This window comes from Streptomyces albidoflavus, from assembly GCF_000719955.1.
GTDB classification, from domain to species: domain Bacteria; phylum Actinomycetota; class Actinomycetes; order Streptomycetales; family Streptomycetaceae; genus Streptomyces; species Streptomyces albidoflavus.
This window is the reverse complement of the sequence record NZ_JOII01000004.1, coordinates 228,315-285,985: the sequence shown is the minus strand read 5'-3', so window position 1 is coordinate 285,985 and position 57,671 is coordinate 228,315. Positions and strand designations below refer to the sequence as shown.

General features: G+C 75.5%; 42 protein-coding genes and 1 pseudogene (2 of these 43 cut by a window edge). 21 read left to right on the top strand and 22 right to left on the bottom strand.

The window, feature by feature from the left end:
- The 5 genes from IF45_RS0106095 to IF45_RS0106075 all read left to right on the top strand — a co-directional run.
- Window positions 1–1,339 carry the 3' portion of a DEAD/DEAH box helicase gene (locus IF45_RS0106095; protein WP_030306041.1) on the top strand. 98 nt of this gene lie to the left of the window's left edge, so only the last 1,339 of its 1,437 coding nucleotides appear in the window; its start codon lies beyond the left edge, outside the window; its stop codon occupies window positions 1,337–1,339.
- Between the two features lie 59 nt (window positions 1,340–1,398).
- Window positions 1,399–3,018 carry an apolipoprotein N-acyltransferase gene (gene lnt / locus IF45_RS0106090; protein ID WP_008416198.1) on the top strand — a complete coding sequence of 540 codons (1,620 nt, stop codon included), beginning with the start codon at window positions 1,399–1,401 and terminating at the stop codon, window positions 3,016–3,018.
- A 76-nt stretch (window positions 3,019–3,094) separates the two neighbouring features.
- Window positions 3,095–3,634, top strand: coding sequence for an NUDIX hydrolase (locus IF45_RS0106085; protein ID WP_003952292.1), 540 nt, complete (start codon window positions 3,095–3,097; stop codon window positions 3,632–3,634).
- A gap of 107 nt (window positions 3,635–3,741) precedes the next feature.
- Window positions 3,742–4,542, top strand: a complete 801-nt coding sequence (locus IF45_RS0106080; RefSeq protein WP_003952293.1) for a 3-hydroxybutyrate dehydrogenase — start codon at window positions 3,742–3,744, stop codon at window positions 4,540–4,542.
- A gap of 488 nt (window positions 4,543–5,030) precedes the next feature.
- Complete coding sequence (locus IF45_RS0106075) at window positions 5,031–6,962, top strand: helix-turn-helix domain-containing protein (protein ID WP_010640307.1); 1,932 nt, start codon at window positions 5,031–5,033, stop codon at window positions 6,960–6,962.
- A gap of 190 nt (window positions 6,963–7,152) precedes the next feature.
- Here the strand turns inward: IF45_RS0106075 and IF45_RS0106070 are convergent, their stop codons facing one another.
- The 4 genes from IF45_RS0106070 to IF45_RS0106055 all read right to left on the bottom strand — a co-directional run bounded on the left by IF45_RS0106070 (window position 7,153) and on the right by IF45_RS0106055 (window position 10,940).
- Window positions 7,153–8,580 carry an MFS transporter gene (locus IF45_RS0106070; RefSeq protein WP_030306039.1) on the bottom strand — a complete coding sequence of 476 codons (1,428 nt, stop codon included), beginning with the start codon at window positions 8,578–8,580 and terminating at the stop codon, window positions 7,153–7,155.
- Window positions 8,581–8,751: 171 nt separating this feature from the next.
- On the bottom strand, window positions 8,752–9,627 hold the full coding sequence (locus IF45_RS0106065) for a phosphatase PAP2 family protein (protein ID WP_030306036.1): 876 nt from the start codon (window positions 9,625–9,627) through the stop codon (window positions 8,752–8,754).
- Between the two features lie 12 nt (window positions 9,628–9,639).
- A complete protein-coding gene (locus IF45_RS0106060; RefSeq protein ID WP_008416187.1) occupies window positions 9,640–10,602 on the bottom strand; it encodes a hypothetical protein in 963 nt (320 codons plus the stop codon).
- The gene (locus IF45_RS0106055; protein ID WP_003952298.1) at window positions 10,599–10,940 is read right to left on the bottom strand and encodes a PadR family transcriptional regulator; all 342 of its coding nucleotides are present in this window, start codon (window positions 10,938–10,940) and stop codon (window positions 10,599–10,601) included. The genes IF45_RS0106060 and IF45_RS0106055 overlap by 4 nt, the downstream gene beginning before the upstream one ends.
- Before the next feature lie 98 nt (window positions 10,941–11,038).
- Between IF45_RS0106055 and IF45_RS0106050 the strand changes: the two genes are divergently transcribed.
- Window positions 11,039–11,641, top strand: coding sequence for a helix-turn-helix domain-containing protein (locus IF45_RS0106050; RefSeq protein ID WP_003952299.1), 603 nt, complete (start codon window positions 11,039–11,041; stop codon window positions 11,639–11,641).
- Between the two features lie 107 nt (window positions 11,642–11,748).
- Window positions 11,749–12,630, top strand: coding sequence for a class I SAM-dependent methyltransferase (locus tag IF45_RS0106045; protein ID WP_008416182.1), 882 nt, complete (start codon window positions 11,749–11,751; stop codon window positions 12,628–12,630).
- 55 nt (window positions 12,631–12,685) lie between these two features.
- Here IF45_RS0106045 and rpmF read toward each other — a convergent pair whose 3' ends face one another.
- Window positions 12,686–12,856 (bottom strand): 50S ribosomal protein L32, encoded by a 171-nt coding sequence (gene rpmF / locus IF45_RS0106040; RefSeq protein ID WP_003952301.1) that lies wholly within the window; start codon window positions 12,854–12,856, stop codon window positions 12,686–12,688.
- Window positions 12,857–13,052: 196 nt separating this feature from the next.
- Here rpmF and IF45_RS0106035 point away from each other — a divergent pair, with 196 nt between their 5' ends.
- The 3 genes from IF45_RS0106035 to IF45_RS0106025 all read left to right on the top strand — a co-directional run bounded on the left by IF45_RS0106035 (window position 13,053) and on the right by IF45_RS0106025 (window position 15,590).
- On the top strand, window positions 13,053–13,706 hold the full coding sequence (locus tag IF45_RS0106035; protein WP_008416179.1) for a hypothetical protein: 654 nt from the start codon (window positions 13,053–13,055) through the stop codon (window positions 13,704–13,706).
- A gap of 51 nt (window positions 13,707–13,757) precedes the next feature.
- Window positions 13,758–15,041, top strand: a complete 1,284-nt coding sequence (locus IF45_RS0106030) for a YhgE/Pip domain-containing protein (RefSeq protein ID WP_003952303.1) — start codon at window positions 13,758–13,760, stop codon at window positions 15,039–15,041.
- 66 nt (window positions 15,042–15,107) lie between these two features.
- Window positions 15,108–15,590: a GreA/GreB family elongation factor gene (locus tag IF45_RS0106025; RefSeq protein ID WP_003952304.1), complete on the top strand. Its 483-nt coding sequence runs from the start codon at window positions 15,108–15,110 to the stop codon at window positions 15,588–15,590.
- 25 nt (window positions 15,591–15,615) lie between these two features.
- On the opposite strand, the gene IF45_RS0106020 is transcribed toward IF45_RS0106025, so the two are convergent.
- Window positions 15,616–15,897 (bottom strand): hypothetical protein, encoded by a 282-nt coding sequence (locus tag IF45_RS0106020; RefSeq protein ID WP_008416176.1) that lies wholly within the window; start codon window positions 15,895–15,897, stop codon window positions 15,616–15,618.
- Window positions 15,898–15,995: 98 nt separating this feature from the next.
- Window positions 15,996–16,964 (bottom strand): DUF4073 domain-containing protein, encoded by a 969-nt coding sequence (locus tag IF45_RS0106015; RefSeq protein ID WP_030306031.1) that lies wholly within the window; start codon window positions 16,962–16,964, stop codon window positions 15,996–15,998.
- A gap of 45 nt (window positions 16,965–17,009) precedes the next feature.
- On the opposite strand from IF45_RS0106015, the gene IF45_RS0106010 reads away from it, so the two are divergent.
- On the top strand, window positions 17,010–17,942 hold the full coding sequence (locus tag IF45_RS0106010) for an aldo/keto reductase (RefSeq protein WP_242534231.1): 933 nt from the start codon (window positions 17,010–17,012) through the stop codon (window positions 17,940–17,942).
- Between the two features lie 34 nt (window positions 17,943–17,976).
- Complete coding sequence (locus tag IF45_RS0106005) at window positions 17,977–18,396, top strand: SRPBCC family protein (protein ID WP_030306027.1); 420 nt, start codon at window positions 17,977–17,979, stop codon at window positions 18,394–18,396.
- 85 nt (window positions 18,397–18,481) lie between these two features.
- Here the strand turns inward: IF45_RS0106005 and ptsP are convergent, their stop codons facing one another.
- The 5 genes from ptsP to IF45_RS0105980 form a co-directional block, all read right to left on the bottom strand.
- Entirely contained in the window at window positions 18,482–20,152 is a 1,671-nt protein-coding gene (gene ptsP, locus IF45_RS0106000; protein WP_030306024.1) for a phosphoenolpyruvate--protein phosphotransferase, read from the bottom strand.
- The gene (locus IF45_RS0105995; protein WP_030306022.1) at window positions 20,149–20,427 is read right to left on the bottom strand and encodes an HPr family phosphocarrier protein; all 279 of its coding nucleotides are present in this window, start codon (window positions 20,425–20,427) and stop codon (window positions 20,149–20,151) included. Before IF45_RS0105995 ends, ptsP begins: the two co-directional genes overlap by 4 nt.
- 83 nt (window positions 20,428–20,510) lie before the next feature.
- On the bottom strand, window positions 20,511–22,523 hold the full coding sequence (locus IF45_RS0105990; RefSeq protein WP_030306019.1) for a PTS fructose transporter subunit IIABC: 2,013 nt from the start codon (window positions 22,521–22,523) through the stop codon (window positions 20,511–20,513).
- Between the two features lie 112 nt (window positions 22,524–22,635).
- Window positions 22,636–23,583: a 1-phosphofructokinase gene (pfkB, locus tag IF45_RS0105985; RefSeq protein ID WP_030306018.1), complete on the bottom strand. Its 948-nt coding sequence runs from the start codon at window positions 23,581–23,583 to the stop codon at window positions 22,636–22,638.
- Window positions 23,580–24,341: a DeoR/GlpR family DNA-binding transcription regulator gene (locus tag IF45_RS0105980; RefSeq protein ID WP_030306011.1), complete on the bottom strand. Its 762-nt coding sequence runs from the start codon at window positions 24,339–24,341 to the stop codon at window positions 23,580–23,582. Before IF45_RS0105980 ends, pfkB begins: the two co-directional genes overlap by 4 nt.
- A 343-nt stretch (window positions 24,342–24,684) precedes the next feature.
- Here IF45_RS0105980 and IF45_RS0105975 point away from each other — a divergent pair, with 343 nt between their 5' ends.
- Window positions 24,685–24,927 carry a DUF6411 family protein gene (locus IF45_RS0105975; protein ID WP_008414644.1) on the top strand — a complete coding sequence of 81 codons (243 nt, stop codon included), beginning with the start codon at window positions 24,685–24,687 and terminating at the stop codon, window positions 24,925–24,927.
- Window positions 24,928–24,968: 41 nt separating this feature from the next.
- Here IF45_RS0105975 and IF45_RS0105970 read toward each other — a convergent pair whose 3' ends face one another.
- From IF45_RS0105970 to IF45_RS0105935, 8 genes are all read right to left on the bottom strand, one after another.
- Entirely contained in the window at window positions 24,969–35,735 is a 10,767-nt protein-coding gene (locus tag IF45_RS0105970; RefSeq protein WP_030306009.1) for a non-ribosomal peptide synthetase, read from the bottom strand.
- Entirely contained in the window at window positions 35,728–43,494 is a 7,767-nt protein-coding gene (locus IF45_RS31890; protein ID WP_165395695.1) for a non-ribosomal peptide synthetase, read from the bottom strand. Before IF45_RS31890 ends, IF45_RS0105970 begins: the two co-directional genes overlap by 8 nt.
- A 62-nt stretch (window positions 43,495–43,556) precedes the next feature.
- Window positions 43,557–45,359, bottom strand: coding sequence for a non-ribosomal peptide synthetase (locus IF45_RS0105960; RefSeq protein ID WP_242534218.1), 1,803 nt, complete (start codon window positions 45,357–45,359; stop codon window positions 43,557–43,559).
- A 5-nt stretch (window positions 45,360–45,364) separates the two neighbouring features.
- The gene (locus tag IF45_RS0105955; protein ID WP_026235078.1) at window positions 45,365–46,246 is read right to left on the bottom strand and encodes a 3-hydroxyacyl-CoA dehydrogenase family protein; all 882 of its coding nucleotides are present in this window, start codon (window positions 46,244–46,246) and stop codon (window positions 45,365–45,367) included.
- Entirely contained in the window at window positions 46,239–47,312 is a 1,074-nt protein-coding gene (locus IF45_RS0105950) for an HAD-IIIC family phosphatase (protein ID WP_030306003.1), read from the bottom strand. The genes IF45_RS0105955 and IF45_RS0105950 overlap by 8 nt, the downstream gene beginning before the upstream one ends.
- Window positions 47,309–48,472 carry an acyl-CoA dehydrogenase family protein gene (locus tag IF45_RS0105945; protein ID WP_242534217.1) on the bottom strand — a complete coding sequence of 388 codons (1,164 nt, stop codon included), beginning with the start codon at window positions 48,470–48,472 and terminating at the stop codon, window positions 47,309–47,311. Before IF45_RS0105945 ends, IF45_RS0105950 begins: the two co-directional genes overlap by 4 nt.
- Window positions 48,456–48,728, bottom strand: a complete 273-nt coding sequence (locus IF45_RS0105940) for an acyl carrier protein (RefSeq protein WP_008416765.1) — start codon at window positions 48,726–48,728, stop codon at window positions 48,456–48,458. The genes IF45_RS0105945 and IF45_RS0105940 overlap by 17 nt, the downstream gene beginning before the upstream one ends.
- Window positions 48,725–49,729, bottom strand: coding sequence for a beta-ketoacyl-[acyl-carrier-protein] synthase family protein (locus IF45_RS0105935; RefSeq protein ID WP_030305999.1), 1,005 nt, complete (start codon window positions 49,727–49,729; stop codon window positions 48,725–48,727). The genes IF45_RS0105940 and IF45_RS0105935 overlap by 4 nt, the downstream gene beginning before the upstream one ends.
- 265 nt (window positions 49,730–49,994) lie before the next feature.
- On the opposite strand from IF45_RS0105935, the gene IF45_RS0105930 reads away from it, so the two are divergent.
- Both IF45_RS0105930 and IF45_RS0105925 read left to right on the top strand, forming a co-directional pair.
- A complete protein-coding gene (locus tag IF45_RS0105930; RefSeq protein ID WP_030305997.1) occupies window positions 49,995–50,678 on the top strand; it encodes an ATP-binding protein in 684 nt (227 codons plus the stop codon).
- A 194-nt stretch (window positions 50,679–50,872) separates the two neighbouring features.
- Complete coding sequence (locus tag IF45_RS0105925) at window positions 50,873–51,529, top strand: maleylpyruvate isomerase N-terminal domain-containing protein (protein WP_030305994.1); 657 nt, start codon at window positions 50,873–50,875, stop codon at window positions 51,527–51,529.
- Here the strand turns inward: IF45_RS0105925 and IF45_RS0105920 are convergent, their stop codons facing one another.
- On the bottom strand, window positions 51,530–52,051 hold the full coding sequence (locus tag IF45_RS0105920) for an NUDIX domain-containing protein (protein WP_030305992.1): 522 nt from the start codon (window positions 52,049–52,051) through the stop codon (window positions 51,530–51,532).
- A gap of 241 nt (window positions 52,052–52,292) precedes the next feature.
- On the opposite strand from IF45_RS0105920, the gene IF45_RS0105915 reads away from it, so the two are divergent.
- The 5 genes and pseudogenes from IF45_RS0105915 to IF45_RS0105895 all read left to right on the top strand — a co-directional run bounded on the left by IF45_RS0105915 (window position 52,293) and on the right by IF45_RS0105895 (window position 57,010).
- Entirely contained in the window at window positions 52,293–53,156 is an 864-nt protein-coding gene (locus IF45_RS0105915; RefSeq protein ID WP_030305990.1) for an ABC transporter ATP-binding protein, read from the top strand.
- Between the two features lie 6 nt (window positions 53,157–53,162).
- Window positions 53,163–54,137, top strand: a complete 975-nt coding sequence (locus tag IF45_RS0105910) for an ABC transporter substrate-binding protein (protein ID WP_008416777.1) — start codon at window positions 53,163–53,165, stop codon at window positions 54,135–54,137.
- A pseudogene (locus tag IF45_RS31265) lies at window positions 54,134–56,268 on the top strand (iron ABC transporter permease). Before IF45_RS0105910 ends, IF45_RS31265 begins: the two are co-directional and overlap by 4 nt.
- Before the next feature lie 65 nt (window positions 56,269–56,333).
- Complete coding sequence (locus IF45_RS0105900; RefSeq protein WP_008416782.1) at window positions 56,334–56,627, top strand: ArsR/SmtB family transcription factor; 294 nt, start codon at window positions 56,334–56,336, stop codon at window positions 56,625–56,627.
- Window positions 56,624–57,010: a VOC family protein gene (locus IF45_RS0105895; protein ID WP_010640267.1), complete on the top strand. Its 387-nt coding sequence runs from the start codon at window positions 56,624–56,626 to the stop codon at window positions 57,008–57,010. Before IF45_RS0105900 ends, IF45_RS0105895 begins: the two co-directional genes overlap by 4 nt.
- Window positions 57,011–57,019: 9 nt before the next feature.
- Here the strand turns inward: IF45_RS0105895 and IF45_RS0105890 are convergent, their stop codons facing one another.
- Window positions 57,020–57,373: a MerR family transcriptional regulator gene (locus tag IF45_RS0105890; RefSeq protein ID WP_030305987.1), complete on the bottom strand. Its 354-nt coding sequence runs from the start codon at window positions 57,371–57,373 to the stop codon at window positions 57,020–57,022.
- A 66-nt stretch (window positions 57,374–57,439) separates the two neighbouring features.
- On the opposite strand from IF45_RS0105890, the gene IF45_RS0105885 reads away from it, so the two are divergent.
- On the top strand, window positions 57,440–57,671 hold the 5' end (the start) of the coding sequence (locus IF45_RS0105885; RefSeq protein WP_030305985.1) for an SDR family oxidoreductase. Its footprint extends 662 nt past the window's final position; only the first 232 of its 894 coding nucleotides appear in the window; it begins with the start codon at window positions 57,440–57,442; the stop codon falls past the right edge of the window.

The window sequence follows — 57,671 nt, the reverse complement described above, 5'->3', positions numbered from 1 at the left end:
AGCCTCCTTCGACGAGCTCGGCCTGCCCGCCGGGATACGGGAGCTGCTCACCGCGCGGGGCGTGGAGACGCCCTTCCCGATCCAGGCGGCCACCCTCCCGGACGCCCTCGCCGGCCGGGACGTGCTGGGCCGGGCCCGGACCGGTTCCGGCAAGACCCTCGCCTTCGGACTGCCCCTCCTCGTGCGCACGGCGGGCCGGCGGGCCGAGGCCCGCAAGCCCCTGGCGCTCGTCCTCGTCCCCACCCGTGAGCTGGCGCAGCAGGTCACCGACGCGCTCGCGCCGTACGCCCGGGAGCTGGGGCTGCGGACCGCCACCGTGGTCGGCGGCATGTCGATCGGGCGGCAGGCCACCGCCCTGCGCGAGGGGGCCGAGGTGGTCGTCGCCACCCCCGGCCGCCTCCTGGACCTCGTCGAGCGCAAGGACGTGCGGCTCGACCGGGTGGAGATCACCGCCCTGGACGAGGCCGACCAGATGGCCGACCTGGGCTTCACGGACCAGGTCACCGCCCTCCTCGACCTGGTGCGCGAGGGCGGCCAGCGGATGCTGTTCTCCGCCACCCTCGACCGCGACGTCGACCTCCTGGTCCGGACGTACCTCCACGACCCGGTGGCCCACGCCGCCGACCCGGCGGGCGCCGCCGTCAGCACCATGGACCACCAGGTGCTCCAGGTGCACGGCGCGGACAGGTTCGCCACCGCCACCGAGATCGCCGCCCGCGACGGCCGCACGATCATGTTCCTGGCCACCAAGGCGGCCGTGGACCGCTTCACCGCCCACCTGCGCGGCAGCGGGGTCCGCGCGGCAGCCCTGCACGGCGACAAGTCCCAGCCGCTGCGCACCCGCACCCTGCAGCGGTTCGCCGGCGGCGAGGTGAGTGTCCTGGTGGCCACCAACGTCGCCGCACGCGGTATCCACGTCGACGAGATCGACCTCGTCGTGAACGTCGACCCGCCGGCCGACCACAAGGACTACCTCCACCGCGGCGGCCGCACCGCCCGGGCCGGCGGCTCCGGCACCGTCGTCACCCTGGTCACCCCGGAGCAGCGCAAGGACGTGCTGCGGCTCATGGCGGACGCGGGACTGCGCCCCCGGGTCACCCAGGTCCGCTCCGGTGAGGCCGAGCTGAGCCGCCTCACCGGCGCCAAGGCCCCCTCCGGCGTCCCGGTCGACGGCAGCGCGCCCAGCGCCGAGCGCCCCAAGCGCGGCGGCGCCCAGTTCCGGGGCATCGGGACCGTCCCCGGCAAGCCCGGCCGGGCCAAGAACGCGTCCCGCCGGTCCGCCGAGGACCGGAAACTGGCCGAGGCCCGCAAGGCCGCCCGGATCCGCCGGGGCCACTGATCCACAGCCCCGCCGGAGGTCCTGACCGGGCCCGCGTCACGCGCCGTAGACTCCGACGCGTGACCGCCACCATCGCCCCCGCCGACGGGACGCCCGGCCCGCCGCCGCCCGCCAGGACCGGCCGCGCCGCCCGCCTCCTGCGCGCCCTGTACCTCGCCGTCGGCGCCGGCCTCGCCGGAGTACTCCTCTACGTCAGCTTCCCGCCCCGGGTGCTGTGGTGGCTGGCCCTGCCGGCCTTCGCCGCCCTCGGGCTGCTGCTGCGGGGGCGCGGCTTCAAGGCGGGGCTGGGGCTCGGTGCCCTCTTCGGCCTCGGCTTCCTGCTGCCGCTGCTGGTGTGGACCGGCGTCGAGGTCGGCCCCGGGCCGTGGCTGGCGCTGGCGGTCGCCGAAGCCTTCTTCGTCGCCCTCGTCGGCGGCTTCACCGCGCTCGTCACCCGGCTCCCCGGCCGGCCGCTGTGGGCCGCCGCCCTGTGGACCGCCGGGGAGGCCGCGCGGGCCCGGGTGCCGTTCGGCGGGTTCCCCTGGGGCAAGGTCGCCTTCGGCCAGGCCGAGGGGATCTTCCTGCCGCTCGCCGCCGTCGGCGGCACCCCCGTGCTCGGCTTCGCCGTCGCCCTGTGCGGCTTCGGCCTCGGCGAACTGGCCCGCCAGCTGTACCTGCGCCGCCGCACCGGGACCCTGCGCCGGGCCGCCACCGCCGGCGCCGTGGCCGCGCTCCTCCTCCCGCTGGCCGGGGCCCTCGCCGCCCGCCCGCTGGTCTCGGACCGGGCCGAGAACGGCACCGCCACCGTCGCCGTCGTCCAGGGCAACGTGCCGAGGATGGGGCTCGACTTCAACGCCCAGCGCCGTGCCGTCCTCGACTACCACGCCCGTGAGACCGCCCGCCTCGCCGAACGCGTCGCCAAGGGCGAGGTCGCCCAGCCCGACTTCGTCCTGTGGCCGGAGAACTCCTCCGACATCGACCCCTTCACCAACGACGACGCCCGCTCCGTCATCGAGCGGGCCGCCACCACGATCAAGGCCCCCATCTCGGTGGGCGCCGTGGTCCAGGCCGAGGACGGCAGGCTCTACAACCAGCAGATCCTCTGGGACCCCGACAAGGGCCCCGTCGACACCTACGACAAGCGCGTCATCCAGCCCTTCGGCGAGTACATCCCGCTGCGCTCCCTGATCAGCGTCTTCAGCCAGGGCTACGTCGACATGGTCCGCACCGACTTCAGCCGGGGCACCGACCCGGGCGTCTTCGACCTCGCCGGGAGCCGGGTGGGCATCGCCACCTGCTACGAGGCCGCCTTCGACGGCGCCGTACGGGAGACCGTGGACGCCGGGGCGCAGCTGCTCTCCGTCCCCAGCAACAACGCCACCTTCGGCTTCAGCGAGATGACCTACCAGCAGCTCGCCATGTCCCGGGTCCGCGCCGTCGAGCACAGCCGTGCCGTCGCCGTCCCGGTCACCAGCGGGGTCAGCGCCGTCATCCGGCCCGACGGGGAACTCGTCCAGCGGACCGGGATGTTCGAGCCCGCCTCCCTCGTCGCCGAGGTGCCGCTGCGCTCCTCGCAGACCTGGGCCACCCGGCTCGGCGCGCTCCCGGAGGCCGCGATCGTGGCCCTCGCGGCAGTCGGTCTCGGCTGGGCCGCCACCGGTGCGGTACGCCGTCGCCGCGCCGCTGCCACGGACGCCTGACCGGCGCGTACGCCCCAGGTCACCGGGCCCCCGCGCGCCCGCGTGGGGGCCTGGGCCAGACGTTAGGGTCGGACGCATGGCTACTCCCGACTTCCTCCGCACTCTCCGCGCCTCCGCCGGACACCAGCTCCTGTGGCTGCCCGGGGTCAGCGCCGTCGTCTTCGACGACGAGGGCCGCGTCCTGCTCGGCCGCCGCGCCGACAACGGCCGCTGGTCGATCATCGGCGGCATCCCCGACCCCGGGGAGCAGCCAGCCCAGTGCGCGGTCCGCGAGGTGTACGAGGAGACCGCCGTGCTCTGCGTCCCCGAGCGCGTCGTCCTGGTCCAGGCCCTGCAGCCGGTGACCTACCCCAACCAGGACGTCTGCCAGTACATGGACATCACCCTGCGCTGCCGGGCCGTGGGTGGCGAGCCCCGGGTCAACGACGACGAGTCCCTGGAGGTCGCCTGGTTCGCGATGAACGAGCTGCCGGAGCTGGCCGAGTTCTCGGCCTACCGGGTCAAGCAGGCCCAGGAGCCCGCCTCCACCGCCACCTGGTTCGACCCGTCCTTCACCGACCCCCGCGAACTGCCGCGCACCGACACCCCCGAGGCACCCGGGGTGACCGGCGGCTGACCTGCCCCGCTGTGACCGCGCCCACATGGTGCCGCCCCACCACCGGGCCGCCAAGTGTGGGCGCCGGCCCTATGGGGAGCACCCGGGCCGCTGCCTAGGGTCGGATCATGACAGCGCCCCGTACCCCTGAGCCCCGCCCCGCCGCCGAACCCTTCCTGACCGGGCGGACCGCCCTGGTCACGGGCGCGGCGGGCGGGATCGGCAGCGCCTGCGCCCTCGCCCTCGCCGAGGCCGGTGCGGCGGTCCGCGCCACCGACCGCGACACCGCGGGGCTGGACGCCCTCACCGGGCGGGCCCAGGGGCTGCCCGGCACCGTCGAGGCCCGCCCGCTGGACCTGGTCGACCTCGACGCCGCCGAGGAGGCCGCCGCCGGGGTGGACATCCTCGTCAACAACGCCGGTATGCAACTGGTCCGCCCGCTCCACGAGTTCCCGCCCGACGCCTTCCACACCGTGCTCACCGTGATGCTGGAGGCGCCGTTCCGCCTCATCCGCGGCGCCCTGCCCCACATGTACGCGCAGGGCTGGGGCCGCATCGTCAACCTCTCCTCCGTCCACGGCCTGCGCGCCTCGCCCTACAAGGCGGCCTACGTCGCCGCCAAGCACGGGCTGGAGGGCCTCTCCAAGACGGCCGCCCTGGAAGGCGCCCCGCACGGTGTCACCTCCAACTGCGTCAACCCCGGCTACGTCCGCACCCCGCTGGTCGAGCGGCAGGTCGCCGACCAGGCCGAGGCGCACGGCATCAGCCGCGACGAGGTGCTCGAGGAGATCCTGCTGCGCGACAGCGCCGTCAAGCGCCTCGCCGAACCGGAGGAGGTCGCCGCCGCCGTCCTCTACCTCTGCGGCCCCCGGAGCGGCTTCGTCACCGGCTCCTCGCTGACCCTAGACGGAGGCTGGACCGCGCACTGAGCGGGGGAGCACGGCTCCGCGAAACCCGCTGGACCACGCCCCCCCCCGCGGGCTCGACAGCCCCACGCTCCGCCGCCTGGCCGCCCTCACCCGGGCCGAGGCCGCCTACGACGCACGGGAGCTGCTGCCCGGAGCCCTCGACGAGCTGGGCCTCGACTGCGCTCCGCCGGGGAGCACGGCAGGACAGGAAGCCGCCACCCGGGTGTTCTGCCGCCGCCTGCTCCGGGGGGAGCTGTCCCCGAGGGCACCGGCGTTCCGGGCGCACCACAGCCACGGCCACGAACTGCCCCTGACCGCACGTCTCGCCGAGCCGGACGACGCGTACGACACGACCGGGTACGGCGGTCCGACCGTGGCCGAGCTGGACGCGGAGGTCACCGCCGAAGCCCGCCGCCCGGCCGTCGGTCTCCGACCCCGGCTTCTCCGGCGTCCCCGTGGCCTCAGAGGCCCCAGGGGCTGGCGGGGCACCCGCACGACAGGTATTCCTGATGGACATGACGCACGACGGGCCGCACCCGACCACCGACACCCTCGCCGCCACCGGCGCGGAGGCGCCGTTCCTCGAACTGCTCGCCCGGGGCGCCGCCGTCGAGGCGTACGAGGAACCCGTCCCCGCCGCCCGCGCGGCCGGCGTCTCCGAGGCCGGGCTGGCCGCGCTCGAACACGCCAAGCGCCTCGCGCTGCGGGTCCGCTCCGAACTCGCCGACCGCAGGCGCCGCGAGGCCGAGCTGTCGGCCCTCTTCGAGACCGCCCACGACCTCGCCGGGCCGCGCGACCTGGACTCCGTCCTCCAGGCCATCGTGCAGCGGGCCCGCTCCCTGCTCGGCACGGACGTCGCCTACCTCACCCTCAACGATCCCGCCCGGGGCGACACTTTCATGCGGGTCACCGAGGGCTCCGTCGCCGCCCGCTTCCAGCAGCTGCGCCTGGGCATGGGCGAGGGGCTCGGCGGCCTCGTCGCCCAGACCGCCCGCCCGTACGTCACCGAGGACTACTTCCACGACAGCCGCTTCCGGCACACCTCCGTCATCGACACCGGTGTCCAGGACGAAGGACTCGTCGCCATCCTCGGCGTGCCGCTGATGCTCGGGCCGCACGTCATCGGCGTCCTGTTCGCCGCCGACCGGCGCGCCCGCGTCTTCGAACGGGCCCAGACCGCGCTGCTCGGCTCCTTCGCCGCGCTGGCCGCCGCCGCCATCGAGTCGGCCAACCTCCTCGACGAGACCCGCGCCGCGCTCAGCGAACTCGAACACGCCCACGAGATCATCCAGGACCGCAGCGCCGTCATCGAACGCGCCTCCGACGTCCACGACCGCCTCGCCGAACTGGTCCTGCGCGGCGGCGGGGTCCACGACGTGGCCGCCGCCGTCTCCGAAGTCCTGGACGGTAGCGTCGAGTTCATCGACACCGTGCCCGAGGCCGCCGCCTCGGCCCTGCGCTCCGGCGGTCACGCCGTCCGCCACGGCGACGGCTGGATAGCCGCCGTCGCCGCCGGCGACCAGCAACTCGGCGGCCTCGTCCTGCGCGGCCACCCCGCCCTCGACCCGGTCGACCAGCGCACCTTCGAACGCGCCGCCATGGTCACCTCCCTGCTCCTGCTCGCCCGCCGCTTCGCCGGCGACGCCGAACAGCGCGTGCGCGGGGAACTCCTGGACGACCTGCTCGACGCCCGCCACCGCGACCCGGCCCTGCTGCGCGAACGCGCCGCCCGGCTCGGCGCCCGCCTCGACACCCCGTACGTCGTCCTCGCCGCCCAGCCCGACGCCGCCCCGGGCGCCTCCGCCGACGAGGAGGCCGCCGTCCGGCGCCGCCTGTGGGCCGCCGCCGCCCACCTCGCCGCCACCGGGCACGGACTCGCCGCCACCCGCGACGGCGGCACCGTCCTGCTGCTCCCGCTGGCCGACGGCGACACCGCCACCGAACTGGCCCGGCGCACCGCCGTCCACCTCGGCGCCGCCGTCCACGAACCGGTCACCGTCGGTGCCTCCGCCCCGCTGCGCCCGCTGCCCGCCGCCGACGCCGCCCCGGCCGCCTACACCGAGGCCCGCCGCTGCCTCGACGCGCTGCGCCTGCTCGGCCGTTCCGGACAGGGCGCCGCCGCCGAGGACTTCGGCTTCCTCGGCCTGCTCCTGGCCGGCCCCCGCGACATCACCGGCTTCGTCGAACGCACCATCGGCCCGGTCCTCGACTACGACCGCAGACGCGGCACCGAACTCGTCCGCACCCTCGACGCCTACTACGCCGCCGGCTCCAGCCCCGCCCGCACCAAGGACACCCTCCACGTCCACGTCAACACCGTCGCCCAACGCCTGGACCGCGTGGCCCGCCTCCTCGGCGACGACTGGCAGACCCCCGCCCGCACCCTGGAGATCCAACTCGCCCTCCGCCTGCACCGGCTGGCGGGGGCACTCACCGGCTGACGCCACGGCCCACCGGAGCCCGGCCACCATCCACAATCCAGCCCGGCCGGCGCTTGAGGCCATCTGTGACCGGCACCGCCGGACGGACCCGGGCCGAAGTCGGCCGACAGGCACCCCACCAACGCGAGCGCCCCGCCTCCCGCGAAGCGGGGGACGGGGCACGACGGCCGGACCGCCGGAGAAGGCAGGGTCAGCGCACCGACCCGCTGGACGACCCCTCCTCCGCCCGGTCGGCGGCGGAAGCCCCACTCTGAGAGGGCACCCCGGCCTTCTGCGCGGCCCGCTCGGACCCGGTGGGCACGTCGGTCAGGTCCCGGTGGCGCGTCTCCTGCGCCACCCCGACCGCGATCAGCGTGATCACGGCGGCGGCGATCACGTACAGCGAGATCGGCACCGAGCTGTCGTACTCGGCGAGCAGCGCCGTGGCGATCAGCGGCGCCGGCGCCCCGGCCGCGACCGAGGAGAACTGCGCGCCGATCGACGCGCCCGAGTACCGCATGCGGGTCGCGAACATCTCGGAGAAGAAGGCCGCCTGAGGCGCGTACATCGCCCCGTGGAGGACCAGGCCGACGGTGACCGCGAGGAGCAGCGCCGGGAAGCTTCCGGTGTCGATGAGCTGGAAGAACGGGAACATCCACAGGCCGACACCGGTCGCGCCGATCATGTACACGGGGCGCCGGCCGAGCCGGTCGGAGAGCGCGCCCCACATCGGGATGGTCACGAAGTGCACGGCGGAGCCGATGAGTACGGCGTTGAGGGCGGTCTGCTGGGGGAGGTCCACCGCCGTGGTCGCGTAGACGAGGATGAACGCGGTCAGCACGTAGTAGCTGATGTTCTCCGCCATCCGGGCGCCCATCGCCACCAGCACGTCGCGCCAGTGGTGCCGCAGCACCGAGACCAGCGGCATCTTCTCCGCCGCGCCCTCGGAACGTCGCGCCTCGGCGCTGGCCAGCGCCGCCTTGAACACGGGCGACTCGTCGACCGAGAGCCGGATCCACAGGCCGACCAGGACCAGCAGCCCGGAGAGGAGGAACGGGATGCGCCAGCCCCAGCTGATGAACGCCTGCTCGGAGAGGACCGCCGTCAGCACCGCGAGCACCGCCGTGGCCAGCAACTGCCCGGCCGGGGCGCCCGTCTGCGGCCAGGAGGCCCAGAAGCCGCGCCGCTTGGCGTCCCCGTGCTCGGAGACCAGCAGCACCGCCCCGCCCCACTCGCCGCCGAGCGCGAAGCCCTGGACGAGCCGCAGCACCGTCAGCAGCAGGGGTGCCGCCGTGCCGATGGTGGCGTGGGTGGGCAGCAGACCGATCAGGAAGGTGGCACCACCCATCATCAGCAAGCTGATGACCAGCAGCTTCTTCCGCCCCAGCCGGTCCCCGTAGTGACCGAAGACCAGCGCGCCCAGCGGCCGTGCCGCGAAGCCGACGGCGTACGTCAGGAAGGAGAGCAGGGTGCCGACGAGCGGGTCGGAGTCCGGGAAGAAGACCTTGTTGAAGACGAGCGCGGCGGCCGACCCGTAGAGGAAGAAGTCGTACCACTCGATGGTGGTGCCGACCAGGCTCGCGCCGACGATGCGCTTGAGGTTGGACGGGGTCGGGGGTGAGGCAGCGGGGGCGGACATGAGCACCACTTCCGGACAGTTGGCGGGGACGTTTCCGTGTCGCCACACCGTAGGAAGGCGCTGGTCACCGGCGTATGTGGTGGGACACCACAGTTCCGGGCACGGGAGTGCGCGCGGGCGCCACCACAGGTGTCAGCCGCCCGCCGCCGCGCGTACTGAACGGGTGGAGGTTCAGGTCTGTGCCGGGTGTCGTGCGGGCGTCGGTGACGTGTGGTCCGTGCCCGGTGCGCGGCGGGGGAGGGGCTGGGTCGTGGTGAACCAGAACAGGACCGCGCACAGGAAGGCGGCCGCCGCGTAGACGAGGGACTCCGTGAGCGAGTCAGCCCGCGCTCCGGCGACGAGGGCGCCGGCCGCCGACAGGGTCAGGGCGACCGCGGGCAGCCGGCGTGGTGGGCGGGCGTCGGCCGGTACCTCGGCCGGGGGCAGCAGGCGGGTCGCGAGGAGGTGGCAGGCGCAGGCCAGCAGCGTGGTGCCCAGGACGTCGCTGGGGCGGTGGTGGTAGGTGGCCAGGACGGCGGCGGCGGTGACGGTGAGCCAGAGCATGCCTGCCGCCGTGACGTACGGGCGTACGCGCGGGGAGGCGACGAGGACGGCGGCGAGGGCCAGCGCGGCCGGGACGGCCACGTGCCCGCTGGGGAAGCTCGTCTCCAGCAGGGATTCGCGGGCGCCCACCAGGTCCGGGCGGGGCAGGACGGCCCGGGCGATCTCCTTGCCGCCGACCGTCGCCGCGATCACGCCGAGCGCCGCACCCCCCAGCCACCACCGCCTGCGGACCAGTGCGACGGCCGCCACGAGTGCCGTGCCCACGGCCAGGGTGGGCAGGGCGGTGTGCTCCAGGGGCGGCATCGCCGAGGAGCCGTAGGCGGAGCCCGACCAGCCGTAGATCCACGCCGGTCTGGCGCCCTCGCCGCCGAACAGGGCGTTCTCCGCCCGCTGTCCGAACGGGGTCCGGACGGCGAGGAGGTAGACGGCGACGAACGCCAGGAGGCAGCGCGGCGCCGACATCCAGGGGCGGCGCGTCCGTGCGGGCGCGTTCTGCTGAGTCATGCGGCGTCTTCCTTACGGCAGTTCGAGGAGCGTCCGGCGCTGCCGCCGCTGGGCGGCGACGGCCAGGGCCGGAAGAGGGGCGATCAGGAGCAGGAGGACGACCAGGTCCGGCAGCGAGCCCATGAACCCGCCCGGCCGCAGGACGATCGCCTGGAGGCGGACGAAGGCGAACGCCGCGACCGGGATGAGCCACCGGCGGTCGCCGGTGGCCGCCGTCGCCACCCACGCGGCGAGCAGCCCGGCCACCTCCACGGCGAACAGGCCGCGCTGGAAAGCCGGACTGATCGCGGTGACGTGCAGCTGGCCGGCGAGGAACAGGGCGAGGGCGACGGGGACCAGCCGGCTGTACGCGTGGCGCCGCAGCCGGCCGGGGCGGCAGACCGCCAGCACGGCGCAGGCGGCGCACAGCGTCCCCGACAGCACCAGCTCGTGCGCGGTCAGCGGCGCCCCCAGTCCGTAGTAGCCGAGCCCGGCCTTGCCCTCGTCGCCGAAGAGCGTGGAGCTGCCGTAGGTGGCACCGGCGTAGACCATCGCCGCCGAGGCCGGCAGCGCGATCCACGCCCTGCCGCGCGCCAGGGCGACCAGGCAGACCAGCGGAAGCACCCCGTAGGGCAGGAGGCGGGTCCGCGTCGGTCCGTCGGCCCACGGGTACCAGCCCGCGAAGTGGAAGCCGATGGCGTGGTCACCGGGGTCGATGCGCAGCGCCCAGTGCCACACGTCCTGGAGGTAGGGCACCAGCGCCAGCGCGGCGAGGACGAGGGCGGCCAGCTGGACGCCGTCCAGCCACCAGGGCCGCGCCGGGTCCTCGGCGACCGCGTGGGCGCGGGCCCGCACCCCGGCGCCGAGCAGGGCGGCGACCTCGCGGGGCGGCGGCCAGGAGCGGCCCGGGTACGCCTCGGCGAGGCAGCCCAGCACCTCGTCCCCGTGGCGGGCGCGGTGGGAGGCGGGGTAGGCGGCGAGCAGCAGGCGGTTCATGCCGGTGCCGCTCCGGCCTCGGGCCGGCGGCCGATGACGACGGCCGCCGCCTGCCGCATCCGCAGCGCCTCCCGGTGGAGCACCGCGGTGCCGTCCTCGGTGAGCCGGTAGTAGCGGCGCGCCCGCCCGTCGACGATCTCCTCGTGGTCGGCGGCGACCAGCCCCGACCGCTCCATCCGCTCCAGCGCGCCGTAGAGCGTGCCGACCGCGATCCGCAGCCGTCCGTCGGTGGCCTGCTCGGCGGCCTTGATGATGCCGTAGCCGTGCAGGGGCCCGTCCATGAGGGCGGCGAGGATGAAGTACTGCGGTTCCGTCAGGGACGGATTCTGTCGGCTCATGCGGCGATCATATATCGAGCGGCGAAGTATCGACGCCGTCGTGACCGGAGACGCCCCTGCCGAGGCCCTGTTTGCACCGAGCGCATACCGTGTTGCTCATGGAGCAAGGCAACGACGAGCTGGACGGTCTCGTACGCAAACGGATCCGCGCCCTGCGGCTGGCGCAGGGCTGGTCCCTGGAGGAGCTGGCCGGCCGGGCCAACCTCAGCCAGTCCTCGCTCAGCCGGATCGAGAACGGCCGCCGGCGTCTCGCCCTCGACCAGCTCGTCACGCTGGCCCGCGCCCTCGACACCACCCTCGACCAGCTGGTGGAGACCGCCTCCGACGACGTCATCATCAGCCCGGTGATCGACAGCGCACGCGGGCGCATGCAGTGGCCCGTCAAGGGCGATCCCGGCGTGACGGTCGTACGCCAGCGGGTGACCGGCCCGCCGCCGGACAACCCGGCGCGGATGCGCGCCCACCCGGGGCGAGAATGGCTGGTCGTCCTCTCCGGCACGGCGATCCTGATGCTGGGCCACCGCCGCTTCCGGGTCGAGACCCACCAGGCCGCCGAGTTCCCGACCATGCTGCCGCACGCCATGGGCGCCGAAGGCGGCCCCTGCGACGTCCTCGGGATCTTCGACCGCGACGCCCGCCGCGGCCACCAGCGCGCGGCGCGCGGGGCGGAGGGCGAGGACCCGGACGCCACCCTCACCTGAGCGGTTCGGCCTCCCTCTCATGCGCGTCCGGCACGGCCGGCGCCCACCTTCTTGCCGAAACCGGGAGGGGCGGCTTCCGCCGGGCGCGGCCGACCTAGCGTGGCCGTATGACCCACGCACCTTCCCCGCATTCCCACCAGGCCGCCGCCGGGGCGCACCACGGCCACCCCGCGCACGCCGCCGACGACCAGGCGCAGATCCTCGACCTGGACGCCCACGTCCTCGCCGACCACCTCGCCGGCCTCGCCCGCTGGCTCCCCCTCCAGGCGCCGCCCACCCGCATCCTCGACCTGGGGTGCGGCACGGGGGCGGGCACCTTCGCCCTGCTCGGCCAGTTCCCCGAGGCGCGGGTCACCGCCGTCGACACCTCCGCCGCCCATCTGCGGCGCCTCGACGAGAAGGCCCGGGAGCGCGGCCTCGGGGACCGCGTCCGGACCGTGGAGGCCGACCTCGACGCCGCCGACTGGCCCGGCCTCGGCACCCCGGACCTGGTGTGGGCCTCGGCCTCGCTGCACCACATGGCCCACCCGGACCGCGCCCTGCGCCAGGTCCACGACCTGCTGGCCCCCGGCGGGATGCTCGCCGTGGTCGAGCTGTCCGGCTTCCCCCGCTTCCTGCCCGCGTCCGGCCCCGGGGAGCCGCCGAGCCTGGAGGAGCGCTGCCACGAGGTGAGCGCCGGTTTCCACGCCACCCACATGCCCCACCGGGGCGCCGACTGGGGCCCGATGCTGACCGCCGCGGGCTTCACCGTGGAAGGCGAACGCACCCTGACCGTGAGCATCGACAGCTCCCGGGACGAGGCGATCGGCGCCTACGCCCGCAGCGGCCTGGAGCGGCTGCGGCTCAGCGTGGCCGAGTCCCTGCCGCCCGAGGACCTGGCCGCCCTCGACCGGCTGCTCGACGCCGACGGCCCCGAGAGCATCCTGCGCCGCGACGACCTCGCCGTGCGCACCGAACGCCAGGTGTGGGCGGCCCGCCGCACCGCCTGAGGCCTGAGGCAGGGCTGCGCGCGGTCCGGCGGCGCGCCCGCCGGACCGCCGCGTCTCAGTCGCCGGGCCGCAGGAGCCCGCGCTGATAGGCCCGCACCAGCCGCTGCGGCACCTGGTGGACGACCCCGTCGACGGTGACCGGTACGAGTGTGGGCGTCGTCGCCTTCCACTGGGCGCGACGGTGGCGGGTGTTGCTGCGGGACATCTTCCGCTTCGGGACTGCCATGGGTGCGGGACCTCCTGGTCGGCTGGACTGCGCCCCGGAGGCTATATGAAAATGACTTTCAACAGCAAGTTCGCTCGCATGGTCCACCCGGCACGCCGAGTCCCGTCCGGGGCGGCAGGGTGTTCCTGCGGGTTCCGCCTCCCGGCGGCCGCACCCGGCGACACGGAACGATGAGCCACACGGCCCGGAGGCCCCCATGCGGGAGAAGCCGCTCGACAGGATCGGTGACGAACTGGCGCGGCTGCGCGACGACGTGATGCCCAAGCGTTCCGCGCCGCCCGCCGGTTTCGGCATCGACGAGGCGCTGGTGAGCCGCTTCGCCGACGGTGAACTCTCCGGGCAGCCGGAGGCGGAGCTGGCCGGCCAGGTGGCCCGGGTGCTGCCCTGCCACTGGTCGCAGTCGAACACCTACGCCTCGCTGATGACGCAGGTCATGGACCGCCTCGGCGGCCACCGCCAACTGGTGACCTGGCTGGACCGCTTCCCCGGCCTGCCGCGGCTCACCGCCCGGCTCTACGTCCTCATGGGCCTCCTCGACCGGTACAGCGAGGACCGCCCCGTGATCGAGGCGCTGCGCGAGAGCCGCGCGAAGACGCCCGTCCCGCCCGGCCTCCAGGGCCACGTGGTGCCCGACACCGGCCCCGACACCCTGGCCGGGCTCTCCTACGAGATCGAGGAACTCCTCGGTGACGGCGAGCCCCGCAAGGCCGTCACCCTCGCCCGGGCCACCGCGGATTGGCTGCGGGAGGTCGCGCCGCGCGCCGGTGAACTCGACCACCGGTACGCGGATCTGGGCGAGGTCGTGGAACACAGCGAGAAGGACATCGAGGAAGCGGCCGCCGAACTCTGACGCCGCGAGACCCGACCCCACTGCCCGGCGTCCCCAGAAGGGTGGAGTCGTATGGCTTCCGCGTCCCCTCCGTCCGCCCCCGCCGGCGGCGCGAGCGCGGGCTCCCTGCTGCGCCGCCGGAAACTGTGGGTCTTCCCCGCCGCGCTGAGCGGGCTGGTCGCCCTGCTGCTCTCGCTGCTCTACATGGGCGGCATCCTCACCCCAGACGGCAGCCTGCACCGCCTGCCCGTCGCCCTGGTCGACGCGGACGACGGCCGGCCGCTCCCCGGCGAGCGGCAGAACCTCGGGGCGCAGTTCAGCTCGGCGATCGTCTCCTCCTCGCCGGGGGACGACGTACGGTGGCGGCGCCTGACCCGCGCCGAGGCCCAGGACCAGCTGGCCGCAGGCAAGGTCTACGGTGCCCTGGTCGTCCCGCCGGGCTTCACCGACTCGGTCCGCGCACTGGCCGAGGGGACGGCGGAGAAGCGGCCCACCCTGACCGTGCTCACCAACCCCGGCATGGGCAGCCTCGGTTCGGCCCTCGCCGACCAGATCTCCGAGCGGGCGGCCGCCGAGGCGTCCCAGGAGCTCGGCCGGCGGCTCACCGAGTCGGCGGGCGGCGACGCCACGCCCGCCCAGCGCCTGCTCCTGCGCGACCCGGTCGCCGTCACCACCGAGGTCGGGCACCCGATCGGCTCCCGCAGCGGTCTGGGGCTCAGCGCCTTCTACTACACGCTGCTGCTGGTCCTCGCCGGATTCCTGGCGGGCAACATCATCCACAACGGCGTCGACACCGGACTCGGCTACGCCGACAGCGAGCTGGGCCCCTGGCACAGCCGCCGCCCCACCGTCCCGGTCAGCCGCACCTCGACCCTGGTGGTGAAGATGGGGATGACCGCCGGGCTCACCGTGCTGACCACCGCGCTGATCATGGTGGCCACCATCGGCATCCTCGGCATGGACGCGCCCCACCTCCCGCTGCTGGCCGTCTTCTCCTACTGCGCCAGCCTCGCCGTCGGCCTCGGCGTGCAGGCGATCAACGCGGCGTTCGGCGGCATCGGCCAGCTCGTCGCCATGTTCGTCTTCATCGCCCTGGCACTGCCCTCCTCCGGCGCCACCGTGCCGCTGGAGGCCGTGCCCGAGTTCTACCGGGTCCTCGGCATCTTCGAGCCCATGCGGCAACTTGCCTCCGGAGTCCGGTCCATCCTCTACTTCGATGCCCGGGCGGACGCGGGCCTGGCCCGTGCCTGGATCATGATCGCCATCGGTGTCGCGGCCGCCCTCGCCTTCGGCTTCGCCATGGCCCGTTACTACGACCGTAAGGGCCTGCACCGCATGGTGCCGCGGCCGGAGTGAGGCGCCGCGCGCTCTCGGTTACCATGCGAAAAGTCTGATATGTCCCCGCCATCCCTAGGAGCAGGCATGACCAGCGACCCTCTGCCGATCAGCGCCGCCGCCCGCCACGCCCTGGAACAGGAGCTGGCCGACGTCCGCGCCGAGCGTGAGACGGTCGCCGCCACCCTCCAGGACCCCGACATCGTCGCGGGCGACCGTGGAGACGCCGCCGACCAGCTCCAGCGCAGCGGGGACCTCGCCCGGCTGGACGCGCGGATCGAGGACATCACCACGCGGCTGCGCCAGGCCGACGACGCGGGGCCGCCGCCCGCCGGCGTGGTCGGTGTGGGCTCCACGGTGACCGTGCGCTTCGACGACGGCGCCGAGCAGACCGTGTCGATCGGCGAGGTCACGCAGGGGTACGACGCCTCCCTCGTCACGGCCGACAGTCCCCTTGGCAAGGCCCTGATGGGCTGCCGGCCCGGGGACGCGGTGCGCTACCGGACGCCCGACGGCGAGGCCGGGGCCGTCGTGGTCTCCCTCGGCGGGGCGCCGCCGGCCCAGGGCTGACCGGCGCGGCGGCACCCCCTCGGGGTCACTCCTCGTAACGGGTCGGCGGGTAGGGGGCGCGGGACCCGCGGGTGCGGTCGCCCGTGGGGATCTCGCCCGTCTCCGCCTCCCGGTCCACCTCCTCGTGGCTCGCGCGGTACGCGGCCTCGGAGCTCTCGGGGGCGTCGCCGGGCAGGCCCGCGGCCTCCCGGTCGCGTACCGTCCGGCGCTCCAGCTTGTCCTCGTCCGGGCGGCGGGGCATGCCCCGGCCGTGGTCGCGGTCCGAATCGCCCTCGACGACCCGGTTGGGCTTGTGGTGGTGTGCCATGCGTCCTCCCGCGCGTGTGCGGTCGCGTGTCGCTCCTTCCATCGTGCGCCTGTCCGGTGGGATGCGCGCGGGCTGGCGTGGCCGGGTGCCCGGCCCGGTCAGAGCTCCAGGCTGCGGATGATCGTCCCCCGGGTGAAGTCGTGGGACTCGACGGTCAGCCTGCCGTCGGCGTCGAGCAGGACGCGCAGACCCTGGGAGGCGGCGGGGTCCAGGGGCTTCTCGCCGCCCTTGCCGTCGGGGCCGTAGAGCGTCTCGATCATGCCGGTGTTGAAGACGTGGAAGCCCCGGGGATCGCCGCCCTGGACGATCTTGCGGGCCGCCCAGTCCTGCCGGCCCAGGTCCCAGTGGGTGTGGCCGGAGAAGAAGACCACGTTGGCGTGGCCGCCGAGGATGGTGAGCAGTTCGTCCTCGTCCACGAAGTCCTGGTCGTAGAAGCGCGCCGCGTCCGGCCCGGTCGTCCCCGAGACCGTCCCGGGCAGTACGTGGTGGCTGAAGACCAGCACGTGGGGCGCGTCCGCGTGCTTCGCCAGCGTCGCGTCGAGCCAGGAGAGCTGGGTCCTGCCGAGGGTGACGAAGGGCGGGCTGGTGCCGTTGACGGCGGGCGCCGTCGTCCCGATGAAGAGGAGCGGCAGACCGCCCGCCGAGGTCTCGCTGTAGACGTCGGGCATGCCCGTGTACTCCAGGAAGCGCTTCACCTGGGTGTTGAACGGGTCGGCGTTGTACTGCTCGTGGTTGCCGAGCGCGGCCAGGACGCGGTCGGGGTGCGGGTGGCCGGCGATCTTCGCGTACAGCTCCTCGTACTGCGCGACCGTGCCCTGGGCGACCAGGTCGCCCGCGATGACCAGGGCGTCGGCGTCGCCGAGTCCCTTGAGCGAGTCGAGGGCCCGGCCCAGGTCGGCCAGCTCGCCCTGGATGTCGCTGATCACGTCCAGGGCGACCGCCGGTGCCCGCGTGGCCGGGCGGCCCGCCACGCCGTACGCCTGCGGTGCGGCCAGGCCGCCGAGCGGGACCGTCAGCAGGCCGAGCCCGCCCGCGGTCAGGATCTTTCTCCGGGAAGGGGAAGTCATGGCGCCGAAGCTAGGGCGCGGCGGTTGCGCCCCGTCGGACTCCAGGTGTTCGCCGGGCGGGCTTCCGCGCACCGTTCGCCCACAACCGGGGGGCTTGCCGGGCTGTACGACACCGCCCCCTTCTACGGCGCGGGCCTCGCCGAACTCCGCCTGGGCGAACTGCTCTCGCGGCAGCCCCGCGACACGTACGTGCTCTCCACCATGGGCCGCGTCGTCCTGGACGAGGTCGAGGACCCCGCGGCCCGTGAACTCGGCGAGAAGGGCGGCCTGTTCGCGCACGGCAGGCCGAACAGGATGGTCGACGACTACTCGGCCGACGCCACCCTCCGCTCCGTCGAGGACAGCCTGAAGCGGCTCGGGACCGACCGGCTGGACATCGTCTGGGTGCACGACGTCGCCCAGGACTTCCACGGCGACCACTGGCTCCACCACTTCGAGACGGCCCGCACCGGCGCCTTCCGCGTGCTGTCGAGGCTGCGCGACGAAGGCGTCATCGGGGCCTGGGGGCTCGGCGTCAACAAGGCCGAGCCGATCGAGCTCACCCTCGACCTGGACGAACCCCGGCCCGACGGCTTCCTCCTCGCGGGCCGCTACACCCTCCTCGACCACGACCGCGCCCTCCAGCGCCTGCTGCCCACGGCGGCCGAGCGCGGCGTGGACATGGTCGTCGGCGGCCCGTACAGCTCCGGCGTCCTCGCCGGGGGTACCCACTTCGAGTACCAGGAAGCCTCGCCCGAGATCGTCGAGCGGGTGCGCCGCATCCGGGAGACCGCCGAGCGGCACGGCGTCGGCGTCAAGGCGGCGGCCCTCCAGTTCTCCCTCGCCCACCCCGCCTCGGCCGCCGTCATCCCCGGCGCCACCCGGCCCTCCCGCATCGCCCAGGACGTGGCCGCGCTCCACGAGGAGGTCCCCGCCGCCTCCTGGGCCGACCTGCGCGCCTCCGGCCTGGTCGGCGCCGCCGCCCCGCTCCCCGCCTGACCGTTCACCAGCTCAGCCACATCAGGAGATCCCCATGGCATCCACCTCCGTGAGCCGGATCGTCCCGGCCACCCCCGAGCAGGTCTGGCAGCTGGTCGGCGGCTTCCACGCCCTGCCCGACTGGCTCCCGTACATCCCCCGGTCCACCTCGCTGGAAGGCGGCCGCGCCCGTCGGCTGCACAACGCCGACGGAGAGGTGATCGTCGAGCGGATGGAAGGCTTCAGTGAGCGGGAGCGCCACTACACGTACACGATCCTCCAGGCGCCGTTCCCGGTCCGCGGGTACGTCTCGACCCTCCGCGTGCACGCCGTGCCGGGGGAGTCCGAGGCCGCCGAGGTGCAGAGGTCCGGCCGCTTCACCCCCGACGGCGTGACCGGGGCCGAGGCGGTCGACCTCTTCACCGGCATATACGGCGAGGGACTGGACGCCCTCCACGCCACCCTCGCGGGGTGAGCCGGGCCCGGATCGGCACGCCGACGGAGACGGGGCCGTACAGCGCATCGCGCCGTCCGGGCCCCGTCCCTGTCGGGGTGCGCCGCTACACCGTCCCGCCCGCCGCCTCCGCGACCGCCGTACGTGCCGCGACCGCGTCCGGTGCCGCCAGGGCGAGGCCGGCCAGCGTGCGGCACTCCTGCAGCGTCCGGGTGGCGAGTGCGGCGCGGACGGCGGGCAGGCAGCCGGGGGCCGCCGACAGGCTGGTCACGCCGAGGCCGGTCAGGACCAGGGCGAGCAGCGGGTCGGCGGCGGCCTCGCCGCAGACCCCGACCGGGCGGCCGTGGGCGGCCCCGGCCTCTGCGGTCTGCCGGACGAGTTCCAGCAGGGCGGGCTGCCAGGGGTCCAGCAGCTCCGCCAGCGAGCCGAGCATCCGGTCGGCGGCGAAGGCGTACTGGGCGAGGTCGTTGGTGCCGATGCTCAGGAAGTCGCACACCTCGGCCAGTTGCCCGGCGCGCAGCGCCGCCGCCGGGACCTCGACCATCGCGCCGACCGTGGGCAGCCCGTGCGCCCTGGCCCGCTCGGCGAAGGCCCGTGCCTCGGCCGGTACCGAGACCATCGGGGCCATCACCCAGACGTCGGCCCCGGTCGAGCGCGCCGCCTCGGCCACCGCCGCGAGCTGCGTGTCGAGGAGGCCGGGGTGGCGGACGGCGGTACGCAGACCCCGTACGCCGAGCGCCGGGTTGGGCTCGTCGGCGGCCGTCGCGAACGGCAGGGGCTTGTCCGCGCCCGCGTCCAGGGTCCGGACGACCACCCGGCGGCCCGCGAAGGCCTCGAAGACCTGACGGTACGCCTCGCGCTGCTCCTCGGCGCCCGGGGCGCTCGCGCGGTCCAGGTAGAGGAACTCGGTGCGGAACAGGCCCACACCCTCGCTGTCTGCCCTGGCCGCAGCCGCCAGTTCGTGCGGCGCCCCCAGATTGACCATCAGCCGGACCGGGTGGCCGTCGGCGGTGCGGCCGGGGCCGCTGGAGGCGGCCGCCGCACGCCTGCGCCGCTCCTCCCGGGCGGCGGCGTCCGCCACCTGCCCGGGGGAGGGGTCGGCGAGGACGGTTCCGGCGGTGCCGTCCACGAGGACGGGCGTCCCGTCGGCGAGGGAGACGGCCTCCGGGCAGGCGACGACGGCCGGCAGGCCGAGGATCTTGGCGAGGATCGCGGTGTGGCTGGTGGGGCCGCCCTCCTCGGTGACCAGCGCGAGAACCTGCGCGGGGTCGAGCAGCGCGGTGTCGGCGGGGGCCAGGTCGGCGCCGACCAGCACGTACGGGTGGCCCGGGTCGGGCAGTCCCGGCATCGGCAGCCCCAGCGTGTGCGCCACCGCGCGGTCCCGCAGGTCCTCCAGGTCGGGGACGCGTTCGGCGAAGTACCCGCCGGCCGCCCGCAGCGTGGCGGCGAAGCCGGCGAACGCCTCCGTCAGCGCGTGCGGCGCGTCCTGCCCCTGCCGGACGTGGGCCTCGGCGCTGTCGGCGAGCGCCGGGTCGGCCGCCATCATGCCGAGTGCCGTCAGCACGTCGGCCGCCTCGCCGTCCGCCGCGGCGGCGCGGCGTCCGAGGTCCTCGGCGACCGCCGTGAGGGCGGCCCGGGCCGCGGCGGTCTCGGCGGGCAGCTCACCGGCCGCCACCTCGCGGGGTGCGGGCAGCGCCGGGGGCGGCGCCATGCGGGCCACCGGCCCCGAGGCGGTGCCGCCGCCGACGCCTATGCCGCGCAGCGGGGCGCCGGTCATGCCGACTCCGTGGCGTCGTGGTCGGCGGCGACGAGGGCGGCCAGCTCGTCGAGGGCGGCGTCGGCGCCCTCGCCCTCGGCCGCCAGGACCAGGGTCTCTCCGTGCTTGGCGCCGAGCGCCAGCACGGAGAGCATGCTGCGGGCGTCGACCGCCCGCTCTCCCGGACGACCCACGGTGACCGCCACCGGCTGGCGCCCGGCGGCCTGGACGAAGAGGGAGGCGGGGCGGGCGTGCAGTCCGGAGCTCGAACCGATGACGACGTTGCGCTCGGGCATGGGAGGGGCCTTCCTGGGAGGGAGAACTTGGGGGGAGGGGGAGAGGTGCGGCCCGGGTGGGCCGGGCCGCACCTGAGGTCTGGTCAGGCGGAGACGGGCTCGCCCGCCGGGGTGTCCGAGGCGGCCGGGGCCGGCTCCACCGTGCGCCGGCTCTTGAGCAGGACCACCAGCGCGGCGGTGACGACCGTGCCGGCGGCGATGGCGACCACGTACAGCAGCGCGTTGCCGATCAGCGGGACGACGAAGAGGCCGCCGTGCGGGGCGCGCAGGGTCGCGCCGAAGGCCATCGACAGGGCGCCGGTGACCGCGCCGCCCGCCATCGCCGAGGGGATGACCCGCAGCGGGTCGGCCGCGGCGAACGGGATGGCGCCCTCGCTGATGAAGGAGGCTCCCAGCACCCAGGCGGCCTTGCCGTTCTCCCGCTCGGCCTTGCCGAAGAGCCGGGCCCGGACGGTGGTGGCCAGCGCCATGCCCAGCGGCGGGACCATGCCCGCCGCCATCACCGCGGCCATCACCTTGAGGCTGCCGTCGGTCGGCGTGGCGAGCCCGCCCACGGCGAAGGCGTACGCGACCTTGTTGACCGGGCCGCCCAGGTCGAAGCACATCATCAGGCCGAGCAGGACGCCGAGCAGGACCGCGTTGGTGCCGGACAGCCCGCCGAGCCAGTCGGTCATCGCCTTCTGGAACGAGGCGATCGGGCCGCCCACCACCACGAACATCAGGAAGCCGACGACCGCCGAGGAGACCAGCGGGATCACCACCACCGGCATGATGCCGCGCAGCACGGGCGGGATGGTGAGCCGCTGGATCGCGGCGACCACCGCACCGGCCAGGAGACCGGCGACCAGGCCGCCGAGGAAGCCCGCGTCGATGGTGACGGCGATCGCGCCGCCGACGAAGCCGGGAACGAGACCGGGCCGGTCCGCCATGCCGTAAGCGACGAACCCGGCGAGGACGGGCACCAGGAAGCCGAAGGCGGCCTGCCCGGTCTGGAACATCAGCGCCGCCCAGCTCGCCGCCTCGCCCCAGGCGAAGTGCTCGGCGACCGAGGGCGCGTCGCCGATCTTGTAGCCGCCGAGGGCGAAGGCGAGCGCGATGAGCAGGCCGCCCGCCGCGACGAACGGCACCATGTAACTGACGCCGGTCATCAGCCAGGTACGCAGCCGGGTGCCGAAGCCGTCACCCTCCGCGCCCTCGTCCATCGGCGCCCGCCCGGCCGTGTCCGGAGCCTTCGGCGCCGCCTCGGCGGTCGCGCCCGCGCCGGCCTGCGCGGCCTTCTCGCGGGCCTCCGCGATGAGGGCGACCGGCCGGTTGATGGCGGCCTTCACGCCCACGTCGACGACCGGCTTCCCGGCGAACCGGGCCTTCTCGCGGACCTCCACGTCGTGGGCGAGGATCACCGCGTCGGCAGCGGCCACGACAGCCGGGTCGATCCGGCGGAAACCGGCCGAACCCTGCGTCTCGACCCGCAGGTCGACGCCCTCCTCCTCGCCCGCGCGCTGCAGGGCCTCGGCCGCCATGTAGGTGTGGGCGATGCCGGTGGGGCAGGAGGTGACGGCCACGATGCGGAAGGGGGCGGGGCCGGAGCCGGCGGGTGCGGTGGCCGGCTGCTCCCCGGGCTCCTCGGCGTCGGCGTCGGCACCTGCCTCGGGCGGGGTCTCGCCCCGGATCAGGGCGGCGGCCCGGGCCGGGTCCCGCTCGGCGCGCAGCGCCTCGGTGAACGTACTGTCCGCGAGGCGGCGGGCGAGCGCCGAGAGGATGGTCAGGTGGTCGTCGTCGGCCCCGGCCGGGGCGGCTATCAGGAAGATCAGGTCGGCCGGTCCGTCCGGCGCGCCGAAGTCGATGCCGTCCGCGCTGCGGCCGAACGCCAGGGTGGGCTCGGTGACATGGGCGCTGCGGCAGTGCGGGATGCCGATGCCGCCGTCCAGGCCGGTCGGCATCTGCGCCTCCCGCGCCGCGACATCGGCGAGGAAGGCTTCGAGGTCGGTGACGCGCCCGGCGGCGGCCATCCGTTCGGCGAGCGAGCGGGCGGCGGCCTCCTTCGTGTCGGCAAAGAGGTCGACGTCGACCAGGTCTGCGGTGATGAGCTGGCTCATCGCGCGGCTCCTCGGGGGCGGACCGCCGGGGCGGCGGTCGGGGACGGGGACGGCTGGGCGGCCGGCCGGCGGGACGCGGGGAAGCGGGCGCCGGAGCGGAGGTGGCGGGCGGTCATCGGACCGGCTCCGTGAGCAGGCGGTCGGTGGGGACGGCGTCGGTGACGGTCACCGCGTCGGGGGCGAGGTCGGCCGGGGTCGGCATCACGCTGCCCGGCAGCTGCACCGCCGCCGTGCCGTGCGCGACCGCCGCCGCCAGCGCGGCCGGTCCGCTGCCGCCCGCCGCGAGGAACCCGGCGAGCGAGGCGTCCCCGGCGCCGACGTTGCTGCGGACCGCGACCGGCTCGGCGTGGCCGAACCAGGTGCCGGTGGCGTCGACGAGCAGCTGGCCGTCGGCCCCGAGGCTGGCCAGGACGGCACGGGCGCCGCGCTCCCGCAGCTCCCCGGCGGCCTTGACGACCTCGCCGACGGTGGCGAGCGGGCGGCCCACCGCCTCGGCCAGCTCCTCGGCGTTGGGCTTGACCACGTCGGGTTCCTCGGCGAGCGTCGCGCCGAGCGCGCCCCCCGAGGTGTCGAGGGCGACACGGAGCCCGACCCGGTGGGCGCGGGCGACCAGCTGGGCGTACCACTCGGGTCCCAGGCCGCGCGGCAGGCTGCCGCAGCAGGCGATCCAGTCGGCCCCGGTGGCCCGCGAGCGCACCGCCTCCAGGAGGGCCTCGGCCTCGGCCCCGCTCAGCTCCGGCCCGGCGGCGTTGACCTTGGTCAGGGTGGAGTCGGGCTCGACGAGGGTGATGTTGACCCGGGTGGAACCGGCGACGGGTACGCCCGCCGCCTCGATGCCGTGCTCGCCGAGCAGCCGGGCCAGCAGCGCCCCTTCGGGTCCGCCGAGCGGTACGACGGCAACGGTGCGGTGCCCGGCGGCGGCCACCGCCCGCGAGACGTTGACGCCCTTGCCGCCGGGGTCGACCCGGTCACGGGTGGCCCGCAGGACGGCGCCCCGGTCGAGCGAGGGGAGTTCGTAGGCCCGGTCCAGGCTCGGGTTGGGGGTGAGGGTGACGATCATGCGCGGACCACCTCCGGGCCCTGCGCCTCGACGGCGTGGGCGTCCTCGTCGCTGAGGCCGCTGTCGGTGATGAGCAGGTCGACGTCGGACAGGTCCCCGAAGCGGGCGAAGTGCTGCTGGCCGAACTTGGCCGAGTCGGCGAGGAGCACGACGCGCCGCGCGGCCCGGACGGCCGCCTGCTTCACCGCGGCCTCGGCGAGGTCGGGCGTGGTCAGACCGCCGTCGAGGGCGAAGCCGTTGGTGGCGAGGAAGACCACGTCGGCCTTGATCTCGCCGAGCGCCCGCAGCGCCCAGGCGTCCACGGCCGCCCGCGTCCGGTGCCGCACCCGCCCGCCGACCAGGTGCAGGGCGATGCCCGGATGGTCGGCGAGGCGGGCGGCGATCGGCAGGGCGTGGGTCACCACGGTCAGGGTCGACTCCACCGGGAAGACGGCGGCGAGCCGGGCGGAGGTGGTGCCCGCGTCGAGGATGACGCTGCCGTCGGCGGGCAGCTCGGCGAGGGCGGCCCGCGCGATGAGGTCCTTCTCGTCGGCGGCGAGGGTGTCCCGCTCGGCGAGGTCCGGCTCGAACCCCAGGTGGCCCGCGGGGATGGCGCCACCGTGCACGCGGCGCACCAGCCCGGCCCGGTCCAGCGCCTTGAGGTCCCGCCGCACGGTCTCCGCCGTCACCTGGAACTCGTCGGCGAGGGAGAGCACGTCCACCCGGCCGCTCTCATGAGCCAGCCGCAGGATCTCCTGCTGACGCTCCGCTGCGAACATGTGGGTTTACATCCGTTTCCATGACCGACCTTGTGGTTTTCCCGGATGTTACGCGCGCCGTTCGAGGAAGTAAACACATTCGGGCGTGGGGCTGTGTCAGGACGCGCCAGGGCGAGGAGGGATCGGGCTGACCCGGCCCGCCCTCCCCGGAAAACGAGCAGCCGCCCATGACCGACCGGCGGGGACTCCGGGGCGGTGTGAACGCCGGGGTCATCTGTCACGGCGGCTTCCGCTGCTCCCACCATCCGCTGCTGAGGCGGGCGGGCGTCCGAGCCGGCGGTGGTTGGGGTCACCGACGCGGGGAACACGGCGAGGACGTCCCCCCAGAAGTGAGGAGCTCGTCATGATGGTCGTCGGTATCGTCGCCGTCTGTGTGGTCCTGGCCGTACTGGCCTTTCTCGTCCCCCGTCTCTCCCGCCACCCCGAGCGCGGTACCCAGCGGACCCTGGGAGCGGGCTCGCGGGCGGGCGGCAAGGCGCCCGGCGTTCTCGGCCGGATCTTCAGCAAGCCGTTCCGCAGCAGCTCCAAGGCGGTCGGGCGCAGCGGCTCGGCGGGGCGCCGCACCCGTGGCCGGATGCCGTTCTGACGAGGCATCGCCCCGGCGGCCACGCGCCGCCTCCCCCCGGCTCAGGAACTCACCGGCCTCCGTCCGCCGGCAGAGGACCGACCGTCCGGCACGTCGGTGCCGGATCGGGGCCGGGGGTACGGCATGTTCGCCGCCTCCGGGCCGTCGGCCAGTTCGTGGAGCTTCGTGCGGAGGGTGTCGGCGAGGCGCTGGGCGGTTGACGGTGTGCAGTGGGCGAGGGAGTGGATGAGTTCGCCGGTGAGGCCGGCGGGGGCGCCCTCGGGGGTGCGGTGGTCGCGGAGCTGGAGGAGCAGGTCCTGGTCGGTGTGGGTGGGGGCCAGGACGCGGGGGGTCACGCGCAGCCCGCCCGGCCAGTCGGTGTCCTCGGGGTGCGGGGGTTCGGTGCGCAGGTAGGAGCAGGCCACGGTGAACAGGCCCCGGCCCCGGTCGGCGCGGTCGCGGTCCAGGTGCTCCAGCACGCGCTCGTAGGGGTGGTCCTGGTGGGCGTGGGCGGCGAGGAGGCTGCGGCGTACCCGTGCGGTCAGTTCCTCGCCGGTGGGGGCGCCGTGGGTGCGCACGCGCAGCACCACGGGGTTGGTGACGCATCCGACGAGGCCGTCCGTGGCCGCGTCGTCCCGGCCGCTCAGGGCCACCACCACCGGTACGTCCTCGCCGGCGCCGAGGTCGCTCAGGGCTGCCGCGAAGGCGGCGTGCACCACCATGTACGGGCTGCACGCGTAACGGGTGGCGGCCTCCTCCAGGAGGCGGTGCTCCTGTGGCTCCCAGGTCAGGGGCACGTGGCCCGCCCTGCCGTCGTCCTCCCCGGTCGGCGGTTCGCCGGGGAGGGCCAACCGCGCGGGCACGCCCTCCAGTTCGGCCGCCCAGTGCCGGGCGTCGCGTGCGGCGGGGCTGGCGGGGTCCCCTTCGTCGCCCCGGCGCCGGACCACCCTGAGGGCGTGGTCGGCGTACTGCGGCGCGGGGGTCTGCCACCGGGGGGCCTCGCCCTCCAGGCGGGCCGCGTAGGCGTGCCGCAGGTCGCCGCGGAGGACGCCCAGGGAGTGTCCGTCGACGGCTACGTGGTGCACCACGAGCAGCAGCAGGTGGCGTTCGGGACCGGTGCTCAGCAGCCGGGCCCGCAGCGGCGTCCCGGTCAGCAGGTCGAAGCCGCGGGCGAGTTCGGCCTCGACGGCGGCGCGTTCCTCAGCGGGGGCCAGCTCCAGGAAGCACAGGTCCGGTGGGGCTTCGGCCGGGGACAGGATGCGCTGCTCAGGGCCGTCGGGACCGTACGGCAGAACGGTGCGCAGGATCTCGTGCCGGGCCACGAGGTCGCCGAGGGACTGTTCCCAGACGGTCCGGTGCAGGGGGCCCGACAGGTCGAGGGCGAGGGTGGTGAGGTAGGTGGGGCGGTGTTCCCCCAGGTAGTTGGCGGTCCACAGCCGCAGCTGGGCGGGGGAGAGCGGGAGTCGGGCCGGTCGCGGCGGGGCGGGCGCGTCGTCGGCGGGCTCCGGGGCCGTGCCCTCGCTCAGCCGCCGGTCCAGGGCGGCCGGGGTGGGCGCCTCGAAGAGGTCGCGGACGGAGACGGGCAGGCCGAGGGCGTCGCGTACCCGGCCGGTCAGCCGGACGGCGCTGAGCGAGTTGCCGCCCAGGGCGAAGAAGTCGTCGTCGGCGCCGGCCGAGGGCAGGCCGAGCGAGGCGGCGAAGGCGGCGGCCAGTACTTCGGCGCGGGGCGTGGCGGCCTCGGTGGCCGGTGCGCGTTCCGGGGCGGGCAGGGCCTTCCGGTCGACCTTCCCGGTGGGGCCGAGCGGTGGCTCGGTGACCGGGACCACGGCGGCGGGTACCAGGTGGCGGGGCAGCCGCGCGGCGAGGCGGGTACGGAGGGAGGCGGTGTCCGGGGCGGCGTCGGCGCCCAGGACGTAGGCGACGAGGGAGCGGCCGGACGCTCCCTCACCGCGGACGACGACCCAGGCGGCCCGCACCCCGGGTTCGTCGCACAGCGCGGCCTCGATCTCGCCGGGCTCGATCCGGATGCCGTTGATCTTGACCTGCCGGTCGGCGCGGCCGAGGAAGTGCAGGCGGCCCTCCCGGTCCCAGCGGGCCAGGTCTCCGGTGCGGTAGGCGCGGGCGCCGGGCGGACCGTACGGGTCGGCGACGAAGCGCTCGCAGGTGGCGGCGGGGGAGCCGTGGTAGCCCTCGGCCAGGCCGTCGCCGGACAGGTGGATCTCGCCCGGCACTCCCGGGGGGACCGGGCGCAGGGCCGCGTCCAGGACGGTGACGCGGCACCCCGGCACCGGGGTGCCGAGCGGCAGCGGCGCGGGGACCGGGCGGCCGGGCGGCAGTGCGTGGCCGAGGGAGAAGGTGGTGTTCTCGACCGGGCCGTAGAGGTGGACGACCGTCAGTTCCGGGTGCCGGACGCGGAGCCGCTCCACGGACCGGGGTGAGACCACGTCACCTCCGGTGGCCAGGACGCGCAGTCCCGCCAGGGCGCCGGGGTCCTGCTCGGCGAGGACGTCCAGCAGCCCGGAGGTGAGGAAGGCGGCGGTCACGCCGCCGTCCTCCACGGCCCTGCGCAGGGCCGCTCCGTCCAGCTCACCGGGGGGCGCCACCCGGACCCGCCGGCCGGTGAGCAGCGGCGCCCACAGTTCGTAGACCACCGCGTCCCAGGCGTGCGGGGAGTGCAGGAGGACGCAGCGGTGGTCCTCGCCCTGCCAGCGCGGGTCGAGGGCGCGGCTGAGGACGGAGCGGTGGGTCAGCCGGACGCCCTTGGGCTCACCGGTGGAGCCGGAGGTGAACACCACGCAGGCGGCGAGGTCCGCCGGGACGTCCCGCCCCGGCGGAACGTCGGGGCAGGCCGCGAGGGTCTCCTCGTCCGGCAGACGGTCCAGCAGGAGGGCGGCGCCGGTCCGTTCGCGCAGGGCACGCTGCCGCTCGGGCGGCAGGCCGGAGTGGAGGGGGACGCAGAGGGCGCCCAGTTTGGCCAGGGCCAGGTAGCAGACGGCGACCTCGATCGAGCGGTCCAGCGCGACGGCGACCGGTGTACCGACGTGGACCTGGTCGGCCAGGTGGTGGGCGAGCTGGTTGGCGCGGGCCTCCAGTGCGCCGTAGGTGAGGGTGCGGGTGGCGTCGGAGAGGGCGGGGCGGTCCGGGTGGGCGGCGGCCCGCGCCTCGAAGACCTGGGCGAGATGGGACGTGTCCTCCCGCACCGGTGAGGCGGGCCCGCGCCCGGCGTCGAGGACGGCCTTCCGCGCGGGAGCGGCGAGGAGCTGGAGCCGGGCCAGGGGGTCGTCCGCCAGCAGGGCGTGGAAGGCGGCGGTGCAGAGCGCGGCGAGGTCGGCGGGGGTGCCGTAGTGGTCGAGGGCGCCGGGCCTGCTGTAGAGGCGGCACTCGATGCGGCCGGAGCGGGGCAGGACCACCAGGCTCAGGGGGTAGTGGGTTCCGTCGTGGATGCCGGTGCCGGTGACCTCCACGCCGTCCGGCAGCCGGGTGAAGGCCGCCTCGTCCAGGGGGTAGTTCTCGAACACCACCGAGGTGTCGAAGAGGCCGGTGGTGTCAGCCGCCTCCTCGACGGCGGTGAGCCCGAGGTGGTGGTGGTCGAGGAGTTCGGCGCGGCGCGCGTGGGTGTCCTCGGCGACCTCCCTGGCGGTCCGGGCCGGATCGAGGCGGACCCGGGCGGGGACCGTGTTCAGCAACAGGCCGGGGAGGCGCTCCACCCCCGCGACCTCCGGGGGACGCTGGGCGACGGTGACACCGAAGACGACGTCCTGGCGGCCGGTGAGATGGTTCAGCAGCAGCGCCCAGGCGGACTCCACCAGGGTGTTGAGGGTGACGCCCCAGTGGGCCGCGCGGTCGCTCAGCGCCCGCGCCAGTTCCCCGGACAGCTCGAAACGGTGGCTGAGCGTGGTGGGGGCAGCGGGGGCGTGGCCGGCCACCCGGGTGGGTTCGGCGCCCGCCAGTTCGTGGCGCCACGCCTCGGCGGCGGCCTGCTGGTCACGGGCGGCGAGCCACCGCGCGTACTCCCCGAGGGCCGGGGCGGGTTCGCCGGTGGCGGCGGGGTCGAGCAGTTCACGCAGGACGAGCGGCACGGACCAGCCGTCGAGCAACAGGTGGTGGTGGGTGAAGACGAGACGCCACCGTCGCTCGCCGGTACGCAGCAGGGCGAAGCGCAGCAGCGGCGGGCGGCCGGGATCGAAGGGGCGCCGTTCGGCCCGCTCCTCCTCGTCCGTCCGGGCGGCGAGTCGGTCCTCGGGCTCCGCGGTGAGGTCCGCGGTGCGCCAGGGCAGCGCGGGCTCGTCCGCCGGGACCATCAGGAGCGGCCGGCCGGCGTCGGGCGGGAAGCAGCCGGTGAGATGAGGGTGGCGGCGCAGCAGCGCGCGCAGGGCGGTGCGCAGGCGGTGGGGCTCGACGTCGCCGGAGAGGTCCAGGCTCAGCTGCACCAGGTACGGGTCCTCGCCGGAGCCGGCCGTTCCGGGGCCGGTGCCGGCGCCGTACAGCGCGTGGAAGAGCAGGCCCTCCTGGAGCGGTGCGGCGGGCAGCAGGTCGGCCAGGGGCCCGTACCGCTCCTCCCACGTCTCGATGTGGCTCTGGTCCACCCGTACGAGCGGGAAGTCGGAGGGGGTGGACCGGACCGGGCCGGTGCCGGGGTGGTGGTGGACGAGTTCGGCGAGGGCGGTGTGCCACAGACCGGCCAGTTCCTCGGCCTGGCCGTCGGTCAGCACGCCGGAGGCCCAGGTCCATTCGGCGCGCAGCCGGGGCCCGCCGGGGCCGCGTTCGGCGAAGACGTCCAGGGTCAGGGGGTGGGCGAGGGGCTGGCGGGGGCCGGCCTCGCCGCGCAGCGAACCGGGCAGCGGGTGCCAGGGGGCGGGGTCCTCGGTGTCGAAGCGGCCGAGGTAGTTGAAGGCCAGGGGGGCGCGGGCGTCGGGCAGCCGGCCCTCCTGGCGGAGCAGCCCGTGGGTGAGGCCGTCGTGGGGCACCTCGCGCAGCCGCTCCTTGACGTGGGTGACGGCGCGGGCCGACACCTCGGCCGGGGAGCCGGTGGCGGGCGGCGGGTCCAGCAGCACGGGGTGGAGGGTGGTGAACCAGCCGACCGTGCGGGAGAGGTCGAGGTCGGCGAGGCCCGCCAGGCCGGGGCGACGGCCGTGCCCCTCCAGGTCGACGCGGACCGGGGCGCCCTGCGGGTTTCCGCTCCAGCGGCGCAGCGCCAGCGAGAGGGCGGCGAGCAGGATCTCGGGGACGCGGGCGCGGAAGGCGGCCGGGACGGTCGTCAGCAGCGGCTCGATCCAGGTCTCGTCCCAGGTGGAGCTGAGCCGTCCGGCGCGGTCCACGGTGTCGCGCGCCGGGTCGAGGGGCCGGCTGCCGAGGCCGGCGTGGGGTGCGGCGAGGCGGCCGCGCCACCAGGTCTCGTCGGCGCGGACCGCCTCGGAACGGGCGGCCGTGCGCAGGGCCCGGGTCCAGGTGCGCAGCGGGGTCGGTACCGGCGGCAGGGGCGCGGGCTCGCCGCGCAGGGCGTGGCGGTGGGCCAGCTCCAGGTCGGGCAGGAGCACCCGCCAGGAGACTCCGTCGACGGCGAGGTGATGGATCACCAGCAGCAGCCGGTTCTCTTGGCCGTGGAAGAGCACGGCGCGCACCACGTCGCCGCGGTCCGGATCGAGGTGGCGGCGTGCCGCGCGCCGCTCCTGCTCGATCAGTGCGTCGTACGCGGCCGGGTCGTCCGCGCCCTCGCGGGCGAGGTCGACGTGGCGCAGGAGTTCACCGGCCGGGACCGTGCCGGGCGGCCGCACCTCCAGCTCCCAGCGGCCGCAGGTGACGGCGGTGCGGCGCAGGCGCAGGGCGTCGTGGTGGTCGACGAGGTGCTGGAGGGCCGTGCGGACGCTCGCCCCGGTCGCGGTGGCGGGCAGCGGGACCACCACGGACTGGGCGAAGCCCCCGGCGTCGCCGCCGAGCGAGGCCAGCCACTCGACGACGGGAGTGGGCTCCAGCGGGCCCGGGTCCTGGGAGGGCCGGGCGGGGGCGGCGGCGCGGACGCGCCCCTGGACGGTCCGGGCCAGGGCGCGGGGGCTCTGGTGGGCGAAGACGTCCTTGGGGCCGACCGGCACACCGGCGGCCTGGGCGCGGGCGGCGAGCTGCACGGCGAGGATGCTGTCGCCGCCGAGCCGGAAGAAGTTGGCGTCGGCGTCGACGGAGTCCCGGCCCAGCAGGGTGGCGGTCAGGGAGCGCAGGAGTTCCTCGGTGGCCGCCTCGCCCGCCCGTGCCTCCTCGCCGGGCGTGGGCGCGGGAGGCACGGCGGCGGGAGGCGCGGACTCGGCGGGTCCACCGCCCGGGCGCGGGCAGGGGAGACCGGTGAAGGGCGCCTCCGGCCGGTCGAGGGCGGCTTCCAGGAAGTGGCGTACGGCGTCGAGCAGGGCCTCGGCGGTGCGGCGTCGGAAGCGGTCGGTGGCGTACTCCAGGCAGCCGTGGAGCGTGCCGTCGGCCTCCTCGGCGACGTCCCACAGGAGGGGGTACTTGGCGACCGAGCGGTGCGGGGGCAGCTCGGTGGCGCGCAGGCCGGCGAGGCGCAGGGCGGGCCGGGCGCCGGAGCGATGGTTGAGCATGACCTGGAAGAGCGGGTGGCGGCCCGGTTCGCGGGGCGGCCCCACGGCCTCCACGATCCGGTCGAAGGGGGCGCCGGTGTGGGCGAAGGCGGTCAGCCCTGCGGTGCGGGCCCGGTCCACGACGGTGGCGAACCCGGGGTCGCCGGCCAGGTCCAGGCGGAGCGGGAGGGCCTGGGCGAAGTAGCCGGCCAGGGGTTCCAGCGCCGGGTCCTCGCGCCCGGCGGTGACCGTGCCGACGACCACGTCCGTGCCCGCGCCCCACCGGCTGAGGGCGCAGGCGAGGGCGGCGTGCAGTGCCATGAAGGTGGTGGCACCGCGGGCGGCGGCCAGCTCCTTGAGACGGGTGCCGAGCCGGGGCCCCCAGTCGAAGCCGACGGCGTCGCCCGGGTGTTCGGCGCCGGGCCGGCCGGGCCGGTCGGCGGGGAGCGGGGTCTCGGCGGGCGCCTCGCGCAGGGCCTCGCGCCAGTGGGCGAGTTCGCGGGACAGGGGGCTGCCCGGATCGTCGGGGGCGCCGAGGCGGGCCCGCTGCCAGAGGGTGAAGTCGGCGTACTGGAGGGGCAGAGGTGGCCAGGCGGGGGCCTCGCCGCGCCGCCGGCTCTCGTAGGCGGTGGCCAGGTCCCGGGTGAGGGGGCCGATGGACTGCTGGTCGGCGGCGATGTGGTGGAGGACGACGAGCAGGGTGTGCTCGTGCGGGGAGCGGCACAGGAGGGTGACGCGCCAGGGCGGGGCGGCGGCCAGGTCGAAGGGCTCGCGCAGGGCGGTCTCGTAGGCGTCGTCGTGCGCGTCCTGCTCCCCGGCGTGCGGGACGACGGTCAGCGGGTCCGGCGCCTCGGCCGCGGGGAGGACGTGCTGCCGGGGTCCGTCGCCGTCGTGCGGGAAGGTGGTGCGCAGGATCTCATGGCGCTGTTGCACGTCGCGTGCGGCGGCACGCAGCGCCCCGGTGTCCAGCGGGCCTTCCAGCCGGACCGCCAGCGGGACGTGGTAGGCGTGACCGGTCTCCTCCAGACGGTGCAGGAACCACAGGCCGCGCTGGGCGTGGGAGACGGGGACGAGGCCGGGGCGGGGTACGGGGCCGGGCCGCGCGTCCGCCGTGCCGTCCGTCTCCCCGAGCCGGACGGCCAGCCCGGCCACCGTCGGCCAGGTGAAGACGTCCCGGACGCCGAGGTCGCGGGAGAGCGTGGCGCGGACCCGGCCCACCAGCCGTCCGGCGAGCAGCGAGTCTCCGCCCAGCGTGAAGAAACTCCGGTCCACGCCGATCTGGTCCGGCTCCCGGCCCAGCACCTCGGCGAAGAGGTCCCGCAGCGCGGTCTCGGCGGGGTTCCGGGGGGCGCGGCCCTCGCCGGACACCTGGTGGCCGGCGGTCAGAAGGGCGCGCCGGTCCAGCTTGCCGTTGGGGGTGAGCGGGAGGGCGTCCAGCGTGGCCCAGACCGAGGGCAGCAGATGGGCGGGGAGCACGGCGGCGGCCCGTTCGGGGGCGAGCGCCGCGCTCTCGGAGTCGGCCACCAGATGGGCGACCAGACGCCGGTCGCCCGGCCCGTACTCGGTCAGCAGGACGGCCGCGTCGCGGACGCCCGGCAGTGCGACGAGGGCGGCCTCGACCTCCGCGGGCTCCACCCGGTGGCCGCGCACCTTGACCTGCCGGTCGGCGCGCCCCAGGTACTCCAGGGCGCCGCCGGGCAGCCGCCGGGCCAGGTCGCCGCTGCGGTACGCGCGGCTTCCCGGCGGCCCGTCGGGGTCCGGGACGAACCGTCCGGCGGTGAGGCCGGGCCGGTGCCAGTAGCCGTCGGCCACCCCGGGGCCGGAGACGTACATCTCGCCCGGCACGCCGTCGGGGACGGGGCGCAGGGCGGCGTCGAGGAGGCGTATCCGCAGGTCGGGCAAGGGGCTGCCGATGACGCCCCCGGCCGGGCCGGAGGCAGCGGCGGCCGGGTCGACCAGGTGGTGGGTGACGTGCACGGTGGTCTCGGTGATCCCGTACATGTTGACCAGGCGGGGAGCCGGTCCGGGGTGGCGGGCCAGCCAGGTCGCCAGCCGCCAGGGTTCGAGCGGCTCACCGCCGAAGACCACGTACCGCAGGGCGAGCCGGTCGCCGACGGCGGGGCGTTCCGCCTCGGCCTCGGCGAGCTGGCCGAAGGCCGAGGGCGTCTGGTTCAGGACGGTGACGCGCTCCTCGGCCAGCAGTTCGAGGAAGTCGTGGGGCGAGCGCGCCACGTCCTCGGGGACGATCACCAGGCGGCCGCCGTGCAGCAGGGCGCCCCACAGCTCCCACACCGAGAAGTCGAAGGCGTAGGAGTGGAAGAGGGTCCACACGTCGTCGGGCCCGAAGGTGAAGTGGCGGGCGGCGGCGGACAGGAGCCGGGTGACGTTGTGGTGGGTGACCACGACGCCCTTGGGGGTGCCGGTGGAGCCCGAGGTGTGGATCAGGTAGGCGGGAGAGCCGGGCGCCGGGCGGCGCGGCGCCACCCCGGGAGCGCCTTCGGCGTCGGGACCGGTGAGGGTGCCCCGGCGCGGGTCGAGGGTCAGCACGGGCACGTCGTCCCCGCCCGGCACGGGGGCCATGGTGGCGCCGGGACGGACGAGGGCGAGGGCGGGCGCGGCGTCGGCCAGGGTGGCGCGCAGCCGCTCGGCGGGGTGGGCGGGGTCCAATGGCACGTAGGCGGCGCCCGCCTTCAGGACGGCGAGGAGGGCGACGACCAGACCGGCGGAGCGGGGCAGGGAGACCGCGACCCGGTCGCCGGGGCCCACCCCGCGTGCGGCGAGGTGGCGGGCCAGTTCCTCGGCCCGCGCGTCGAGCCGGGCGTAGGTCAGCCGGTCGCCCCCCGCCACCACGGCGACGGCGTCCGGGCGGGCGGCGGCCACGGCGGCGAACAGGCCGGTGAGCGTGGCCGGTTCGGCCTCGGGCCCGGCCGGGACGGGCGGCCGGGCGGGACGGGAAGCGCCGACCCGCCCCTGGGGGGTGGCGGGATCGGCGTCGGCGAGGGCCAGGGTGAGGTCGACGAGGCGGTCGAGTTGGGCGCGGGCGGCCGGGGGAGTGCAGAGGGCCGCGGGGACGCCGAGGTCGATCCGTACCTGGGCGGCGCCGTTGTCGTGGACGCCGAGGGCCAGGTGGTCGCCGCGTCCCGGAGTGACCTGGTGGACGACGGCCGGGGTGCCGGCGAAGGAGAGGCCGCGTTCGGTGGTCATCGCGTTGAGGACCGGGCCCACCAGGGGCCGGCCGTCGCGGACCGCGCCCTGGTCGCGCAGCATGTCCTCGAAGCGGTAGCGCTGGTGGCGCAGGACACCGAGGGTGCCGGACCAGGCGGTGGCGACCAGCTCCGCGAGGGGCGCGGCCGGGTCCACCGCCACGTGCAGCGGCACGACGTTGGCGGCGGTGCCCAGCGCCTGGCGGGCCGCCCGGCCGGTGCGCCCGGGGACGCTCAGGCCGAGGACGGCCTGCCGCTCCCCGGTGTCGGCGTGCACGGCGAGGGCGGTGGCGGCGGCGAACAGGGCGGGCCAGCGCACCTCGTGGCGGGTGGCCGCGGTGGTCAGCCGGTGCCAGCGGTCGGCCGGCAGCCACCGGATGTGGCTGACATGGCCGCCGGCGCCCGCCGGGGCCCCTCCGGTGGCCAGTTGCGGCGCCTCGTCCCGGCCGGCGAGCCGCGCGGCCCACCAGGCGGCGTCCTCGCCGAAGCGTGCCGAACTCCGGTAGGCGGTGTCGCGCTCCACGAGGGCGTCGAGGGTGTCGAAGAGCGCGGGTCCGGCCTCCGGCTGCCCGGCGGTACCGGCCGCCCACGCCGTGTAGGTGGCGGCCACCCGCCGGATGAAGTTCGCGGCGGCCGTACCGTCGCAGATGAGGTGGTGCATCCGGATGGCCCACAGGTACGCGTCGTCGGCGACACGCAGCAGGTGGTGGTCGAAGAGCGGCGCCCGCGACAGGTCGTACGGGCGCAGGCTGTTCTCCTCGATCAGCCGCAGCGCCTCCTCGTGCGGGTGCTCGGCCGCGCGCAGGTCGAGCAGGCGGACCTCCCAGTCGTCGAGCGGCTCCAGGAACTGCACCGGGCTGTCGTCCCGTTCGGCGAAGCGCACCCGGAGGGTCTCGCTGCCCGCCACGACGGCACGGACCGCGCGGGAGAACAGCTCCTCGTCGACGGGGCCGTGGAGGTGGACGTACTGGGAGCCCACGTAGCGCAGGCCGGTGGGGTCCAGGACGCCGCTGTACCAGATGCCCGACTGCGCGGCGGTCAGCGGCCGGCTCCGGTCAGCCATGGTCGCCCTCCTTCTCCCCGGGGCCGCCCGGCTCCAGGACGCGGGCGATGCGGGCCAGTGAGGCGGGGCAGGCCAGGTCGCCGTGGGTGTGTTCGCTGGTGTGGACGTCGACGCGCCCGCTGACGTACGGGTGCCATCCGGCGGGATCCGGCGAGAGGGCGCCGGGCCCTTCGTCGGGCCGGGCCCGTACGAGGAGGACGTCGCCCGTGTACCGGCCGGGCCGATGGGTCCGTGCCAGCCGCAGGTTGTTGTCGTACGCCCCGCCCATGGCCACCAGGTGGCGCTCGGAGATGTCGGAGAGCAGGCTGTCGCCGTCCCGGACGATGCCGAGGAACCGCGCGTCGTCCAGCTCGTCGTCGCCCACACCGGGCGGGCGCACCTCGGCGAAGTCCAGCAGCGCGCCGTACATCTGCCGGGCCCCGGCGCCCTCGGGGGCCGGGGGCAGTTCGTCCAGGTCGGCGAGGACGTGGGAGTCGAGCAGGACCAGGCGCTCCACCTGCTCCCCGGCATCCTGGAGCAGGCAGGCCATGGCGTGCGCGACCAGGCCGCCGAAGGACCAGCCGAGCAGCTGGTACGGGCCGTGCGGCCGCCGGGCGCGGATCTCGGCCACGTAGTCGGCGGCCATGTCCTCCACGGAACGGTGGAGCCTGTCCGGGCCGTTCAGCCCCCGGTCCTGGAGGGCGTACACGGGTCGGTCCGGGTCGAGGTGGTGGGTGAGCGCCGAGTACATCCAGCCGACGCCGCCTGCCGGGTGGACGCAGAACAGCGGGGTCAGCCCGCCGTTCTCACGCAGCGGCAGCAGGGTGTCGAAGGCCGGGTGCGCGTCCTCGCCCCCGATCAGGGCGGCCACCCGGGGTCCGGCGGGCGTCGGGGCGGCGCCACCGGTGCCGGTGAGGCTGGCGACCGGGGTGTCCGGGTCGGCCAGGAGGGCGCGCAGGACGGTGAGGACGCCGTCCAGGAGGGCACGGGCCTGCTCGGGGGTGGCCGCGCCGCTGCGGTGGAGGAGGTTGACGTCGGTGCCGCCGTCGCGGGGCAGCACCATCAGGGAGAGCGGGTGGTGGCCGGCCGACTCCGTGGTGGCGCTCTCCACGCGCAGCCCCGGCAGGTTCCGCGCCGCCCCGGGATCGGCCGCCGGGAAGTTCTCGAACACCACGGCCGTGTCGAACAGCGCGCCGAGACCGAGCCGTTCGGTCAGCGCGGCCAGGTCCACGTGGCCGTGCGGCATCATGCGGGCCTGTTCGCCCTGGACGCGGCGGAGCAGGGCGGCGAGCTTCTCCTCGGGCCGCAGCCGCACCCGGACCGGGAAGGTGTTGATGAGGAAGCCGACGATCGACTCGACTCCCGGCACCTGGGGGGAGCGGCCGGAGGTGATGGCCCCGAACACCACGTCGTGGCGACCGGTGCGTTCGGCGAGGACCAGGGCCCAGCAGCACTGCAGGACGGTGTTGGCGGTGACCCCGAGGGCGGCGGCGGTGGCCGTGAGGCGGCCGGTCTCCTCCGGACCGAGGCGCTCGGTGGTCCGGCCGGGCCAGCCGTCGGCCACCGGGGCCCCGTCGGCCAGCAGGGTGGGCTCGGCACCGGCGAGGTGCTCGTCCCAGGCGGACAGGTCCTGTTCGTGGTCGAGGCCGCCGAGCCAGGCCACGTGGTCGGCGAAGGGGGTGGCGTCCGGCAGCAGGTCGCCCCGGTAGAGCGCGAGCAGCTCCGGCAGCAGCAGCTGGTTGGACCACCCGTCGAGGAGCAGATGGTGGCCGATGATCCGGAGCTGGAACCGGTCGGGTGTCTGCCGCACCAGGGTGAAGCGGAGCAGCGGCGGGGCCTCGGGGTCGAGGCGGGTGGCGCGTTCCTCGGCGGTCAGTTCCGCCAGGCGCGCGTCACGGGCCTCGGGGGTCAGGGCCCGCAGGTCGAGTTCGTCCAGGGTCAGGGGGCGGTCGCACAGCACCTGGACCGGGGGCCCGGCGGGCCGCCGGACGAACGCGGCGCACAGGTTGGGGTGGCGGCTGCCCAGTTCGCCGACGGCACGCCGCAGCGCGGGCACGTCCAGTTCGCCGGAGAGGCCGAGTTCCAGCCGCATGACGGAGCCCGTACCGGGCCCGCCGGAGACCAGCCCGGCCTGGAGCGGGGTGAGCGGCAGCACACCCCGGTGGCCCGGGTACGCCGCGTCGAGAGCGTCGCCCGCCCCGGTGACGGGCGTGGGGGTGGCAGCGGGGGAGCGGGGTGCGGACGGGCCGGCGAGGCGCGTGGCGAGTCCGGCGGGGGTGGGGTGGACGAAGACGTCCTCCGTCGACAGGGCGAGGCCCCGGCGGCGGGCCGCGCGCACCAGCCGGATGGAGCGGATGCTGTCGCCGCCGAGCGCGAAGAAGCTGTCGTCGGGCCCGGCCGAGGGCCGGTTCAGCACCTCGGCGAAGACCTCGCACAGCACGGCGACGGGGTCGGTGGCCTCGACGGGCGGCGGGTCCGACGGCCGCTTCCCGGCGCTCGCGCGCCGGCGCAGTTCCTGCCGGTCGGTCTTGCCGTGGGCGGTGACGGGGAGCGTCTCCACCACCTCGAAGCTCGCGGGGACCAGCGGCGCGGGCAGGGCGCGCGCCAGCGCCTCCCGGGCGGCCCCGGCGTCCGGCCGGGCCCCGGGACGGGGCTGGAGGAAGGCGGCGAGGGTGTGGTCCCCGAGGTCCTGGCCCTCGTCCGCCGGCACGGCCACGACGGCGGCCGCGGCCACTCCGGGCACGACCCGCAACAGGGCCTCCAGTTCGCCGGGTTCGACCCGGTGCCCGCGGACCTTGACCTGGTCGTCGGCCCGGCCCCGGTAGGTGAGTACGCCGTCGTGGTCCTGGGAGACCAGGTCCCCGGTCCGGTACATGCGGCTGCCGTCGGCCGCGAAGGGATCGGGCACGAAGCGGTCGGCGGTCTGTCCGGGCCGGCCGGCGTACCCGCGGGCCAGCCCGTCGCCCGCGACGTACAGCTCTCCCACCGTGCCCGGCGGGACCGGACGCAGGCCGGGGTCGAGGACGTGGCAGCGGGTGCCGTCGACGGGGGTGCCGATCGGCGGGTCGCCCTCGGCGCCGGGGTCGCAGCGCCAGGCGGTGGCGAAGACGGTGCACTCGGTGGGGCCGTAGGCGTTCCAGACGGTGGCGCCGGGACGGCGGCGGTGGATGTCGCGGACCAGTTCGCCGGGGACCCGCTCGCCGCACAGCACGTACTGGCCGGCGCGTTCGTCGACCCACTCGGCCTGCCGCACCCGGCGGTAGACGGAGGGGATGGCGATGAGGAGGGAGCCGGACCAGTCCTGTCGCTCGGTCAGCGCGAGCAGGTTGCGGACCAGGTCGACGCTGCCGCCGGAGGCCAGTGTGGAGAGCAGTTCCAGCACCGAGATGTCGAAGCCGGCCGAGGCGGCGCCGAGCGTCCGGGAGAAGGCGTCCGGCCCCAGCGCCCGCCGGGACCAGGCGACGAAGCCGAGCACGTTGCGGTGGGTGACCACGACGCCCTTCGGCCGCCCGGTGGTGCCGGAGGTGTAGCAGACGTACGCGGCGTTGCCGCCGCCCGCCGGACGGTGGGGCGGGCCCTGCTCCCCGTCGGGAGCGGTCGCCGGGGCGTCCACCAGGACGGCGTCGGGCGCTCCGGCGGGCAGCCGGCCGGCCAGGGCGACGGTGGTCACCACGTGCCCCGGGCGGCTGTCGGTGAGCAGGAAACGGGCCCGCTCCGGCGGCAGTCCGGGGTCGACGGCGACGTAGCAGGCGCCGGACTTGAGTACGCCGAGCACCGCGACGGCCAGTTCGACGCTCCGGTCGGTCCAGAGCGCCACGACGGACTCGGCGCCGGCGCCGCGCGCCCGCAGTTCGCCGGCCAGCAGTCCGGCGCGCCGGTCCAGCTCCCGGTAGGTCAGCCGGTCCTCGCCCGCGCGGATCGCGACCGCGTCCGGGGTGGCCCGCGCCCACGACTCGATCGCCTCGTGCACGGTGGCCGCCGTGCCGGACGGCGCCCCCGCGGGCACGGGCACGGGCTCGGTCGCGGGCGGCGTGAGCAGTGCGGTCAGCGGGGTGTCGCGGCTGCCGTCCGCGACGGCGCGCAGCACGGCGAGGTAGTCCTCGGTCAGCGCGGCGGCGGTCCGCCCGGTGAACAGCTCGGTGCTGTACTCCAGGCAGGCCGTCATCGCGTCGTCGCCCTCGCGGTCCTGGGTGACCAGGGTGAGGTCGAACTTGGCGGTCCCCGGCGGCAGTCCGCTGAACAGGTTCTCCTGGGTGCGGCCGGTGTCGAAGAAGTCGGTGCGGGCCTCGCCCACGTGCTGCACGCGCGGCAGCTCCTGGTGCACGAAGAACACGTCGAACAGCGGTGTCCTGCTCAGGTCACGCTGACCGACCAGCGCGTTGACCACCCGGTCGAAGGGCACCTCCTGGTGCTCCAGCGCCTCCGCGACGACGCCGCGCACCTGCTTCAGGAGGTGCCCGAAGGAGGTGGCGGCGCCGAGGTCGGCGCGGAGCGCGACGGTGCTGTTGAAGAAGCCGATGAGGTCCCGGAGTTCGGGGCGGGTGCGGCCGGTGGTGGGGCTGCCCACGACCAGGTCGCGCTGGCCGCTGTGCCGGGCGAGGAGCAGGTAGAGGCAGGTGAGCAGCACCGTGAAGAGGGTGGCGGACTCCTCCGCGGCGATCCGGCGCAGCCGGCCGATCAGCTCGGCCGGGACGGTGAAGGGGTGCAGCTGCCCGCTGTGGTCCTTGCGCGCGGGGCGGGGGTGGTCGGTGGGCATCCGCAGCGGCTCGACGCCCTCCAGCCGCCGCTTCCAGTACTCCAGTTCGCCGTCGAGGGCGGCGGTCTCCACGAGCTGCCGCTGCCAGTGCGCCCAGTCGCGGTACCGGACCGGCAGCGGGTCGAGCCGGTGCGGGCGGCCCTCCCGCCGGGCCGCGTACAGCTCGGGCAGTTCCCGTTCGAAGATGCGGGGCGAGCCGCCGTCGTTGACGGCGTGGTGCATGGTCACGTGGACGACGTGTTCCTTGGGCCCGGTGCGGATGACCTCCAGCCGCACCAGCGGGTCGCGGGCCACGTCGAAGCGGTGCGCGGCGGCGAGGCGGACCCGTTCGCGGGCGGCGGCGACCGGGTCGGGGGCGTCGCTGACGTCGGTGAAGTGGAAGAATTCCGCGCCCAGTTCGGGGCGGATGCGCAGGCCGGGCACGCCGTCCTCGTCGACGAGGTTGGAACGCAGCACCTCGTGCCGCTCCGCCAGGTCCTCCCACATGCCCCGGACGGCGTCGATGTCCAGCTCCCCGCTGATCATGCTGACCATCGGCAGGTTGTAGAGGGTGGTGGCGGGGTCCAGCTGATGGTGGAACCACATGCGTTCCTGCCCGTAGGACAACACGTGGGCGTCGGTGGGCACCACCGGCGGGACGGCGGGCCTGCCGGCCGAGGAGAGCGAGTCGATGAACCGGGCGAGGTCGGCGACGCGCGGGTACTCGTAGGTGTCGATGAGCTTGAGGCGGTGGCCGAAGCGCTCACCGACCCGCTGGACGAGCTGCAGGGCGACGATCGAGTTGCCGCCGAGCGCGAAGTAGTCGGCCTCGGGGGTGACGGGGGTCCCGGCGCCCAGGAGTTCCTCCAGGGCCGCGCAGAGCCACCCGGTGGTGTCCTCGGCAGGCGCGGGACGGTCGGCCTCGACGGGGGTGGGGAGGGAGACGGGGACGGCCGCCCGGGGCTCGGGGGCCGCGGGCGCCTCGGGCGCCTCGGGCGCGGCGGGCGCCGCAGGCGGGGGAGTGGCGGGCGTGGCCCAGCAGCGGATGCCGAGGACGGGATGGCCGGGGAGCCGCCTGCGCCGGGGCGGCCGGTCGGCTGCGGCCGGGGTCAGGGCCCGCCAGTCGAGGTCGACGCCACGACGGTAGAGGGCGGCCAGGACGCCCTGCAGCCCGTGGCGGGGGTCCGGGGTGATCAGTTCGACGGCGCCCTTCTCCTCCGAGGCGGGCTGCGCCAGGGCCCGGGCCGCCTCGGTCAGGGGGCCGGTGGCCACGCAGAGCACGGTCCGGCGCCGGCTCCGGAGCCTGGCCGGCGCACCGGCGTCCTCGTCGCGGCCGAGCACGGCGGCGGGCCGCACCCCGGCACGGCGCAGTCCGTCCGCCAGTTCGGTGGACGCCGTGCCGTCGGCGCCGGCCAGCAGCACGACGCGCGGGGCTCCGCCCGCGACGTCGCGGGGTTCCTCCTGGGCCAGCCAGGTGGCCTCGGCGGCCAGACGCACCGCCAGCTCCTCGGTGTCCCGGGCCCGTACGGCGACCCGGTGGGCGTAGTGGTCGCGTCCCTCGTTGAGGGTGAAGGCGACGTCGTCCAGCGGCAGGCGCCCGTCACGCAGGGCGGAGGAGAGCCGGACGCAGAGCAGGGCCAGCGCCTCCGGGGTGCGTGCCGAGACCCCCACGAGGCGCGGCGGCTCCTGTGACGCCGGGTCCGGCCGCTCCCCGGGGCCGTCCTCGGCGGGCGCGCGCTGGACGACGCAGTGGGCGTTGACGCCGCCGAGGCTGAACGAGCTGACCCCGGCGAGCCGGACGGGGTCGGCCCAGGGCCGGGCGGCGCGCGGGATCTCCACGCCGAGGCGGGCGGGGTCGGTGCCGCCGGTCGCGCTGCGGAAGTGGACGGCCGGGTACAGCTCGCCGTGCCGCACGCTGAGGAGGGCCCTGACCAGTCCGGCGACGCCCGCCGCGTGGTCCAGGTGCCCGATATTGGCCTTGACCGAACCGATCGGCAGGGGCGTGGCCCGGGTGCTGAACACCGAGGCCAGTCCCTCCAGTTCGACCGCGTCGCCGAGAGGGGTGCCGGAGCCGTGGCCCTCCAGGTATCCGGCGTCGGCGGGGTCGGCTCCGGCACGTGCCCAGGCCGCGCGGATGGTCCGGCTCTGCGCGGTGGCGCTGGGCGAGCTGATGGTGGCGACGGCCCCGCCGTTGTGCAGCACCGCGCTGCCGCGCAGGACCGCGTGGACCGGGGCGCCGTCGGCGCGGGCCTGGGCCACGGTGGTGAGCAGCAGCACGGCGCCGCCCTCACCGGGTACGGCGCCGTCGGCGTCCGCGTCGTAGGCGCGGCACCGCCCGCTGCCGGAGACCAGTTCGGGCATGGCCGCGGCCTCCTGGGCCGGCAGGCCGCCCGGGCGCAGGCTCACCCCGCCGGCCAGGGCGTACCGGGCATCGCCGGAGGTGAGTTCGCGGCAGGCGTGGTGGATCGCGGTCAGCGAGCTGTTGCAGCCGGTGTCCACGGCGTAGCAGGGGCCGGTCAGGCCGAGGACGTGGGCGACGCGGGCCGGGGCGCCGAACGTCATGTTGCCGAGCGCGCTGAGCGTCCCGGGGTCGCTCGCGGCGGCCCGGTAGGAGGAGGGTGAGGTGGCGAGGACGACGGCGGTGCCCGCGTCGGCGAGGTGACGGGTGGCGTAACCGGCGTCCTCCACGGCCTGGTGGGCGAGGAGCAGGGCGAGCCGCTGCTGGGGGTCCATCACTCCGGCCTCGCGACGGGAGAGCCGGAACAGGCCGTGGTCGAAGGTGTGGATGTCCCGCAGGTGGCCCATGGGCAGGTGGGCCGCGGCCGGGTCGAGGCCGGTCGCCTCGGCGCGGCCCTCCGGGAGCGGGCCGACGCTGTCGCGCCCGGCCAGGAGGTTCGCGCGGAACTCCGCGAGGTCGTCGGCGTCGGGGAACCTCAGCGCCAGCCCCACCACGGCCACGGCGTCGTCGGGGATCTCCGCGCTGTCGGGTGCGGCGCCGTCCGTCCGTCCGGTCCGCCGCGCCGGCGCGTCGTGATTGTCCCGCACTGTCTCCCCCGTTGTCCGGCCCACCGGTGGTGGGGTTCGCCGTGGTGCGGTGCCGGGCCGGCTCACCGCGTCGATGCCGGACGGGCGCCCGCCGCCCGCAGGGCCCGTGCCTGGTCCGTCACGCGGTCCAGGTCGAAGAGCTGGCCCACGCGGAGCGCGCCGGGCCAGCGCTGCTCCAGGCAGAGGTGCAGCTCGACCACGCTGCGGGAGTTGCCCCCGGCGTCGAAGAAGCTGTCCTCGGGCCCGAAGTCGTCGTGCCGCAGGACCTTGGCCCACAGCGCCGCGAGTTCCTGGCTCAGGGCGTCCGTCGCGTCGTCGGCGCCGTCCGGTCCGTCGTCCTCCGCCGGGAGCAGACGTGCCAGGGCGGCCTCGTCGGTCTTGCCGGAGGCGGCCAGCGGCATCGAGCCGAGGAGGACGAACTCCTCCGGCACGGAGCCGGCTTCCAGCTCCCGCCGGCAGTGGGCGAGGAGGTCGCGCGGGCCGGGCAGCGTCACCGCGTCCGGGGCGGCGGTCCAGAAGGCGACCAGCCGCAGGCCGCCCTCGCCCGGCACGCCCTGCACACTGGCCTGGCGGACGGCGGCATGCCGCTCCAGGACGGCCTCGACCCCGTGCCGCTCCACCCGGATGCCGCGCACCTTGAGCTGGCCGTCGGCCCGCCCGGCGAAGACGATCTCGCCGTCCTGCCGGGCGCGGGCGAGGTCCCCGGTGCGGTACATGCGGGCGCCGGGCAGCGAGGAGAACGGGTCGGGGAGGAACCGGGCGGCTGTCGCCGCCGGCCTCCGGGCGTAGCCGTGGGTGACCTGCGGTCCGCCGATGTACAGCTCCCCGAGGTCCCCGGGGGCGGTGGGCCGCAGCCGCTCGTCCAGCAGACGGGCGGTGACGGAGCCGCGGGGGCGCCCGACGGGCACCGTTCCCGAGGAGGCGTCGGGCAGGGTGTGGGCGAGCACCGCGACGGTGGTCTCGGTGGGGCCGTACTCGTTGCGGAGCCCGGTGCCGGGGAGCTGGGCGCGGTGCTGGGCGACCAGCGGCTCGGGCACCACCTCACCGGCGAGGACGACCTGGCTCAGGTGGGCCTCGGCGCCCGGCAGATGCGGCAGCATCAGCCGGTAGTAGGAGGGCGGGCAGACGGCGCGGGTGGCACGCCACCGCCGTAGCAGCTCCGCGCAGGCGCGGGCGTCGGGCAGGGCGGCGTGGTCCGGCAGCACGGCGGTGCCGCCGTCGCACAGCGCGGGGAAGGTGAGGAGGAGGGCGCCGTCCCAGGCGAACCGGCAGGCTGAGAAGACCGTGCCGAACGGCCCGTCGTCGCGGTCCGCGACCATCGCGGACAGGTTGTCCCGCCCGACGACGACCGCCTTGGGCTCACCGCTGGAGCCGGAGGTGGTGACGACGTAGGCGGGGGCGCCGCCGGGCGCCGGGGTCCAGGTGTCGTCCTCCGGCGGTGCGGAGCGCCGGTGCTCGGCGAGGTCGAGCACCGGCAGCGGGTACGGGGCCTCGGCGGCCAGCCGCTCGACGGCCTGCCGGGCGTCCGGGTCGGCGGCTCCGTCCCAGACCAGCGCGCCGCACTCCAGGTCCCGGGGGAGCGCGGCGAGCCGTTCGGCGGGATGGCCGGGTTCGGTGACGCACCAGGCGGCCCCGGCGCGGAGCGCGGCGATCATGCCGGTCAGGGTGTGGACGCTCTGGCGCAGGTGGAGCAGGACGGTCTGCCCCGGCCGGACGCCGAGGGCACGCAGCCGGGCCGCCAGCGCGCCGCCGGCGGTGTCCAGTTCTCCGTGGGTGAGGGTTTCTGCTCCGACCACCGCGGCGGTCCGCCCGGGGTGGCTTCGCAGGGCGGCGCGCAGGCGCTCGGCGACGTCGGGGGCGGTCACGGCGGTCACCGGATTTCGTAGTTGTGGAAGCCGCGCCCGCTCTTGCGGCCGCGGTGTCCGCGCTCGACGAGGTCGCGGAGGAGGGCGGTGGGTTCGAAGCGGGGGTCGCCGGTGGTCTCCCGCAGGACGACGAGCGAGTCCAGCACGGTGTCGAGACCGATCAGGTCGGCGGTGCGCAGCGGCCCCATGGCGTGCCCGAAGCAGTCGGTGAAGACGAGGTCCACGGTCTCGGCGTCGGCGGTGCCCTCCTCGACCCGGGCGGCGGCGTCGTTGATCATCGGCATGAGGACCCGGTTGGAGACGAACCCGGGGCTGTCGCGCACCAGATGGGCCCGTTTTCCGATGGCGTCGAGCAGCGCGAGGACGGTGGCCAGGCTCTCCTCGGAGGTGCGCGGCCCGCGGACCACCTCGACCGCGTCCTTGAGGTGCGCGGGGTTCATGAAGTGGGTGGCGAGCACGCGGTCCGGCCGTCCGGTGTGCCCGGCCAGGATGTCGACGGGAATGGCCGAGGTGCAGGAGGCGAGGACGGTGTCCGGACCGCAGGCGGCGTCGAGGGTGCCCAGGATGCGTTCCTTGACGTCCATCCGCTCGGGTCCGCACTCCACCACCAGCGCGGCGCCGGCGAGGGCGTCCGGCGCGCTCGCCCACCGCACCCGGGCGGCGACCTCGGCGGGCGGGTCGCCCGGCGCGGGCCGGCGCAGCAGCCGGGCGGCCCGCAGGCCGGTCCGCAGCCGTCGTTCGCCTGCGGCCCTCGCCGCCGGGTCGGGGTCGTGGAGGGTCACCGGGTACCCGGCCTCGGCGAAGCACTGTGCCACGCCGACGCCCATGGTCCCCGCCCCGACCACACCGATCGGCGTGGTCGCGGGGGGACGGCTGCCGCTACGCATCAGGACCTCCGGCCGGGGTGAGGAGCCGTACGTGGCCGGGTACGGCCGGGGGCGGGGCGTCGGGCGGGAACTCCAGCAGGAGGGGATCGCCCGGCACCGGCCGGGTGGCCTCGCCGAGCGGCCGGAATCCGGCGAAGCGCAGGTTGACGAGCATCGCCCGGTTGACGTCCGTGGGGACGAACTCGGCCTGCGGACGCCGCCCTTCGGCGAGGGCCTGGCGCACCACGTGGCCGATGAGGGCCGGGCCGATTCCGCGTGACATGACCCGGCAGGAGAGCAGCAGCAGCCGCAGCACCGTCCGGTCGTCCTCCTCCTCGGTGACCACCAGCCCGACGGTGCCGTACGAGCCGTGGACGTCCGTCAGCGCGGCCACCGTCACCCTGTGGTGCGGGGAGCGGCTGAGCTGCCGCAGCTCCGCCAGGTCGTAGGTGCGGCCGGTGGTGTTGAGCTGGTGGGTGCGGACCGTCAGTTCGTGGGCCCGCGCGAAGTCGGCCTCGGTGGCCTCCCGGACCGTCAGCTCCAGCCGGAGGGAGGCGAGGAACTCCCCGGGCGCTCCCTCGTACGTCTCCTCGGCCCGCTTGCGGCCCAGTTCGGCGCGGTACATCTCGCGGCGCCTGCGGGACTCCTCGGTGAGGTGGCGGGGGCGGAACTCCGGCAGCGAGAGGAAGTCCGGCACCTCCTCCGGCTCGTAGCACCGTACGCGGGGATGGGCGGCGGCCACCTCGGCCCGCTCGACCGGGTCGTTGTCGACGAAGGCGAGGCTGTCGACGCCGATGCCCAGCGCCTCGGCGACCCGCCCCACCGAGGCGGACTTGGCGCCCCAGCCGATCTCCACCGCCGTGAACAGCTCGGCCAGGCCCAGCCTGGCGAGGTGGGCGGTGGCGGTGGCGTGGTCGCCGCGGCTCGCCACCGCGTGCAGCACGCCGCGTTCGTCGAGGGCGCGCAAGGTGTGCAGGGTGGCCTCGGCGGGGCGCGGGTCGTCGCCCTCCAGCAGGGTGCCGGACCAGAGGGTGTCGTCGAGGTCCCACACCAGGCACTTGACCGTTGCCGGGGCGTCCGTCGTCATGCCGTCGCTCCGTCCGGGCGGGGCGCGGGGACGCCGTGGTCACGGAAGAGGCGGTCGGCGATATGCGTCTCGGCCACGTGCTGTGCTCCTTCGATGATCTCCATCACCTTGGCGTCGCGGAACAGCCGCCCCGCCCTGCTGTCGGGCGCGCAGCCGGCGGACCCGAGGATCTGCACGGCGTCACGGGTCACGGCCGCGGCCGCGTCGGCGGCGGCGTACTTGGCGAGGACGGTCTCGTGCAGGGCGCGCCCCGGCTCGTGGGTACGGGCGCGGGCCGCGCGCCGGCACAGTTCGCGCGCCCCGGTGGCGGCCACCGCCGACCGGGCCAGGACGGCGCGCACCGACTGGTGGGCACTGAGCGGTGTGCCGCCCTGGAAGCGGGTCCCGGCATGGGTGACGGCGTCGTGCAGGGCGGCCTCCGCCATGCCCACGCACCCCCAGGCGACGGTGTGGCGGCCGTGGTCCAGCACGGTCGCGGCGACATGGGAGAGCCCGAGGCCGACCGGTGCGACGAGGTGGTCGCGGGGCACCCGTACCGCGTCGAACTCCAGGTGGGCGATGCGCGCGGCCCGCATCCCGAGCTGCCCGGTGACGGCCTCCCGGCTCACCCCGGGGCGTCCGGTCTCCACCAGGACGGCGGCCAGGCCGCCGGGCGCCCGGCCCAGCACCAGGACCAGGTCGGCGAACTGACCGCAGGTCACCCACCTCTTGCGGCCGCTCACCACGAGCTCGTCGCCGTCCTCCTCGACGCTGGTGGCCACGTGCGCGAGGGCGCTGCCGGCGTCCTGCTCGGTGGCGGCGAAGGCGGCGACCAGTTCCCCGGAGGCGAGCCGGGGGAGCCAGGTCCGGCGCTGGCCGGCGGTGCCCCAGCGGCGCAGCCCGGCGGCGACCATGCCCTGCACGGTGACCAGGCCGCGGACCGCGCCGCACACGCCGCCCAGCGTCGCGCACACCTCACCCAGCTCCTGCTGCCCGGTCCCGGCGCCGCCGTACTCCGCCGGGACGTCCGGGGCGAGGAGACCGGCCCGCGCCAGATCGCCGGCCACGTCCCTGGGCAGCCCCTCGGAGCGGTCCCACGCGGCGGCCGGCAGGAGCCAGCGCGCGGCGAGGTCCCGGGCGGCGCGCACCGGCTCCGGCACGGCCTCAGGCGGACGCGTCATCGCCCGCGCCCAGTCCGGCGGGGTGGCCCTGCTTGGCCCGGACGAAGCGGGCGATCCGCGCGGCGGTGCGGAAGCTGTCCAGGTCGAGGTCCTCCACCTCGACGGTGACCGCGTACCGCTCCTCGACGAAGGTGACCAGCTCCAGCGCGAACAGGGAGTCGGCCAGTCCGAGGGCGAAGTAGTCGTCGTCGGGCGCGACGGGGCGGCGCAGGGCCAGGGTGAGGAACTCGGTGACCTGTTCGGTGATCTCGTTCACGCCGTCGTCTCCTGGTGGTTCTGGGGGGACGGGCGGTGCCCGTCGCGCCCGGGGCCTGTCCGGACCAGCAGCAGACTCCAGGCCGCCACCGGGCTCACGTTGATCAGCACGGCGTGGTCGCCGTCGGTGAGACGGCCGGCCTCCAGGGCCGACGCGAGGTTGAGGAAGACGTCGTTGGGGCCGAGGTGCCCGAGCGCGCGCAGGTTCTCCCGGCACTCCGGGAGCAGCGTCAGGTCCAGAGCCTCCTCGGTGAAGGTGAGGCCGCCGGCGGAGAGGTTCTGGCTCACGAAGCCGCTCACGTCCGCGCGGGTGAGGCCGTTGCGCCGCAACAGCCGGTCGAGCAGGGCCCGCAGCCGGTTGCGGGTCTCCACGGCGAGCCGGAAGGAGTAGGCGGGCTGGTCGGTGCACTCCTCGCGCCACCGCGACGGGTGCCGGCCCCGGTAGTCGACGTGGAAGAGGTCCCAGTACCGTCCGTCGGTCTCCTGGACCTGGTCCACGATCGTGAGGTTCCCCCGCCGCCCGAGCAGCAGGGCCTGTCCGCCGTCCCCGTTGACGGTCACCGGATGCCGGTACCGGTGCTCGGAGACGGGCTTGCTGCCGTGGGCGACCAGGACCGGCCCCAGCTCCGGGTCGGCGGCCAGCAGTCCCCTCGCCGTGAGCAGCGCCGGGGTCACGGAGACGCAGCCCAGTCCGCCCACGGTGAAGGTGAGCGCGTGGGTCGCGCCCAGACGGGCCTGGAGCAGGGTCGCCTCGGAGCTGAGCAGCGTCCGCGGCGCCCGTTGCTCGACCACCAGGAGCGCGCCCAGTTCCTCGGCCGAGATCCCGGCCTCCGCCAGCGCCCGCCGGGCGGCCCGCTCGGCCAGGGTGGTCGCGTCGGCGTCGTCCACCCCGACCGTCTCGATGCCCAACTGCCCGCAGACGGCCCGCTCCTCCTCGGGAAGGCCGAGGATCGAGGGCAGCTCCGCCACCTTCGTCCTGACCGGCGGCAGGAAGGAACCCACCGCCCGGACCGCGAGCGGTGCGGACGGCCTGCGTGCACCGGAATGGCTCACTGGAACTCCCCCGTGAGGCGGCTGGGTTCGGCGTCATTCCAGCGGGGCGGGCGAGACCGGGGGAAGGCTATTTAGGCAGGGCTGAACCGCGCCGGCCGTACGCCTTCCGTGCGCCTCCTCGGGCCGTCCCGGCCGCGGCGCCGCCCGGACTCCCGGTCAGCTACCGGCGGCTCAGGGAGTGAAGGGTTGTGCACGAGGGTGCGAAACTGCCTCCGTGGCCCTGCACCTCATCTCCGTTGTCGGCAGCAGTCCTGGCGTTGGCAAGACCACCCTGTGTCGCGCGGTGGCCCAGTGGCTGACCAGCTTCGGCGCATCGGTGGACCACTTTGAGGAGGCCGACATTCTCACGCGGGCGGCCTTTCGGCCCGTGGCTGAGGAGTTCGCCGGTGAGACTGCCGCCGTCCAGCCCGCGACCTTGATCGAGTGCACGCGCGCCTACGTCGCGGAGTCACTCGCGGCGGGCAAGGACTACCTGGTGACGGATGCCCTCCTGCCCTTCATTCCGTCCCTTGTGGCATGGGGCCACGACGAGCCGGCTCTCGTCCAGGTCATGGAAGACCTGTCCCGGGCCGTGCGGCCGGCCCAGGTCACGGTGGTGTATGTCCACGACGACCCCGAAACGGCACTGCGACGCGCCGTTCGGAGGGAGGGCGACGCCTGGGAGGACTGGTACGTGCGGAAACTTGCCGACTCCCCTGGGACGCGGGGTGTTCACGACCTCTCGTCGGCTGCCGCTCATCTCCGCTCCGAAGGTGAATTGACGCGGCGTCTCCTCGCCCGGACCCCGTGGCACGTCCTGAACGTGAACGTCGGCACTCTGAACGCCCAAGAGGCATACGCCCATACCCGGGACCACCTCACGGACATGCTGGGGTTGCCCGGACGGCCTTCGGCATAGCAGGACGCCGACCGGAGGGAAGGTCCCCTCAGCGGTCCTGCCGATGGCGCCCTCCGTCGCGGTGACCCTCGCTGCCGGCTGCTCCCGGGCGGCGGGCTGCGGGCGGGGGAGGGGACAGGCGACCGGTCAGGTGCACGGTGCGCCGCCGGCCGTATGCGCTTGTCCGCCGGTCGGCTCCGGCCTACGGTGCCGTGGTGGAACTCTTCTCGCACTCCTGGCAAGCCTCGCGCGCGGCGGTCGCCGCACTGCCGGACGAGGACTTCGACCAGCCCTCCGGCTGCGCCGGCTGGCTCGTGCGGGACCTGGTCTGCCATCTGGTCATCGACGCCCAGGACGTCCTGATCACCCTGGTCACGCCCGCCGAGTCCGAACCGACCGCGGACGCCGTCACCTACTGGGAACTCCTCGACGCGCCGCCGACCGGCGAGGACCCCCTGGACGCGCTGATCCCCCGGCTGGCCGCCGCCTACGGCGAGCCGCGGTGGCTCAAGTTCCACCTCGACGACGTCGGTTCGGCGGCCGGCCGGGCCGCCGAACTCGCCGACCCCGCCCTCCTTGTCAGCACCCAGGACAAGGTACTGACCGCCGGTGACTACCTCGCGGCGTACGTACTCGAATGGACCCTGCACCACCTCGACCTGACCGCACACCTGCCGTCGGCCGCCGCTCCGCCCGCCGAGACCCTGGCGGCGGCCCGCACCGCGCTGGAGCGGATCGCCGGGGCCCCGTTCCCCGCCTCGTTCTCCGACGAGGCCGCGCTGCGGGTCGGCACCGGACGCCGCACACCGACCGACGCCGAGCGGGCGGCTCTGGGCGACCTCGCGGCGAGCCTTCCGCTCGTCCTCGGCTGATCACGGGTGTCGGCCGGGCGGGTCGGCGCCCGTCTCTCCGGCCGGTGGTTCCTGTGGTGAGACCGGCCACCCCGTGGGCGCGGGCAACCCCGCGTGCCGGTGGACCAGTTCGAGGGTGGACGGGGCCAGGCGCAGGCGGGGCATGACATCGGGGCGGAACCAGTGGAGCAGGACGCCCTCGGTGAGGTGGAGCGTGGCGGGGTCGCCGTTCCAGCGAGCGGTGAAGACCTGGATCAGGACCGGCGATCCGTCGATCCCGGTGGCGGTCTCGACGGTGAACGGTTCGAGCCCCGGGAGGTCCAGCCCCGTCTCCTCCCGGAGTTCACGCCGGGCGGTCTCCGCCAGCGAGCGGTCACCCGGTTCGCGGCCGCCGCCGGGGAGGGCCCAGGAGCCCGGTTCCCAGATGCCGGGCAGATTGTCCCGCAGGTGCAGCAGGTAGGCCCCGGCGTCGTTGTGGAGAAGCACCGAGGCGTTGCTGACCGGAGGGCCGCCGGGCGGCGAGGGGACGGGGCGCGGGTCCATAGGAGGTGACCTCCCGAGAGGGGGGACGGCGGGCGCGTGGGCCGGCCGGGGCGTTCCGGTGAGGAGCCGGTTGGGAGCGTAACGGCGCGGGCCGGAGGGCGGGCCACCTCGGCCGGGAGCGTCCGGATCAAGCCACATCCGTGGAGTGAGGGGCCGATTCCCGACCCTGGCTAAGGTTAGGCTAACCTCACCGCTTGTGACTGCACTCGACCGAGAAGACGGTCCGCCGCGCCTGTTCGCGGTGGACGGGCACGGCGCGCCCGCCGTGGACGACGGCACCGCCGGGGCGACCGGGCTGGACGCGGACGGCATCACCGTCGCCTACGACGGGACCGACGTCGTCCACGGGGCCGACCTCCGCCTGCCGCGCGGCCAGGTCACCGCGCTCATCGGGCCGAACGGCAGCGGCAAGTCGACACTGCTGCGCGCCGTCGCGCGGCTGCACCGGGCGCGGACCGGGAGCGTCACGGTCTTCGCCGACGGCCAGGAGCGGGTCGACGCGCTCGCGCTCTCGCGTACCGAGTTCGCCCGGCGCGTCACGCTGCTCGCGCAGAGCCGCACCGCCCCCGCCGGACTCAGCGTCCGCGAGGTGGTCGGCTTCGGGCGGCACCCCTACCGTAAACGGCTGCGCGGCGGCGACCCGGACGGGGCGGCCCGCATCGACCACGCCCTGGCCATCACCGACCTCACCGCGCTCGCCGACCGGGGCGTGGAGAGCCTTTCCGGCGGCCAGTTGCAGCGCGTCTGGTTCGCCTGCTGCCTCGCCCAGGACACCGACGTCCTCCTTCTCGACGAGCCCACCACCTACCTTGACCTCCGCTACCAGATGGAGATCCTCGACCTGGTCCGCGACCTCGCCGACCAGCACGGGGTGACCGTCGGCGTCGTCCTGCACGACCTGGACCAGGCCGCCGCCGTAGCCGACCGCGTCGTCCTGCTGTCGGCCGGCCGCGTCGTCGCCGCCGGCACCCCGGCCGAGGTCTACGACGCCGAGCGGCTGACCGGCACGTACGGCATCCGGATCGAGGTCGACACCGACCCCTCCACCCGCGTCCCCCGCACCCGCGCGGTGGGCAGGCACCACCTCCGCCTCGAAAGGCCCTGACACCTCATGAGAACCCAGTACCTGGCGTGGCCGCTGCTCGCCGCCGTGGCCACCACCGCCCTCGTCGGCTGCGGCTCCACCGAGGCGCCGAAGAAGGAGAACGCCGCCGACGCCGCCCTCACCGTCACCGACGCCCGCGGCGAGAAGGTGAAGCTGGACGGTCCCGCGAAGCGCGTCGTCGGCACCGAGTGGAACGTCGTCGAGTCCCTCCTGACCCTCGGCGTCGAGCCGGTCGGTGTCGCCGACGTGAAGGGCTATCAGGCGTACGACACCGCCGCGCCCCTGCCCGACGGCGTCAAGGACATCGGCACCCGGGGCGAGCCCAGCGTCGACACCGTGGCCGGACTCAAGCCGGACCTCGTCGTGGCCACCACCGACCTCTCCGACGCCGCCGTCAAGCAGCTCTCCAAGGTCGCCCCCGTCGTGGTGGTGAAGTCGGCCGACGCGAGCCGCCAGATCGACCAGATGACCGACAACGTGAAGCTCATAGCCGAGGCCACCGGCACCGAGAAGAAGGCCGAGAGCGAGATCGCCTCCTTCCGCGAGGCGCTCGCCGACGGCAAGAAGAAGCTCGCCGACGCCGGCCTCGCCGGGGAGAAGGTCGCCTTCGCCGACGGCTGGCAGGAGGGCAACCAGGTCTCCGTACGCCCCTACGTCAAGGGCTCGCTGATCACCGACATCAACACCGAACTCGGCCTGGTCAGTCCCTGGAAGATGAAGGGCGACAAGGGGTACGGCCTCGCCTCCACCGACGTCGAGGGGCTCACCCGGATCGGCGACGCCCGCTTCACCTACATCGCCAACGACACCGACGGCGGCGACCCGTTCGCCGACGGACTGAAGAACAACGCCGTCTGGAAGTCGCTGCCGTTCGTCAAGAACGACGAGGTGTACCGCCTCCCCGACGGCATCTGGATGTTCGGCGGCACCGCCTCCGGCAAGCAGTACGTCGACGCGATCGTGGACGCGCTGACCGGGTGAACGTGAGCACCTCCCCGACCAAGGACCGGCCCGCGCCGGCGGCCGCCCCGGCGGAGGCAGCGCCCTCCGCCGGGCCCGGCCCCGCCGCGCGCCGGGGCCGCGCCCTGCTCCTCGCCCCGGTCGCGGTGCTGGTCCTGGCCGCCCTCGCCGCCCTGCACGTCAGCCAGGGCACGGCGGCCCTCGGGCCGGGCACCCTCTGGCACGCGCTCGGCTCCGCCCTCACCGGCGGCGACGCCGTCGACCAGGCCGACGCCGTCCTCCTCTCCTCCCGGCTGCCCCGGCTCGCCGCCGGACTGGTCGTCGGCTGCGCCCTCGGCGCGGCGGGCGCCCCCCTCCAGTCGGTCTCCCGCAACGTCCTGGCCTCGCCCGACACCCTCGCGGTCAACGCCGGTGCCTACCTGGCCGTGGTCGCGGTCGCCGCCTTCGGCATCACCCTCCCGGCCCTCCCCGCCGGCGGCACCGCCTTCGTCGGCGGCCTGCTCGCCGCCGGGATCGTGCTGGGCCTCTCCCGCGCCGGGGCGGGCCCGATCCGGCTCGTCCTGGCCGGCTCCGCCCTCACCCTCGCCCTCAGCGGCCTCAGCCAGCTCCTGCTGATCCTGCGCGAGCAGCAGACCTCCGGCCTGTACGCCTGGGGCAACGGCTCGCTCGGCCAGATCGGCATGGAGACCATCGACCGGATGGCGCCCGTCGCGCTGATCGGCCTCGTCGGCCTGGTCCTGCTCGGCAAGCGGCTCGACATCCTCGCCCTCGGCGACGACGGCGCCGCCGTGGTCGGGGTCAGCCCGCGCCTGACCCGGGGCGTCGCCGTCGTCCTCGCCGTGCTCCTCGCCGCGGTCGCCGTCACCGTCGCCGGTCCGGTCGGCTTCGTCGGCCTCTGCGCGCCCGCCGTCGTCCGGCTGGCCGGAAACTGGGCCCCGGTCCTCCTCCGCCACCGCGTCCTCATCCCCGCCGCCTCGGTGGCCGGGATGATCGTGGTGCTCGGCGCCGACATCCTGCTGCGCGCCCTCTTCGGCGCCCAGGCCGGCACCGCCGTCCCCACCGGCATCGTCACCAGCCTCTTCGGCGCGCTCCTGCTCGTGGTCCTCGCCCACCGCTCCCGCGACGCCGGCTCCGCCGACCCCACCACGGCCTTCGCCCGCCTGCGGAGCCGCCGGGCGTACGTGGTGACCCTGGTGGTCGCGGGGACCGCGCTGGCCGGCGCGGTCGTCGCCGCCGTCCTGCTGGGCGACACCCGCCTGCTCCTCGGTGACGTCGGTACTGGATCACCGGCCGCTCCGGCGAGCTGGTCTCCTTCGTCCTGGACACCCGGGTGCCCCGCGTCGCCGCCGCGCTCCTCGCCGGGGCCGCGCTGGCCGTGGCCGGCGCCGTCGTCCAGGCCGTCTCGCGCAACCCGCTGGCCGAACCCGGCATCCTCGGTGTCGTCGGGGGAGCGGGCGTCGGCGCGGTCACCGTCCTCACCGTCGTCCCGCTCGCCGGATTCTGGTTCATCGGCGGGGCCGCCCTCGCCGGAGCCGCGGCCGCCGCCGCCCTCGTCTTCGGGCTCGCCGCCCGGAGGGGGCTGGAGCAGAACCGGCTGGTCCTCATCGGCATCGGTGTCTCGGCCGGCACCGGGGCGCTGGTCAGCCTGCTCATCGTCCTCACCGACCCGCACAACGGCACCAAGGCGCTGACCTGGCTCTCCGGCTCCACGTACGGACGCACCCTCCCCGAGGTCGTGCCCGTGCTGGCCGCGCTGGTGGTGGCGCTGCCGCTGCTGGCCGTCCTCCGCCGCGAGCTGGACCTCATCGGGCTGGACGCGGACACCCCGCGGCTGCTCGGCATCCGGCCCGGCACGACGCGGCTCGGGCTGCTCACCGTCGCCGTCGTCCTCACCGCCACCTCGGTGGCCGCCGTCGGCGTCATCGGCTTCGTCGGCCTCGTCGCCCCGCACGCGGCCCGCGCCCTGGTCGGACAGCGGCACGCCCGGGTCCTCCCGGTCTCGGCGCTGCTCGGCGCCCTGCTGGTGGTGGTCGCGGACACGATCGGGCGGACCGTCATCGCCCCCGGCCAGATCCCGGTCGGCATCGTGACCGCCGTGATCGGCGCCCCGTACTTCGGCTGGCTGCTGTGGAGGTCCAAGGGGGAGAGCTGAGTCGTGAGGCGCGCGCCCGGCTGCACCATTTGATAGGCAAGTCGCTGCTTGCCTATGGTGGGGTAATGGCGGAGGATGTCTACAAGGCACTGGCCGATCCCACCCGCCGGCTCATTCTCGACGAGCTGGCGGAGCGGGACGGCCAGACCTTGTTCGAGCTGTGTACGCGGCTGGTGACCAGGCACGGCCTGGGGCTGTCCCGGCAGGGGATCAGCCAGCACCTGGCCGTCCTGGAAGCCGCGGAGCTGGTCCGCGTCCGGCGCCAGGGCCGCTACAAGTTCCACGACCTGAACACCGAGCCGCTGGAGCACATCGTGACCCGATGGCTCAGGCCCGACGCACCGGAGAGCACCCCATGAGGATCCACCTGACCAGCGTCTTCGTCGACGACCAGGAGAAGGCGCTGCGCTTCTACACCGAGGCGCTCGGCTTCGTGAAGAAGCACGACGTCCCCCTCGGCGAGGCCCGCTGGCTGACCGTCGTCTCCCCGGAGGCCCCCGAGGGCACCGAACTGCTCCTGGAGCCCGACGGCCACCCCGCCGTCAAGCCCTACAAGGAGGCCCTGGTCCACGACGGCATCCCCGCCGCCTCCTTCGCCGTGGACGACGTGACCGCCGAGTTCGGCCGGCTGAGCGAACTGGGGGTCACCTTCGTCCAGGAACCGCTGACGATGGGCCCGGTCACCACCGCGGTCCTCGACGACACCTGCGGCAACCTCATCCAGATCGCCCACAGCGCGTAGGCCGGACGCTCAGCCTCCGCGGACGAAGGCCGCGCACTCCGGGCAGTCGTCCAAGTAGCGGTGGCGGCACTCGGCGGTGTGCCGCAGGAAGGTGACCGCCTGCCGCCGGTGGGCGATCTCCTCCTCCAGCGCCGCGATCTTCGCCCGCACGACGGCCTGGGCCGCCGCCTTCGTCGGCGCCATGGCCGCCGCGACCTCCGGCAGCGAGAGCCCGACGCGGCGCAGCCGCAGCACGGTACGGGCCTGTTCCAGCGCGCCGTCGTCGTAGACGCGGTGGCCGTTGCCGTCGCGACGCACGGTGAGGGCGCCGACGCTCTCCCAGTGCCGCAGCACGTGGGTCTCGACCCCCAGCTCCGCGGCCACTTCCCCGATCGTCCTCACCACGCGGCCCTTGCCTTCATGTCGACCTGAATCGCTAGCGTCCCGATCATGCCCGACACCACCACGCCCACGCGTTCTTCCAGCCGCCCCACCGTCCTGGTCACCGGCGCCACCGGCAACCTCGGCCGGGAGGTCGCCGACCGCCTCCGGACGCAGGGCGCACGCGTCCGCTGCCTGGTCCGCGACCTGGCAGGTGCGCCACCGGAGGCCGAGCCGGTGACCGGCGACCTCACGAACCCCGCTGCCCTCCGCCAGGCGCTCGACGGCGTCGATGCGGTCT

What these genes read in the sequence shown, in the direction of transcription:
- IF45_RS0106085 (WP_003952292.1), top strand. Translation starts at nt 3,095, where the DNA reads ATGGCTACTCCCGACTTCCTCCGCACTCTCCGCGCCTCCGCCGGACAC.
- IF45_RS0106075 (WP_010640307.1), top strand. Translation starts at nt 5,031, where the DNA reads ATGGACATGACGCACGACGGGCCGCACCCGACCACCGACACCCTCGCC.
- IF45_RS0105945 (WP_242534217.1), bottom strand. Translation starts at nt 48,472, where the DNA reads ATGACGCGTCCGCCTGAGGCCGTGCCGGAGCCGGTGCGCGCCGCCCGG.
- IF45_RS0105950 (WP_030306003.1), bottom strand. Translation starts at nt 47,312, where the DNA reads ATGACGACGGACGCCCCGGCAACGGTCAAGTGCCTGGTGTGGGACCTC.
- IF45_RS0105980 (WP_030306011.1), bottom strand. Translation starts at nt 24,341, where the DNA reads ATGTTCGCAGCGGAGCGTCAGCAGGAGATCCTGCGGCTGGCTCATGAG.
- IF45_RS0105900 (WP_008416782.1), top strand. Translation starts at nt 56,334, where the DNA reads ATGGCGGAGGATGTCTACAAGGCACTGGCCGATCCCACCCGCCGGCTC.
- IF45_RS0105975 (WP_008414644.1), top strand. Translation starts at nt 24,685, where the DNA reads ATGATGGTCGTCGGTATCGTCGCCGTCTGTGTGGTCCTGGCCGTACTG.
- IF45_RS0106030 (WP_003952303.1), top strand. Translation starts at nt 13,758, where the DNA reads ATGGCTTCCGCGTCCCCTCCGTCCGCCCCCGCCGGCGGCGCGAGCGCG.
- IF45_RS0105970 (WP_030306009.1), bottom strand. Translation starts at nt 35,735, where the DNA reads ATGGCTGACCGGAGCCGGCCGCTGACCGCCGCGCAGTCGGGCATCTGG.
- IF45_RS0105955 (WP_026235078.1), bottom strand. Translation starts at nt 46,246, where the DNA reads ATGCGTAGCGGCAGCCGTCCCCCCGCGACCACGCCGATCGGTGTGGTC.
- IF45_RS0106080 (WP_003952293.1), top strand. Translation starts at nt 3,742, where the DNA reads ATGACAGCGCCCCGTACCCCTGAGCCCCGCCCCGCCGCCGAACCCTTC.
- IF45_RS0106045 (WP_008416182.1), top strand. Translation starts at nt 11,749, where the DNA reads ATGACCCACGCACCTTCCCCGCATTCCCACCAGGCCGCCGCCGGGGCG.
- IF45_RS0105910 (WP_008416777.1), top strand. Translation starts at nt 53,163, where the DNA reads ATGAGAACCCAGTACCTGGCGTGGCCGCTGCTCGCCGCCGTGGCCACC.
- ptsP (WP_030306024.1), bottom strand. Translation starts at nt 20,152, where the DNA reads ATGACCGGCGCCCCGCTGCGCGGCATAGGCGTCGGCGGCGGCACCGCC.
- pfkB (WP_030306018.1), bottom strand. Translation starts at nt 23,583, where the DNA reads ATGATCGTCACCCTCACCCCCAACCCGAGCCTGGACCGGGCCTACGAA.
- rpmF (WP_003952301.1), bottom strand. Translation starts at nt 12,856, where the DNA reads ATGGCAGTCCCGAAGCGGAAGATGTCCCGCAGCAACACCCGCCACCGT.
- IF45_RS0105895 (WP_010640267.1), top strand. Translation starts at nt 56,624, where the DNA reads ATGAGGATCCACCTGACCAGCGTCTTCGTCGACGACCAGGAGAAGGCG.
- IF45_RS0106020 (WP_008416176.1), bottom strand. Translation starts at nt 15,897, where the DNA reads ATGGCACACCACCACAAGCCCAACCGGGTCGTCGAGGGCGATTCGGAC.
- IF45_RS0106065 (WP_030306036.1), bottom strand. Translation starts at nt 9,627, where the DNA reads ATGACTCAGCAGAACGCGCCCGCACGGACGCGCCGCCCCTGGATGTCG.
- IF45_RS0106015 (WP_030306031.1), bottom strand. Translation starts at nt 16,964, where the DNA reads ATGACTTCCCCTTCCCGGAGAAAGATCCTGACCGCGGGCGGGCTCGGC.
- IF45_RS0106005 (WP_030306027.1), top strand. Translation starts at nt 17,977, where the DNA reads ATGGCATCCACCTCCGTGAGCCGGATCGTCCCGGCCACCCCCGAGCAG.
- IF45_RS0106035 (WP_008416179.1), top strand. Translation starts at nt 13,053, where the DNA reads ATGCGGGAGAAGCCGCTCGACAGGATCGGTGACGAACTGGCGCGGCTG.
- IF45_RS0106050 (WP_003952299.1), top strand. Translation starts at nt 11,039, where the DNA reads ATGGAGCAAGGCAACGACGAGCTGGACGGTCTCGTACGCAAACGGATC.
- IF45_RS0105990 (WP_030306019.1), bottom strand. Translation starts at nt 22,523, where the DNA reads ATGAGCCAGCTCATCACCGCAGACCTGGTCGACGTCGACCTCTTTGCC.
- IF45_RS0106025 (WP_003952304.1), top strand. Translation starts at nt 15,108, where the DNA reads ATGACCAGCGACCCTCTGCCGATCAGCGCCGCCGCCCGCCACGCCCTG.
- IF45_RS0106055 (WP_003952298.1), bottom strand. Translation starts at nt 10,940, where the DNA reads ATGAGCCGACAGAATCCGTCCCTGACGGAACCGCAGTACTTCATCCTC.
- IF45_RS0105995 (WP_030306022.1), bottom strand. Translation starts at nt 20,427, where the DNA reads ATGCCCGAGCGCAACGTCGTCATCGGTTCGAGCTCCGGACTGCACGCC.
- IF45_RS0105920 (WP_030305992.1), bottom strand. Translation starts at nt 52,051, where the DNA reads ATGGACCCGCGCCCCGTCCCCTCGCCGCCCGGCGGCCCTCCGGTCAGC.
- IF45_RS0106070 (WP_030306039.1), bottom strand. Translation starts at nt 8,580, where the DNA reads ATGTCCGCCCCCGCTGCCTCACCCCCGACCCCGTCCAACCTCAAGCGC.
- IF45_RS0106060 (WP_008416187.1), bottom strand. Translation starts at nt 10,602, where the DNA reads ATGAACCGCCTGCTGCTCGCCGCCTACCCCGCCTCCCACCGCGCCCGC.